Raw genomic sequence first — 57671 nt, forward strand, 5'->3', positions numbered from 1 at the left:
GCCCAAAATGAAAGAAGCCTATGCGATATTGTTGATGGAGAAATTTACTTATTACCTGAGGCAGCATCGATTATATACCCGCACACTTGGCATTATTTGAGTTTATAGAAATGAGGGGATCACTAAGATCCAGCACCATTTGCTGAAAATCCGAAGAGGGATGGAGAAATTTACTTATTACCTGAGGCAGCATCGATTATATACCCGCACACTTGGCATTATTTGAGTTTATAGAAATGAGGGGATCACTAAGATCCAGCACCATTTGCTGAAAATCCGAAGAGGGGCTGAGTGACTGATTAATGTCCCGCTTCAGCCGAGCTGATGGCAGGCAGCGCAATCTTAAACAAGCGTGAAAAATTTTCACTGGTGGTGTTCGCTAGCTGTTGCAATGTCACCCCTTTCAATACCGAGAGATATTCAGCAACATCGCGTACATACGCCGGCTGATTCTCTTTGCCTCGATGCGGCACCGGTGCAAGATAGGGTGCATCTGTCTCCACCAGCATGCGCTCTAGTGGGACATAACGTGCCACTTCACGCAGCGATTCTGCATTGCGGAATGTGACAATACCTGAAAATGAGATATAGAACCCGAGATCCAGTAATGCCTTAGCAGTATCGATATCTTCAGTAAAGCAGTGTAATACCCCACCACACTCATCAGCTTGCTCTTCACGCAACACTGCCAAGGTGTCGTGACGTGCTTCACGAGTGTGCACGATCAGCGGCTTGTTAAGTTGGCGGGCAATTCGAATATGTTGACGAAATGACTCCTGCTGGAGTGTCATATTCTGTTGCTGATAAAAGTAATCCAGCCCAGTTTCACCCAACGCAACAACCTGCTCTGAGGCAGCCAAACGCTGTAGTTCAGCGTAATCATATCCACCATCGAGATTGAGCGGATGTACACCACAAGAAAAAGCAACATCGGAGCGTTGTCCAATCAATGCAGTCATTGCCTGGTAGCCGGGCAATGTGGTCGCAACCGCCAGCACAAAACCGACATCGTGTTCTTTTGCTTTGCGTAATGCATCGTCCACGTTTTGATGTAAGCCGCCAAAGCTGAGGCTGTCAAGATGACAGTGTGAGTCTACTAACAACATGAATAATCAACTCTATTAGTTCAAGGTATAAGTGGCATGTGCACAGCGATGAAAACTGTCCCGCGCGCTAAGTCGGCACTGATTGCGCTAAATGTAACCGACATTGCCAGTAAAAAAGCGTATTAGAACGGGTTAACCAGCAACGATATGCTGTTCCCACTGCAATAACTGCTCAGTGAGCAACAACTCCTGATTGATACCGCTAATGTTCAACAGTTGTTGATAACACTGTATCCAGTCACTGCTTAAGGTTTGCAGTACCAAACCACTAAAACGCGTTGCCAACTGTTCAATCAGAACCGGCTGATCAACATTGACCAGGTAACCGGTCAAGCCTTGCTGCCATTTTTGTGCATCAAGCAGCAGTGAGCAGAGCCAGTGCAGTGCCGTTGCTGCTTGATCATGATTGAGCTGCGGCAACAATTTCAACAGATCAGCCTGCTGTAACGACTCGGCCAATACCCGACATAACGCCATACGCTGTTGCCAACGTTCTGGTTGTAGTAACTGTTCTGCAGCAATCGGTGCGCCATGACTCAAGCGTAATGCTGTCGAACGTTCTGCCGGATCACCCGCTGCTTGCCGTGCTAGCCATTGCAGACTGCTATGTTCATCTGGACACGCGAGATGCCAGAAAAAACAGCGGCTCCGCAATGTGGCTAATACCCGTTCTGGTGCATAGCAACCAAACAAGAAGTAGGTATTGTTGGAGGGTTCTTCCAATGTTTTTAACAATGCGTTGGCTGCTGCTTCGGTTAACCATTCTATTCGATCAATCGCAACCACTTTGGCTCCATCCTGGTTAGCATGGGCGTAAAGTGCATCTATCAGTTGACGTATCGACTCTACCCCTAGGCTAGTTTTGCCCTTTTCTGGAGCCAATAGATGATAATCAGGATGATGACCCGCCTGCATTAGGTGACAGCTATGGCACTCTCCACAACTTTTTGTTCCATTTGGCCGTTGGCAGAGCAGCCAGCGCCCTAGTGCATACCGTAGCGCGGTATCACCGTTACCAGGCACTGAATGCAGCAGCAGTGCATGGTGGCCTCGCCCCGCGCTGTACTGTCCAATCAACTGGCGATAGGCGCTATTCAGCCACGGATACCAGTTCATTTCACTCCTTGTTGCTGTAGCCAGTCGGTAACTACACGTGCAATCTGTGCGCTAACATGTGCCAACGGTTGTGAAGCATCAATGGTGATGATGCTGTCGTTGGCCGCAGCCAACTGCTGGTAGCGGGCTCGAGTACGTTCAAAAAAAACCAGCGTCTCCTGTTCAATACGATCAAGCTCGCCGCGCGCTTTTGCTCTCTGCAAACCCTGCTTAGGCGGTAGGTCGAGGTAGAGTGTCAGGTCTGGGCGAAAATCTGCCAGCACGACATCGCGTAGTGTGGTCATCAAATTTTGATCAATACCACGTCCTCCACCTTGGTAAGCCAGCGAGGAGAGATCATGGCGATCACCTATCACCCAAACACCGCGCGATAATGCAGGTTGGATCACCGTTTCAACCAGTTGAACCCGAGCAGCATATAACATCAGCACTTCCGCCTTGACGGTTGGGTGTTCGCCCTGCTCACCATGTTTAAACAGATCACGCAATTTCTCTGCCAGCGGTGTGCCACCCGGCTCACGTGTGAAGGTAACTTCGCTAATGCCGTGTTGTGCTAACAGACTGGCGACAGTTTTGATCGCCGTGGTTTTTCCGGCACCTTCTAATCCTTCGATGACAATAAATTTACCGTTCTTCATTCTGTTGCCTTTGTGCTCGACGATAAGCACGAACCGCTGTGTTGTGGCTATCAAGATTAGTGCTAAATACATGTCCTCCTTTGCCATCAGCAACAAAGTAGAGGTAATCGGTTTGTTCCGGATTGGCCGCCGCAAGCAGTGAAGCTCGACTCGGCATAGCGATCGGCGTTGGTGGCAACCCACTGATAATATAGGTGTTATAAGCAGAGGGCGTTCTGAGATCTTGGCGTGTTATGGTGCCGGTGTAGCTGTCACCCATCCCATAAATAACCGTTGGATCAGTCTGTAAGCGCATCCCTCGCTGTAGACGATTAACAAATACCGAGGCCACTTTGCCACGCTCTTCATTGAGTGCTGTCTCTTTCTCGATGATTGACGCCATGATCAGCAACTGCTGTGGTGTCTGATAGGGCAAACCAGCCATTCGCTGCTGCCACACTTCAGACAGTGCGCGCTCCATCTGTGCATAGGCCCGTTTCAATAGTGCCACATCGCTAGTTCCGGCAGTGTAGAGATAGGTATCCGGATAGAAACGCCCTTCGAGAGGGGTTTCTGCCGGCAGCCCCAGCCTGCTGGCCAATTCAGATTCGCTCAGCGCAGTTAACGTCGGTGTGATCATTTCGGACTGCTGTAAAATCAACATCCAGTCACGCAAACGCGATCCTTCGACAAAACGCACACTGAACTGTGCTTCTTTACCGCTGGCCAGCAACATCAATAACTGACGAACTGTCATATCAGGGGTTAGGCGGTAAGTACCGGCTTTAAATTCAGCCAATTGTGGCTGTAGACGCAATAACCAGGCAAATTCGCGTTTTCTCTCGATCACATTATTTTTTATCAGCAGATTTTCCAGCCCAACACGGCCGGTACCGGCAGGCAACGTGAACAGCATTTCCTGTTCTATCATCAATCGGGTATCAGCGAATTGTTCAATTCGTTGCTGAATGCCGTACAACAATGCAGCAGCTAACACAATTATTAGCAAAACGATCTTCGATGCAGTTATTTTCATCAAGTTGCCATTATTACAGGGTAAGTTCACCAATTTCTTCACTAGCAGCGTGAAACATCATAGCGACTGTGGTGCTCATGCCATAGTGGTTGATAGCGACACACTTTTGCTACCCCATTCGCTGTCCTGGCGTACGAAGGGTAAAACAGGGTCGACAATATCAACTCAGTACCGATTTGTTAACTAACATTGGCGCATAGCGAGCGCCGAATCACCATTAGCAGTGTGGCTTTAACTCATAGAACAATTGACGCGAATGATAATGCCATGTTTCTAAACGTGTTACTGGCAAAAGCGGCATTAATGCATTGCACAGTATAACCTCGTCAGCATCCGCTAATGTTTGCAGAGGCTCTCGGACAACATGTAGTGTGTAATCACGATCAGCCAACAATGCCATCACTTTACGCCGCATAAGCCCAGCCACTCCCGCTTGTTGTAAGCAGGGGGTAAACACCGCCTTTCCCTTGCGCCAAAATAGGTTAGCAGCGCAACACTCTACCAGTATTCCTGAAGTATCAAGCACCACCGCCTCATCAGCCGTGGTCTGTTCAAGATGGCTTCGTATCAGCACCTGCTCTAACCGGTTCAGATGTTTTATCCCAGCCAACAGTGGGTTCTGTGCCAATACTACCGGGCTGACTGCTAAGGTAATACCGCGTTCGCACCACTGCAGATAATGAGCAGGATATACGCCACGCGACACAATCCGCGTCGCTGCCTGGCAGCCCTGTGGACTATAGCCTCTTCCACCACTACCACGTGTGATGATCGCTTTAACTACACCCAACTGTACTGATTGTGCCGCATGCTGCATTTCCTGTTGCAATAACAACCAGTCTATTGCCGGGAATAGCAATCTTTCAGCAGCTTGGCGCATTCGCTCAAGGTGCCAAGGCAATAGATCAATCTCACCGGCAATCACGCGACAAGTGGTAAAAAAACCATCACCAAACTGTAAACCGCGATCACTAACAGATAAAGTTTTCGACGCTTGGCCATTGATCCAATACATTATTTTGTTGCCTCAGCAGTTCAGTACTATTCGCAGCATCGATTTCAGTCTGAGAACAAAAAAACCCGGTAGCAAAATTAACCGGGTTTTCTATCAGTGGCACTGCTGCCGGTTACACTCGACGGAAAATCAGTGATCCATTAGTGCCACCAAAACCAAACGAGTTACACAGGGCAAACGTCATCTCTTTGGTTTGACGTGCCTCATGCGGTACAAAGTCGAGATCTAATCCATCATCGACATTGTCCAGATTGATGGTTGGCGGGATCACTTGATCACGCAATGCTAACACAGTAAAGATCGACTCAACGGCACCGGCAGCCCCAAGCAGATGGCCCGTCATTGATTTGGTTGAACTGACCATAACCCGTTTAGCATCAGCACCAAATATCGACTTCACCGCTTGCGCTTCTGCTCTGTCACCCAGAGGGGTAGAGGTTCCATGCGCATTGATATAACCAATTTGCGATGTGGCAAGCCCAGCGTCGCGCAACGCATTACGCATTGCCGAGGCAGCACCTGCACCATCCTCAGGCGGTGAGGTCATATGGTGAGCATCACTGCTCATACCAAAGCCAACCACCTCAGCATAAATTTTTGCACCACGATTTTTTGCATGTTGATACTCTTCCAGCACCATCATGCCTGCGCCATCACCCAACACAAACCCATCACGATCTTTATCCCAAGGGCGGCTTGCTGCCTGGGGTGCTTCGTTACGTGTGGATAATGCGCGTGCGGCACCAAAACCGCCAATACCGAGTGGAGTACTGCCTTTTTCGGCACCACCTGCTAACATCACATCCGCGTCGTTATAAGCAATCATACGTGCGGCATGGCCAATGTTATGTACACCGGAAGTACAGGCTGTGGCGATAGCAATACTTGGACCTTTCATGCCATACATGATGGTCAAGTGACCTGCAATCATGTTGACAATGGTTGATGGGACAAAAAACGGACTAATTTTACGTGGCCCGCCAGCCACCAGTGCGCTGTGATTTTCCTCAATCAATCCCAGACCACCAATTCCAGAGCCGATCGCTGCACCAATTCGCTCTGCGTTACCTTCGTTGATTTCCAGCCCGGCATCCTGCATGGCTTGCATTCCTGCAACAACACCGTATTGGATGAAGGCATCCATTTTTCGCGCTTCTTTGCGTGAAATGAAATCTTCAACATTAAAATTCTTTACCAAGCCCGCAAACTGGGTTGCATAGGCAGTAGTATCGAAATGGTCGATCAGGCTGATGCCACTCTGACCGGCAAGAAGAGCATTCCATGTGGACTCTACCGTATTGCCGACAGGAGACAACATGCCCAGTCCAGTCACAACTACTCGACGCTTAGACACGATTGTCCTCCAAGGAGGGAAAAGACGACACTAGAGACAAAAAAACTTAGGCGGTCGAGTGACCGCCTAGATATGTTCGTTTACTGCTGGCTAGCGTTGATAAAATCAATAGCTGCTTGGACAGTAGTGATTTTCTCTGCTTCTTCGTCTGGAATTTCTGTGTCAAACTCTTCTTCCAGTGCCATTACCAATTCAACAGTGTCAAGAGAATCTGCGCCCAAGTCCTCAACGAAAGAAGCGTTATTTAAAACTTCTTCCGGTTTAACACCCAGTTGCTCAACAATGATCTTCTTAACGCGTTCTTCGATAGTGCTCATACTCTTAAATTTCCTATCAAAACTCGCTTGCGCGATGGTTTTCGTAGTGTATAAAAACTTGAAAAATATGCAACTAAATCCCGGTTGGTTAAACCACGATTTTACGCTATTTTGAGGGGTTTCCCGCAAATAACGCAAATAGTTTTCACATTTTTTAAATCATGCACATTCCGCCATTGACATGCAACGTTTCACCGGTAATGTAACCGGCTTCATCAGAAGCGAGGAATGCGACAGCACTGGCAATATCTTTCGCAGCACCGAGCCGATGAGCCGGTATCTGAACCAAGAAGGCCATACGCTGTTCTTCTGTTAACGCCTGTGTCATGTCTGTCTCAATACAACCTGGAGCCACAACATTAACGGTAATGCCACGAGAAGCGACCTCTCGCGCCAGAGACTTACTAAAACCAATCAACCCCGCTTTTGCGGCAGCATAGTTAGTCTGTCCAGCGTTACCCAAAGAACCGACTACCGAACCGATGGAGATGATACGTCCAAATCGGTTTTTCATCATCGATCTTATCACTGCTTGTGACAAACTGAACACGGAGGTCAGGTTAGTATCCAGGATATTTTGCCATTCCTCAACCTTCATCCTCATCAGTAGATTATCACGAGTGATGCCGGCATTATTCACTAAAATATCGATTTCGCCAAATTCTTCTCGAATCGTCGCCAACACACTGTCGATTGAGTTCTTGTCTACCACATTGAGCATGTAGCCCTTACCACTCTCACCGAGGTACTGGCTAATCGCTGCAGCACCGCTCTCTGTGGTCGCTGTACCCATCACTTTTGCCCCGCGCTCTGCAAATAACTCTGCAATAGCACGACCGATACCACGACTGGCACCGGTGATAAGAACAATTTTGCCTTCAAAGTTCATTGTTTTCCTCTTATTTAGTACTCAAGCGCTGCCGATAGACTAGCAACATCATTTACTGCTGCTGCCGCTAATGTATCAACAATTCGCTTGGTAAGACCGCTGAGAACTTTACCTGGCCCCACTTCCAGCAACAGGGAAACCCCTTCTGTCGCCATAAATTCGACACTTTCCGTCCAGCGAACTGGGCTGTATAGCTGACGCACTAAGGCATCACAGATTGCGTCTGGTGTGTTTTCAATACACACATCAACATTATTTACGACCGGAACTACCGGCTGGTTAAATGTAACTTGCTTCAGTGCCAAAGCCAACTGTTCTGCTGCCGGCTTCATCAATGCACAATGTGAAGGCACACTAACCGGTAATGGCAGCGCACGTTTAGCGCCGGCTGCTTTACAGGCTGCCGCTGCTCGCTCAACAGCTTCCTTGTTACCTGCAATCACTACCTGCCCCGGCGAGTTGAAATTCACCGGGGCAACAACCTGACCCTGCTCAGCTGCTGCACATGCTGCAGCAATCGACTGATTATCAAGGCCAATAATCGCATACATTGCCCCTGTTCCTTCCGGCACTGCCTGTTGCATCAATTTGCCACGCAACTCAACAAGTCGGATCGCCGCTGCAAAATCAAGCACTCCAGCACATACCAAGGCGGAATATTCACCTAGGCTGTGTCCTGCCATCATCGCAGGCATTTCGCCACCTTGCTGCCGCCATAAGCGGAAAATCGCCACGCTTGCAGCTAGCAACGCAGGCTGCGTCTGCCAGGTTTTATTTAACTCTTCACTCGATCCCTGTTGAACCAACTGCCATAAGTCATAGCCCAATACCGCTGACGCCTCACTGAAAGTCTGCTGCACGATAGGATACTGTGCCGCCAGTTCAGCCAACATGCCAACAGCCTGAGAGCCTTGACCTGGAAAAACAAACGCAAATTTCGTCATTTTTATCTTCCTGTAACATCAAAACCGAACTAGTGCCGAGCCCCAGGTAAAGCCGCCACCAAATGCCTCTAACAACACCAACTGACCACGCTGAATACGACCATCCCGTACCGCTTCATCAAAGGCTGAAGGAACAGAAGCCGCCGATGTATTGCCATGACGATCAAGCGTTACCACAACTTTATCCAGTTCCATTGCCAATTTCTTAGCCGTCGCACTAATAATCCTCAGATTAGCTTGGTGGGGTACCAACCAATCCAGCGCACTGCGATCAAGGTTGTTAGCCTTGAGTGTTTCATCAACAATGTTTGCTAATTCAGTAACAGCAACTTTAAATACCTCGTTACCCGACATTGTTAAGTAAGCAGGCTGTACCTGTTGACGATCACACTGAGGCAACGCCAGCAGTTCACCATAACGCCCGCTGGCATGGAGGTGAGTAGAAAGGATACCTGGTTGTTCACTCGCACCTAGCAGCATTGCACCGGCACCATCACCAAATAGGATCAAGGTGCTGCGATCTTCTGGATCCAGTGTGCGCGAAAGCACATCGGCACCGATCACCAGTGCATATTTGACCGAACCATTTTTGACGTACTGGTCGGCAATACTCAAAGCGTAGCTGAAGCCGGCACAAGCTGCCGCAACATCGAAAGCAGCGCAGTTATTCTCAATCCCAAGCAGTTGCTGCACTTGGCAGGCCGCACTGGGAAAAGCATGGCTGGAACTGGTTGTTGCCACCACAATCAGGCCGATCTCATCCTTAGCCACCGCCGCCATTGCCAATGCCTGCTGTGCCGCACGCGCAGCCATGGTCGATACTGTCTCATCGGCCGCTGCAATACGACGCTGACGAATGCCTGTACGCGATACAATCCACTCGTCTGAAGTGTCGACCATTTTTTCTAAATCAGCATTCGTGCGCACTTGTACGGGTAGATAACTTCCCGTGCCTAGGATTTTGCTATACATGTACGATCAATCACTCTTGGGTTAATACAGTTTCGAGGCGCGCTGCAATGTTGTCTGGTATTTGCCGCTGCACCGCCTGAACAGCCTGTTCGATCGCAATTGCGAATGCATTCTGGTTTGCCGCACCGTGGCTTTTGACCACCGTGCCACGCAGCCCTAACAGACATGCACCATTATACTGGTCGGGATTCAAATGCCCGAGTTGCCTGGCCAGTTTCTTCTGTAACCACCGGCTGACTATTTTCAACCACCACGCCTGCTGACCGCCTGCCGAAGATGTTTTCAGCAGCGATAAGAACTCTCTTACAACACCTTCCATGGTTTTCAACGTAACATTTCCGACAAAACCATCACAGACCATCACATCCGTTTTACCCGTCAGCAGATCATTACCTTCCAGATAACCAATATAGTTGATGGTTGGCATTACTTTAAGTATCGCCGCTGCACTGCGGATATTCTCCAACCCTTTGCTCTCTTCTTCGCCGATGTTGAGCAATGCAACCCTCGGTTGTGCAATCCCCAACACCGCTTCAGCCATCACCGCACCCATCAGTGCAAATTGCACCAGCATCGCACTGCTGCACTCAACGTTGGCGCCCAGATCCAGCACGACTGTTCTGCCGCGTTGGCGGTTAGGTAGCACGGTCATCAACGCTGGGCGTTCGATACCTGCCAGTGGCTTAATCAATAAATTCGCCAATCCCATCAATGCGCCAGTATTACCAGCACTGACGCAAGCTTCGGCCAGCCCCTGCTGCACCAATTCAAGCGCGATGCGCATTGATGTGCCTCGACTGGCTCGAATCGCTTGTGATGGACGAGCATCAGAGGCGATCACCCGGTCAGCAGGTACCACCTGTAGCCGTTGCAACAGCAACGGTTCGCCTTTGGCAAGAAAAGGGGATATAGCGTCAGGATCACCGACTAACAGAAGATGGAGTCGTGGATTAGAGGCCAGTGCCTGCAATGATGCGGGCACTGTGACGCAGGGACCGAAATCCCCGCCCATGGCATCTAACGCAAGGGTTAGACGAGTCAAAGTATCGCTAACTTAGCCGATAACCTTGCGGCCACGGTAAAAACCATCGGCAGTGATGTGATGACGACGGTGAGTTTCACCAGAAGTCGCATCGACAGACAGGGTGGTTGTGGTCAACGCATCATGTGAACGACGCATACCACGCTTAGAACGGGTTGGTTTGTTTTGCTGTACGGCCATCGACCTTACTCCTCATGACTTAATCTTTAAACTGGCTAACACGGCAAATGGATTAGGCTTCTCCGCCTCGGCAGGCAGTGTGCCAAATACCATATCCGCTTCGGACACTTCACAGTGTTCAGATTCATGTACCGGAACGACTGGTAGAGAGAGAATAATTTCATCCTCTATCATCGCCAGCAGATCGACCTGACCAAACTCGTCAACCTCAATCGGCTCATAACCTTCCGGTAATGCCTCAGCCTGCTCATCACTAGCAACTGGGCTAAAACAATATGTTGTGCGGATGTGCTGAGTGAACTTTTCCGAACAACGCTGACACATCAGTGCAACTGTGAGCTCAGCGTGCCCGGTAATCACCACCAAGCGCTGGTTATCGATGTTAAACGACAATTCGACGCTAACATCACTCTCCACACTGACCACAGATTCAGCAACACGGGTGACTTGGCCTGGCGCATAAACACCGGCATAATCTAAGCGTTTCTGAGCAGCTCGTGCTGCATCGATGGTCAGAGGTAACTTTACTTTTTGCATAAGGCGCGCATATTAACTTTCCCGTGTCTGAGAGTCAATCACGCCTTTGCTCAATACACACTTTGCCGCACGATGCCAACTCGGATAACCGACTCACACACTGAGTACAGCACACCAACCTTGGCGCTTTTAGCACTAAAATCAAAAAAATCACAATCCCGCTCATCAGCCCTCACGATTAAGCTACACGACGGATGACAGCCAGTTAACCCGGCAACGGCAACAAAAACGAGCACAATGAAACACTCTGCTTTACTATGTTGATTCTGTTTGCTTCACCATTTTCTGAGGTTACTTATGCTGCCATTGATACTCGCATCCAGCTCGCCCTATCGTCGGCAACTGCTGGAAAAACTGAGCTTACCCTTTAGCTATGCGACACCAAACGTTGATGAGACAGCACACGCCAATGAAAGCGCGCAGCAGTTAGTGTTACGCCTTGCCGTCGCAAAGGCGCAAGCATTGGCAGGCCGCTATAACAATCACTTGATTATCGGTTCTGATCAAGTCTGCGTAATACGGGGGAAGATTACCGGTAAACCTGGTAGTGAACAGCGGGCACGCCAGCAGTTGCGTGATGCCAGCGGACAACGTGTGAGCTTCTACACCGGGTTAGCGCTCTATAACAGTAGTACCGAGCGATTACAAAGTTGCTGTGAGCTGTTTCAAGTTCAGTTTCGCTCACTGAGCGATGAGGAAATTGCCAACTATGTTAGCAAAGAGCAACCTATTAATTGTGCAGGCAGTTTCAAAAGTGAAGGGTTAGGTATCGCACTGTTTGAACAACTGATCGGCACTGATCCCAACAGCTTGGTTGGTTTACCATTGATTGCATTACTTAACATGCTACGCCAAGAGGGGATTAATCCGCTTACTTCAGCATCATAACCCCTACCCGACAACCAGTACCACAAGGTGAGCATCAAGACACCATCCACAACCGATATGACCCCCGCTGACCATTAGCATTAGCGCTACCGCTTTTGCGCCTGCTGGCGTAATACCTGTAAACAGTGGCGTAACTGCTGATCCATCGGTGCCTGGATCGATAGCGTCTCACCGTTGGCAGGATGCTGAAAACGCAGCATGTTGGCATGTAAGAAGAGACGCTGAAGCCCAGTAGCGGCTAATTGTCGATCGAACTGCGTATCGCCATAACGGTCGTCAAATGCAATTGGATGACCAGCATGCAGAGCATGTACCCGGATCTGGTGGGTGCGTCCCGTGATTGGACTGGCCTTAACTAACGTCGCACCAGCAAAACGCTCCTCTATCTTGAAACGAGTCTCTGAAGGCTTGCCGGCACTGTCTACACGCACGATGCGCTCACCGCTTTGCAGAATATTCTTCAGCAACGGTGCAGAGATCACCTTACAGTGCGATTGCCATTCACCTCGCACCAGTGCCAAGTAATCTTTTTGCATCGTTTTCTGCCGTAACTGTTCGTGCAACGACAGCAGCACAGAGCGCTTTTTCGCCACCATCAAGATGCCTGAAGTATCGCGGTCAAGGCGGTGAACCAGTTCAAGAAAGCGTGCTTGTGGCCGTAGCGCACGCAAGCCTTCAATAACGCCAAAACTCAAGCCACTACCGCCATGCACCGCAGTACCTGAAGGTTTGTTAATCAGCAGCAGATGGTCATCTTCATACAGGATGCAGTCAACCAGCGCTGCCACTTTATCCAATTTGGCAGAGACCGGTACTTCGTTACGTTCGGCAACACGCACCGGTGGGATACGCACGACATCGCCAACAACCAGCTTATACTCCGCTTTGACGCGCCCTTTGTTTACCCGTACTTCTCCCTTGCGCACAATACGGTAAATCAGACTTTTCGGTACCCCTTTAAGTCGTGCGAGTAAAAAATTGTCAATGCGTTGCCCCGCTTCATCATCGGTGATGTTGGCAAACTGAACGGTGAGATTATCTGTTTTCATGCTGCAGAATTCTAAATAGTGCGGCATAATAGCGCCACCTCTTTTTATGTGCTTAACTATCGGTGACCGTTACAGAAGAGTGGTAGCAGGTTACCTGCGGAAGTGGTAGCAGAAAAGTGTGAGCTTGTTTGAATACCGAAAACTTCTTTAACAATCAAATCAAATGGCACCTTGCCATTCCCCTGCAAGCAATGGGATAATAAGGAAATTTTCCGTCAAGTTCTGCGTTAGAACAGCTATACTACGGAATTATAAGATTTGTCTGAACGCACAAAAGCGCAGCAATGGCATAAGACGTCATGTGCAATCAAACAATTAGCGGGCTGCGGGTCGCAGCTTGGCCGAAGTAAGTAGGGTTCGATCTGTCAATGCATAGCAGAGTCTATCCCTTTAATAGAAAAGTGCTGTTTTCGCAAAGAAATACAGGCTTACCGAGATTTGCGCCCCAATGCAAGCGACAGCCGAGAGGCTGACGGTTTTGTGAGAAAACACGGGGTTTTCGGTTTTTAACTCGGCCATGAGGTTATTTCGTCCGCAGCTTTGTCAGTCATGTAAGAATAACGAGTAAGTGCAAGATGAAAAGAATGTTGATTAACGCAACTCAGCAGGAAGAGTTGCGGGTTGCCCTAGTAGATGGGCAACGGTTGTACGATCTGGATATAGAAAGCCCAGGTCATGAACAGAAAAAAGCGAATATTTACAAAGGAAAGATCACTCGTATCGAGCCAAGCCTGGAAGCAGCGTTTGTTGATTACGGTGCCGAAAGGCATGGTTTTCTCCCGTTAAAAGAGATCGCTCGCGAATATTTCCCTCCCCATTACGCCGCTCATGGTCGTCCGAATATCAAAGACGTACTGCGTGAGGGGCAAGAAGTCATTGTCCAAGTTGATAAAGAAGAGCGTGGCAACAAAGGCGCCGCTTTAACCACTTTTATCAGCTTGGCCGGTAGTTATTTAGTCTTAATGCCAAATAACCCGCGTGCTGGCGGTATCTCTCGTCGCATTGAAGGCGACGACCGCACCGAGTTAAAAGAGGCACTTTCTGCCTTGCAACTTCCTGACGGTATGGGCCTGATTGTCCGTACTGCAGGGGTGGGTAAGTCTGCCGATGCACTGCAATGGGATCTCTCTTTCCGTCTCAAGCACTGGGAGGCCATCAAGAAAGCTGCGGAAGGTCGCGCTGCTCCATTCCTGATCCACCAGGAAAGCAATGTGATTGTGCGTGCATTTCGCGACTACCTACGCCCGGATATTGGTGAGATCCTGATTGATAACCCGAAAGTACTTGAGTTGGCCAAGGAGCATATTACTGCTTTAGGTCGTCCGGATTTTAGCAGTAAAATCAAGCTCTATAATGGCGAAATCCCGCTATTTAGCCATTATCAAATCGAATCACAGATCGAATCTGCATTTCAGCGCGAAGTGCGGTTGCCCTCTGGTGGTTCGATCGTTATCGACACTACCGAAGCACTCACCGCTATCGATATCAACTCTGCTCGTGCAACCCGTGGCGGTGACATTGAAGAGACTGCGTTCAATACCAACCTCGAAGCCGCAGATGAGATCGCTCGTCAATTGCGTCTGCGTGACTTAGGCGGCTTGATTGTTATCGATTTTATCGATATGACTCCGGTTCGTCACCAGCGCGATGTGGAAAACCGCTTACGTGAAGCGGTGCGTCAGGATCGGGCGCGTATTCAGATTGGGCGTATTTCCCGTTTTGGTTTGCTGGAGATGTCACGTCAACGCCTCAGCCCATCACTGGGCGAATCTAGCCACCATGTTTGCCCGCGTTGTAGCGGTACAGGGACTATCCGTGATAATGAGTCTTTGGCACTCTCGATTCTGCGTCTGATCGAAGAAGAAGCGCTCAAGGAGAACACGCAAGAAGTACACGCGATTGTGCCAGTACAAGTGGCCTCTTATCTACTGAATGAAAAGCGTGATGCGGTCAGTGCAATCGAGAAACGCCAAGGTGGTGTGAAAGCGATCATTGTTCCGAATGACCAAATGCAAACACCTCACTACTCGGTGCTGCGCGTGCGCAAGGGTGAAGAGAGACCCACACTCAGTTATCTACTACCTAAGCTGTATGAAGAAGAGGTCACCTCACCACAGGAAGAGGTTTCTGTCGAACGCAAACGCCCAGAGCAACCTGCACTGGCAACATTCGCTATCGCGCCCTCTTCGCTCTCCTCAAGTGAAGAGTCAGTTCTCACCAAAACCAGCTCAATCAGCCAACCAGCGGAGCCTGTTGTACTCGCCAGCAAACCTGGCTTGTTCAGTCGTCTGTTCTCAGGGCTTAAAGCACTGTTCAGCGCAACTGATAGCTCCAGTGGCAAAGCTAACTCAACCACTGCCACCCAAACGGCAGTAGAAAGCAACCGTAAGACTGAAAGTGGCCACTATCGCCAGCGCAATGGTCGTAAAAACGAGCGTGGCGATCGTAGAGAGCGCAGTGATCGTCATGAAGGGCGAGAAGGGCGTGACAGCCGTGATGGTCAGCGCCGTAATGGTCGCCGGAGCAATTCACAAGAGTTGATGTCAGAAAACTCGCTGAGCAGCACAGCCATCAACACTGCAACCGAAGATGCGGCAAAAAGCTCTCGCGATGAACAGCAACCCCGTCGAGAACCGCGTAATGAGCGTTCACGTCGTCGCACTGATGAGAAACGCTCAGGACAAGCCAAAGGCAAACCCGCAGAGATTGTAGAAACAAACCTCAACCAAGCGGAAGATAGCCAAGAAGAGGCGCATCAACAACCGGCACAGCGTCGTCAACGTCGTGCTCTGATGCAGAGTGTCCGTGTATTGCCGATCGATGATGAAGATCTACATCAGGCTGCTGAGGAGCTACTGGCACCAAAAGGACCATCGAATCCTGTCGCTATCTCACAGAAAGATCAAGAAGACAATATTTTATCTCAAGCTGACCATGTACCAACTCAAAACAGTGATTGGCTACAACGTGAGCAAAGTAATGTGACAAAACAGCCATCGCTGTCGCAACCAACATTACTTGCTATGCCCACAACCGCTTCTGATGCGGACAAAACTGTTTCGCCAGAGGCACGTGTCACAGCAGAGAACGGTCTTCCTCGCCGTTCTCGCCGTTCGCCACGCCATCTACGCGTGAGTGGTCAGCGTCGTCGCCGTTATCGTGATGAGCGTTATCCAAGCCACTCTCCAATGCCATTGGCAGGCGCGTTCGCCTCACCAGAAATGGCTTCAGGCAAAGTTTGGGTGCGTTATCCTGTGTCACAAGGTTTGCAACTAAACCAAAGCTCATCATTTGAGACTAACCCATTCACCAAACCGGCAGGCGTGATGCCAGGCTCGGAAATCGATGGTGAAATTGAGCTGTTAGCTGCTACTGCTATCAATACAAACGCAGCCGTTAGCGAACCGGTTCACGCTCTGGTGACGGATAACACCACAACAGCAAACGACACGTTAACATCACTCGATGTTAACCAATCATTTGCTCAGCCGGTGTTGTCGACAACTGAGCAGACGGCAGCGCTGGAGACGGAAGCTATGCAGCAACATGATGTCATAGCGCAGAACGATCCTGTAGAGCCGCTCAATGTCGCACCCCAGATCCAGATAGCAGTTGAGCAGCCAGTAGAGCACTGGCAACCGGATGCACAAGCAGAAGAACCAGTTGCAGCACCGGTTGAGACAGGGGTCACCACCGCAGTGGAAGAACCCATCACGGGTGCTGATGGTCCATGCGCAGAGACCGAGTTACTCTCTACAACATTACCGTCGCTCGAGGTGATGCCCGCAGTATTGGTTAATGTTGAAACAACACGTGCTGAAACAACTGAGGTTACAATACCGCTAACTGATCCCAACAGTGGATTAGCTAACGCGCATCCGCAACCATTAGCACGCTACAAACATATTGCCAGCGCACCGATGACTAAAGCTCCAGCACCGGTTTACCATGCAGCATCGGTGGTTGTCAGCAATTGGCAGCGCCCTGCGTTCAACTTTAATGGCAAAGGTTCTGCTGGTGCTCACACTGCTGTCGAGCATGCCAGTGCAGCAGCGGCTAAACCTCAGCAAGCAAACGAGTAAGCATAGATATACCGGTTACCCGCCCAGCGCAGTTTCTGGGCGGAGTTCGTTACTGCCGCTCCTTTCTTTTTGACTATCGGAGTACAGCTCCAATGATCACTCAGCCTCAAACATTGAAAATTCGCCGTCCAGACGATTGGCACTTACATCTGCGTGATGACACCATGCTGCAGGCCGTGCTGCCCTACAGCAGCCAGGTTTTTGGTCGCGCAATTGTGATGCCAAATCTGGCAGATCCCATTACCAGCATCGCCAAAGCGCGTCGCTATCGTGAACGAATTCTTGCTGCCATTCCCGCCAATCATCATTTTACTCCGCTAATGACCTGTTACCTGACTGATTCACTCACCGCTTCTGAACTGGTGACTGGATTTGAACAAGGTGTTTTTAGTGCTGCCAAGCTCTACCCTGCTCATGCGACCACCAACTCAAGCCATGGAGTCAGTGACATCTCTGCAATCTACCCGCTATTTGAGCAGATGCAGAATATCGGTATGCCGCTGTTGATCCACGGTGAAGTCACCGATCCAACGGTTGATATTTTTGATCGCGAGGCACGATTTATCGAACAGGTGATGATGCCAATCCGGCGACAGTTTCCTGAACTAAAAATCGTTTTCGAACATATCACTACCAAAGAAGCCGCACAGTATGTACTGGAAGGGGATCGCTTTTTGGCGGCAACTGTTACTCCACAGCATTTGATGTTTAATCGCAACCACATGCTAGTCGGTGGCATCCGGCCCCATCTGTTCTGTTTACCCATCCTAAAACGTAACATACACCAAGAGGCACTACGTGCTGCAGTAGCCAGCGGTTGTGACCGTTTCTTCCTGGGTACCGATTCAGCACCACATACCAGATTGCGTAAAGAGTCTAGCTGCGGCTGCGCTGGTGTTTTCAATGCACCGAATGCTATTGCGGTTTATGCGACGATCTTTGAACAACTGGGGGCACTAGATCAATTGGAGGCCTTCAGTTCGCTTAACGGTCCGCGTTTCTACGGCGTACCGCTCAATGAAGATTTCATTGTGCTTACACGCAGTGCCGTCACTCAGCCGAGTGAAATTCTCGTCGCGGATGAGAGTATAGTGCCGTTCTTAGCGGGTGAGCAGATTAACTGGTCTGTAGTTAACCAATCCCCTCTCTTGGGTTAACGCTCCTACTTGCCTTCAAGCAAAAATCACTGTATAAAAAAACAGTATTAACTTGGAGGCAACTATGCGTGTCGAAATCACTTTAGATAAAACCAAACCCCTACCGTCTGGCGCTATCGAAGCATTAACAGACGAGCTGACTAAGCGAATCAACCATCACCTGCCTGATACCCGCGTACAGGTACGCTATGCTGGCAGCAATGCACTCTCTGTGATTGGTGGTGCTAAAACAGATAAAATCCTGGTTGAGGAGATCTTGCAGCAAACCTGGGAGAGCGCCGACGACTGGTTTAGCCCCGAGTGATAATCGGCCAGCAATACTCTTCAATTGCGATGCGACAGATTGGTTTCTATCCCCTTCACTAAGGCACGACAGTTACAATCTAAACAGACAGAGTAGCTACAATCATGTGAAAACTTAGCCATCAACCACGAAGATACGTTACAAAAACAAATTTACTGTTGCTTTTATGCTGGTTGATGTTTCATGATGACTGTTCAAGACTGAATTAGGGTTGGGAAAAATCATGCTTTGGAAAAATACTGCCGACCGTTTTGGTCATGTGTCGGTTCTGCTCCATTGGTTAGTTGCTATCGTCGTGTACGGAATGTTTGCTCTCGGTCTGTGGATGGTGACATTAGGCTACTATGATACTTGGTACCATCGCGCACCAGAGCTGCATAAAAGCATTGGTATGCTGCTATTTATTATCATGATTGTGCGCGTTATCTGGCGCTTTATTTCACCGCCACCTAAACCGCTGGCAAGCTATAGCGTAGCGACACGCATTGTGTCACATCTAGTGCAAATCGCGCTCTATGTCGTTCTATTTACTATTTTGCTAAGTGGCTATTTCATCTCCACCGCAAGTGGTGATGCTATCTCGGTGTTTGGCTGGTTTGACATTCCGGCAACTGTAAGTGGCCCAGCCACTCTGGTTGATACTGCTGGTGATATCCATCTATACCTCGCTTGGTCTGTAGTTTTGCTTTCTGTTTTGCATGCACTCGCTGCGTTAAAGCATCATTTTATCGATCGTGATAGCACGTTAAAACGTATGCTCGGTGGCAGTAACAATTAATTTTTCGTGAGCGTCATTGCCTTCAATTGTTGTCAATGAATAAACTCATCTTATTATCTGTGTGGAGATTTTTATGTTGTTGAAAAAAAACCTAACTGCGCTGGCTGCAAGTATGTTGCTACTCAGCTCTGTTTCTGTGCTTGCCGCGAACTATAAGATCGACAAGCAAGGACAACATGCCTTTGTTGAATTCCGCATTAAACACCTAGGCTATAGCTGGGTTTATGGTTCATTTAAGGATTTTGATGGTTCTTTTTCATTCGATGAAACAGATCTAACGAAAAATAAAGTGAACGTTACCATTAATACCGCGAGTGTTGATACCAACCACACTGAACGCGATAAGCATCTACGTAGCTCAGCATTTCTTAACGTTGACAAACACAAGCAAGCGACTTTCAAGTCAACAGAAGTGAAAAAAGCAGGTGATGGTTACGCAATTATTGGTGATCTCACCCTGAATGGTGTCACTAAGCCGGTAACCTTAGATGCAAAATTGATTGGGCAAGGTAATGATCCGTGGGGTAATTATCGTGCTGGTTTTGAAGCACACGGCAATATTACACTGAAAGATTTTGCCATTAAAACTGATTTAGGTCCTGCGTCTCAACAGGTAGAGCTGATTATTTCTGTTGAAGGCGTACGCGAAAAATAGTGACGCTGACCTCGGTTCACAATAACTTTTTACAGCACGAAAAGAGCGCTCTGAAAAGAGTGAACTGAAATAGTAGGTTTTTAACTAGCAGATTGAAAAGCATATTTATTGCTATTAATTTTCCAGTTTGCCAGTCGACAAACCACTTCCTCTTTAAGTCTCCCTTTTCAGGGAGACTTAGTTTTTCCCATCTTGTATATCATTATACCGTCAGCAGGCGATGCAGGTTGAAATCATCAGTGAATCAGCCTAATTCAAGTAGAGTTATCAATCATCATACTAAGTTATCAGTATAACCTCTTGAGGTGAATGCTATCGCTGTCACTTAAAAGGTCGAACATGCTACATCCACAACGCTCAGTGTATTGAGGGTATTTTAATATCAATTTCCACTTTTAAATCAATAAATTATGCGAAATTAAATTCACGACCAGTTAAAAATATAGCCTCATAAAAACCGATTTAGAATAACTGCCAATGTGTACTGCAAGTAAACCAATTGTAAGCTGATAGTCGCCAGCGTATAAAACGTATACTTTCGAGATATTATCTACAAATCAGTTGTTCACCGCATTTGGTATATTGATAGTAACCCATTGTTTGATCTCCCCTCTATTACGCGGCGCAGATAAAACATTCTCGCTACGTCTTTACCCTGTTATTAGCACCACCCACTTTCATGGATTGTTCTCTTGCAGCGCCTGGCGTAACATCAATTTTGCTCCCCAAACTGTGAGTTCAATAATTTCCTCTTTCGTCAAGCCAAAACCATCTTTCAGCACTGTTAACGCCTCAGTACCATAAAGTACCGATAACAACATCACTAAGCGCTGAATGACCTCTTTGGGTAACTGATTATTCAGTGGCGAAAGTGCATCGGAGAGCACATTTTTGCGATAATTTGTCTGCACTAACCCCTTGCTCTGCATTTCACTATCACTGACCATGTAATCCTGCCAACGTTGCTGGGCAATACGCATCGCATCTCGCATTAATGCTTCATGCAGATCGAGCTGTTCAAATCCCCATGTCAGCAACGTTTCAAGATTGTCCTCAGCTGAATTACCGACAGGAGGGCTATCAAAGTTACTAATCAAGTGCTTAACCATATACTCAACAAACTCACCGTATGTAGAAAAATAACTTTTCAACGTTACTTTGGCGTACTCAGCTTCTCGAGTAACTTCCTCCGGAGAAGGAAATTTCTTCTCTTGATAGAGCCTCAGGGCTGCATGAGTCAAACGTTCCAGGGTTCTACGGCGAACAGGAGAGAGATTGTTTTCATCAAACAAAATCATCGTATTACCTCATTTATACAATAAAAATATCCAAAAGGATAAAAAATATCTTGCGAGACATAAAATATTGGCTTAATTTTATGCCTCACCGCTCTAGCAACTCTTTACGTCTTACATGGAGTGAGTCGTTGTATGGCCAAACTTGTGTACGTCATAAGGAATGCAGATAGCAAACTAGAAGTATTACTCTGGCGGAAACTGTTTCTACATGCCGCTAGGGTAGGTTTTCATGTTGCTGACACCTTGACTGACACATTCACTTTAAACAATAAAAACAATCTATTAAGTTACTTTTTGGCACAATTGATTCGCGGCCATATGGCAAAGCCTGCCGCTGTTGACAGCCAGGCATCCGGAAATTCTGCAACCGTAGTCTCCGTTGCATTAACCCATCTTTTAGTGAGTGCAGAAGATGACATTTCGGGCCTTATTAGTTTTTATGATGTTGAGGGAACAAGGCTGATAAGGGCAGCCATGCTGTCGATGCCGATTGGTGTGCGCAAGGTGGAGTCCAAAACAGTCGTAAACGCTGTGGAAAATTATACTGATGGTGTTGATAGGCTTCCCATGTTGTCTGTCATCACTCTGTTTCACACGCTGAACCTTCTGTCGTGTACCATCTTGGCGTATGTTATTAATAGGGTAGCAGGTTATCTAAACCCCGCTATGACGCTTCCTCAACCAATAATCCCATGTTAGAGGGAGGAATATTTCGCTTCACAACGTCTGGCGTTACTGGATTAACGTTGTTAATCAGAGAGCGGTTTAATTTGGCTGTCTTGTTGGTTCGACGTTCCAACAGCACCATGACCGACATGCTGTTACAGCAAGGCCGCAATTGTCGGGCAAGATATCACTCATAGCACCATCATCATGCAGCTCTTTGGTAGCTTGGTGCAGTGGTTGAGGCAATATCCTGCTAGCACTATACAAACGCGCATTCGATCAGCAAGAAGTTTTGGTATGTTGAATAGAAGCAGACTGAACAAAAAAGATTATCCGAAGACAAGTCACAAGAACAAGCATGCATCTGAATTAAAAAATAAAAACCGGATTACTGTGCACGACACCAGAGGAAAGTTACCAACTCGGCGTTTTGATTTGTCTAACAACTCATCTCAACAATGAATTGGTACATTTCACCACTCTAGAGGGCGGATCCTTAGTATTAGTCGCAACTGAGCGGCTGAACTGTAACTTCTCAGCAAGCCAAGCCATTGTGAGGAAGTTATGGCTAACAGCCAGTTAGTAATGTAACTGCTACGGATCGGAACGCCTCTCGATACCAACGCTCACGAGTCTTCTTGTCTCGTGGTAGGGCATTTCCGGCAGGTGATCTCACCATACCGGCTTTCTTGTTCAACACCAGGGAACCTTTCTAAGCGACGCTGCCGTTCTCCCCAGTTCGAATAAATGGGGATGTGTTCAATACAGCGATACCAGATGTAGTAATTGCTGTTTTTCTATCGGCATGGCTGGTTAGCGTGAGCGACTATCGCTACAATAGCGCGTTCCAATCACAATCAGAATATTGCTTTAAACACAGTCTGTTCTGGTTTAGTTAATCCATCACACAACAGTAGCGATGCTGTTACCTGGCTGATTCCACTCCTGCCAGCGTAGAAACTACTGAGGTCACCATGAATGACAACACAATGACTCGCCAAGAGCTTCGTACAACTTGGGGGCTTGGGCTGGTCTTTTCGCTACGCATGCTGGGCATGTTTATGGTCTTGCCAGTACTCACCACTTACGGTATGGCACTGCAAGGCGCCAATGAAACGCTGATTGGTATTGCTATTGGTATTTATGGTTTGATGCAGGCACTTTTTCAGATCCCGTTAGGACTGATCTCTGATCGTATTGGTCGTAAGCCACTCATTATCTCAGGACTGTTCATCTTCGCGCTAGGCAGTATCATTGCCGCTCTCAGCCAATCTATCTGGGGCATTATCCTGGGACGAGCCCTGCAAGGAGCGGGAGCAATTGCAGCGGTACTGATGGCTCTGCTTGCAGATTTAACTCGCGAACAACACCGTACCAAAGCAATGGCATTCATCGGTGTCAGCTTTGGTATCACCTTTGCCATTGCGATGGTTTTAGGACCAATTATCACCAATGCATTTGGATTAAAAACACTTTTCTGGATGATCGCTGTTTTTGCCTGTGGCGGTATACTGCTCATCTTGCTAGTGGTACCGACACCGAAAAATCCAATATTGAACCGTGAGACCAGCATGGTGCGTGGTAGCTTTGGTAAAGTGCTCAGTAATACACGCCTGTTGCGGCTCAATTTTAGCATTATGTGCCTGCATATTTTGCTGATGGCCAACTTTGTCGCGCTACCGTGGCTACTGGAGCACGCTGGTTTGGCCACCAGCCAGCATTGGAAAATCTATCTGGTTACCATGCTGATTGCCTTTGCCTGCGTTGTTCCGGCAATTATCTATGCAGAGAAACAGCGCAAAATGAAGCAAGTCATGATGTTCTGTGTTGCTATGCTGCTGTGTGCTGAACTGTTGCTCGCTCTTTCAGGTGTTCAGCTACCGTTGATTATCGCCGGAGTACTGCTGTTTTTTGTTGCCTTTAATATCCTAGAAGCGATACTCCCTTCGTTGATCAGCAAAGAGTCTCCTGCTGGCTACAAAGGAACTGCGCTCGGCGTCTATTCGACCTGCCAATTTGCTGGGGTTGCCATCGGTGCAAGTGTTGGCGGCTGGCTATATGGCTCACAAGGAACGATGACTATGTTCCTGATTGGTGCATTGGTGGTCAGCAGTTGGTTTATCATCGTCAGCACCATGCAGCATCCGCCGTATGTTAGCAGTTTACGCATCGATCTTTCTGCTCGCACCCGCCATGAGACACACTTAACAGAGCGTATCATGGCACTGGCTGGTGTTACCGAAGTGGTTATCGTCGCTAGCGAAGCTGCAGCTTATATCAAAGTGGATACCCAGCAGACTAGCCGTCACCAGCTAGAGCAGATTCTACAGTAGAATGCAGCCTGACTGGTGACTGTAGCCGGCTCTCGCTTGCGTGCAAAAACAACGCGCTGTGCATGTACTGCGGGAAAGACTCTGGTTATATTGCGCAATCTGGCGTGATTGCGTGTTCTGTTTTTGATCTGTCACACAACAGCAGTGCACCGTTAACCCGTCAAACGCTACTATATATTCACCATGTGACTAACAATGTTTTAGGGACACTGAACATGGCAAATACACGACCGATTGCTGCGTCACACAATGGCGCCCACTATTTTTTTACTGGTTGGCGCCTGATTTTTCGTGCTGGTATTAAGCGCTATGTCATTTTGCCATTGTTGGCGAATATCCTACTGATGGGTTCAACCTTTTGGTGGCTGTTCTCACGTCTGGGAGAGTGGATACCCGCACTGATGAGTCACATACCCAGTTGGCTACAATGGCTAAACTATCTGCTCTGGCCTGTTGCTGTGGTCTCAATCCTGCTAGTTTTTGGCTATTTTTTCAGTACGGTTACCAACCTTATCGCCGCACCATTTTGCGGTTTACTGTCAGAACAGTTAGAAGTCAGCCTAACAGGAAAAAAGTTGCCCGATATGGGTCTTGTTGGTATGACCAAAGATCTACCACGTATCTTCGCCCGTGAATGTCGCAAAATACTCTATTACCTGCCACGAGCGATCGCTTTGTTGCTGCTTTACTTAGTACCGGGTATTGGTCAAACCATCGCTCCTGTGTTGTGGTTCCTATTTACTGCCTGGATGTTAGCGATCCAGTACTGCGATTATCCATTTGATAATCGAAAAGTGAGTTTTTCCGATATGCGTCAAGCACTCAGACAGCACAAGATCGACAATCTTCAATTTGGCGCTTTAGTCAGCCTATGTACCTTGATCCCTATACTTAATCTGGTGATTTTGCCGGTTGCAGTTTGTGGTGCAACAGCAATGTGGGTTGATCGTTATCGCCATCAGTTTGTCACCGATTAACGCCCTAGTCAGAAGCGCTATTGACACCGGCAGTGTGCCGAAAGCGCAGCCCTGCTAGGCTAAGCCAGTATATTTATATCAAAATAACATATAGATATAGTAATTCTTTACTTCCCTAGGGATGGGGTTAGCGTATGTTGTTACCGGGGTTTAATATCGGGCATCGAGGTAGATAATCGGCGATTTGTTAACCGTGACTTTTGCGCACGCTATAGCAGCACATCGCAGCAATCGTGTGTAGTTTACGCTTCAAATTGAAGTGAACATTCGATGTCATATTCAACATGTCAATGGAATTAAAGGATGGGCTATGAGCAAGATATACCAAGATAACTCATTAACTATTGGTAATACCCCGCTAGTTCGCCTGAACCGGATCGGTAACGGGCGTTTACTTGCTAAAGTTGAATCTCGCAACCCCAGTTTCAGTGTGAAATGTCGTATCGGTGCCAATATGATTTGGGATGCTGAAAAGCGCGGCATTCTCTCGGCCGGAAAAGAACTGGTAGAACCCACGAGTGGTAATACCGGAATAGCACTGGCTTATGTTGCTGCCGCTCGCGGCTATAAACTGACATTAACCATGCCCGAAACCATGAGTGTCGAGCGCCGCAAACTGCTTGCAGCACTGGGAGCAAAATTAGTGCTTACCGAAGGCAGTGCTGGCATGAAAGGGGCAATTAGCAAAGCAGAAGAGATCGTCGCGTCTGATCCTGAACGCTACATTTTGTTGCAGCAATTCAGTAATCCCGCTAACCCAGAAATTCATGAAAAGACTACCGGCCCAGAAATCTGGCATGACACAGATGGCACAGTCGATGTTTTTGTGGCCGGTGTGGGCACTGGCGGTACCTTGACCGGGGTCAGCCGTTATATCAAGCAAACCCAAGGTAAGGCAATTGTAACTGTTGCCGTCGAACCAGCCGACTCTCCAGTGATTACTCAAGCGATCGCGGGGATGGAACTCAAACCCGGAGCACACAAAATCCAAGGCATTGGTGCCGGTTTTATCCCGGATAATCTTGATCTCGCCTTGGTTGATCGCGTTGAGCAGGTGACTAATGAAGAGGCGATCAGCATGGCTCGTCGCCTGATGGAGGAAGAAGGGATCTTAGCCGGTATCTCATCAGGTGCCGCTGTTATGGCTGCCGTTAAATTATTGGCAGAACCTGCATTTGCTGATAAAACCATCGTTGTCATTTTACCCTCTTCAGGTGAGCGTTATCTCAGTACAGCGCTGTTTGCTGATCTGTTCACCAGTCCAGAGTTACACTGAGCTGCGCCAACGTAGGGTATAGCCTGGCAAAAAGTGCCCATTTCGGCACTTTTTGTGTTCTGCATCAAACTATTTGTTCTGTTCAGCTTGCTTTTCTGTACTGGCTTTAGTATTTAACCGGAAAAGTGCGTTAGCACGCAAAATGAATCATTAATCAACTTCTCTCGTGTTATTTGAACTAAATCGCTTTATGCATTTGTCGCACGAACAGAAAACACGGCATAATAGCTACCAAGCTGATTGAGGCAGTGCCTGGGTCTGTTGCACTGTATACTTGGCGTCGTGGATGATAGCAGAGTGTTCACTGAGGGAGATGCTTGCAGAAGGTTTATCTGGACAAGTGGCAAACCTGTCAAAAGTGGGTTTGAGTGTGGCACTCGGCATCGATCCGGGTACCTAACCCGCGCTTGCAATATTAGGTTACAAGGATATATGTTGCACCAACGCTCACTCTGTCCCATAGTCAGGCGCTAAACAGACAAGCTAAACCATCGCCAATAGGCTAAACTTTAGCTCTATACCTTTAATTCAATAAGTTGGGAAAATATCAATGTTCCAGCAAGAAGTTACTATCACTGCACCAAATGGTCTACATACCCGCCCAGCAGCCCAGTTCGTTAAAGAAGCAAAGTCTTTCGCTTCTGAAATTACTGTGACTTCTAACGGCAAAAGCGCCAGTGCTAAGAGCCTGTTTAAATTGCAGACTCTCGGCCTCACTCAAGGCACCGTAGTCACTATTGAAGCCGTCGGTGAAGATGAACAGCAAGCCGTTGAGCACTTGGTAAAGCTGATGGCTGAGCTGGAATAATCCGCTCATCTTCTAGTTAACATCGGTCACAAGAGTAAGGTAGGGTTATGATTTCAGGCATTTCGGTATCACCAGGTATCGCTTTTGGTAAGGCTCTCTTACTAAAAGAAGATGAGATTGTTATTAATCGGAAAAAGATCTCCGCTAACCTCGTGGAACAGGAGATCTCACGTTTTCTGGCTGGACGCGCCAAAGCCTCTGAACAGTTAGAAGTGATCAAGGCCAAAGCCTGTGAAACCTTTGGTGAAGAGAAAGAAGCGATCTTCGAAGGCCACATCATGCTGCTTGAGGATGAAGAGCTTGAGCAAGAAATCATAGCCCTGATCAAAGATGATCTGGCAACCGCAGATGCAGCTGCCTATAACGTCATCGAAGGGCAGGCAAAAGCACTGGAAGAACTCGACGATGAGTACCTGAAAGAACGCGCTGCTGATGTCCGCGACATCGGTAAACGTCTGCTACGTAATATTCTCGGACTGGCAATAGTCGATCTCAGCGCGATTCAGGATGAGGTGATCCTGGTTGCAACTGATCTTACGCCATCCGAAACAGCACAATTAAACCTGAACAAAGTGCTCGGTTTTATTACCGATCTAGGTGGTCGGACATCTCACACCTCAATCATGGCACGATCTTTAGAGTTACCGGCAATCGTCGGTACTAGCAATGTCACTACTGAGGTCAAAAACGACGATTACCTGATCCTAGATGCGGTTAACAACAAAATCTACGTTAACCCAACCACCGACGTTGTCGAGCAGTTAAAATCTATACAAAATCAATATATTAAAGAAAAGACTGAGCTTGCCAAGCTGAAAGATCTGCCTGCAATTACCCTGGATGGGCACCAAGTAGAAGTCTGTGCCAATATCGGTACTGTGCGTGATGTCGCTGGTGCTGAGCGTAATGGTGCCGAAGGTGTCGGTTTGTACCGTACCGAATTCCTATTTATGGATCGTGACTCTCTACCCACCGAAGATGAACAATTTGCCGCCTATAAAGAAGTCGCTCAAGCCATGGGCGCACAAGCGGTGATCGTACGTACTATGGATATTGGTGGTGACAAAGATCTCCCTTACATGAATCTGCCGAAAGAGGAAAACCCATTCCTTGGCTGGCGTGCAATTCGCATCGCCATGGATCGCAGAGAGATTCTACATGCGCAACTACGAGCCATTCTTCGCGCCTCTGCATTCGGCAAACTGCGCATCATGTTCCCGATGATCATATCGGTAGAAGAAGTTCTTGATCTAAAAGCTGAACTAGAAACACTGAAGACACAATTGCGTGCTGAAGGAAAAGCTTTTGATGAATCGATTGAAGTGGGTGTCATGGTAGAAACGCCTGCTGCGGCAGTGATTGCGCACCATTTGGCAAAAGAGGTCGATTTCCTGAGTATTGGCACTAACGATCTTACCCAATATACTCTTGCTGTTGACCGTGGTAATGAACTCATTTCCCACCTTTATAATCCAATGTCACCTGCAGTACTCAATCTGATCAAACAGGTGATTGATGCGTCTCACGCTCATGGAAAATGGACTGGGATGTGCGGTGAATTAGCCGGTGATGAACGTGCCACATTGCTACTGTTAGGCATGGGGCTTGATGAGTTTAGTATGAGTGCTATCTCCATTCCTCGCATCAAGAAGATTATCCGTAATACGAACTTCAAAGATGTACAGGCACTGGCAGCACAGGCCTTGGCACAACCAACGGCTAAAGACTTAATGAATTGTGTCGAGAAATTCATTAAAGAAAAAACTCTTTGCTAAGCTAAACTGTCACAGTAACGGGAAAGCCGCCCAATTTAACGCATAGGAGAAGATTATGGGTCTGTTCGATAAACTGAAATCTCTGGTTTCTGATGACAAGAAAGATACGGGCACAATTGAAATCGTTGCTCCTCTTTCAGGTGAAATCGTTAATATCGAAGACGTACCAGATGTGGTGTTTGCCGAAAAGATTGTTGGCGATGGCATAGCTATCAAACCAGCAGGTAACAAAATGGTTGCTCCAGTTGACGGCACCATCGGCAAAATTTTTGAGACCAACCATGCGTTTTCTATTGAATCCGATACAGGTATCGAGTTGTTTGTCCACTTTGGTATCGACACGGTTGAATTAAAAGGTGAAGGCTTTAAGCGGATTGCCGAAGAAGGACAGCGGGTGAAAAAAGGAGATGTGGTTATTGAATTCAATTTAGCGTTACTGGAAGAAAAAGCCAAGTCTACTCTGACTCCAGTAGTTATCTCAAACATGGATGATATCAAAGAGTTGGTAAAACTGTCTGGCAGCGTGAATGTTGGTGAGACACCGATTATCCGCATAAAAAAATAGCCATTTATCATAACAGTAATACAAACCACAGGCTTGGAGAGTACTCCAAGCCTGGTTTCTTTTGTGTTTTGGTCACCCAGTAAGCCGCACAACTGGGGAAATAGAGCAGCCACTCTAATAGGGTGTTTTCAGCAACAGAGACAAAACAGCAAGACAAGGTCAGCATTTGCCAGCTAAATCATGCTGGGCATGTGTGGAATATTTTCTGATCATGCATGACGTTATCTACAGAGAATTATTATAACATTTAGGCAAACGCCATTAGAGTTGGTCAAATAGCAAACAATGACATAACCGCTTAGCCGACGGCATGTACTTTAAGTCAGCGCAATGCCGTATTGGCAGCCAATAAGTTTCATAACATTCTATAAAGTAAGTGAATTTAGCCGCCAGCTTAACTAGGCGGACAACAAAGTTAAACACAGATTAATGGCTCCAACCGTATTGTTATCGCAATACGTCAGGATGAAGGTTGTTTGGGCAAATAGGCTTTTAGAGGTGTTGAAATGATTAAACAAATCCCGATGACCTCACGTGGCGCAGAACAGCTGCGTGAAGAACTGGAATATTTGAAAAGTGTACGCCGCCCCAAGATTATTGCAGATATCGCGCAAGCTCGCGAACACGGTGACTTGAAAGAGAATGCTGAATATCATGCAGCTCGTGAACAGCAAGGGTTTTGTGAAGGCCGTATCCAAGAGATCGAAGCCAAATTATCCAATGCACAGATAATTGATATTACAAAAATGTCAAATAATGGTCGGGTCATTTTTGGCGCCACTGTTTCACTACTGAATCTGGATACCGAAGATGAAGTCAGTTACCGCATTGTCGGCGATGATGAAGCTGACTTTAAGCAGAATCTCATCTCAGTAAACTCACCGATAGCGCGTGGTTTAATTGGCAAAGAAGCTGATGATGTCGTTGTTATCAAAACTCCAGGTGGGGATGTGGAGTATGAAATCCTGAAAGTAGAGTACATCTGACACTGAAAAAATCGGAGCACAGAGTGACTGGTAAACTGGATGTCATCAGCAAGTATTGATGCTAGATTGTCGTTCCCTCTCCTGGCCGGAGAAGACGCAGTAGAGGGAACGCCACAAGCGATATCAAAGCCGCCAAGCTATCCGGTGAGAAATCATAGTAACTCGCTGATTAAAAACCGTGATACCCTCCCCTGCCACCAAACAGATCACCTGTATGAGGATGATCAGTAACATGCCAATGGAAACAGGCTCAAGCGCAGGGCTGGCGTCGATGATCGGTAGATAACACCCTTTACCGTTTGCTAGAAATTTGCATACAAGCAGTTATCTTAGCGTGGCAAAGTGATTTTCCGCTCTTGTGTCGGACGATAAAGAACAAGCACGTTGCCGATCACCTGTACGTTACAGGCCGTTGTTTCGCGTACAATTGCATCGACGATCAAGCTTTTAGTCTCACGGTCACCGCTCGCGATTTTCACCTTGATCAACTCATGGTGATCTAACGCCTGCTCGATCTCGGCCAGCACCCCCTCAGTAAGGCCATTATTGCCTAGCATCACTACTGGGTTTAATGGATGAGCAAGTGCCTTTAAGTGCTGTTTCTGTTTAGTGGTTAGATTCATTGCTTTTTGCTTAGGTTGGGATTGAAAACAGTACATTCTACCCCCATGTTGGCTATATCACCAAATGACTCTGCAACAAATGAGCATCGGGCATAGGCAAAACGCGGCAAGAAGTTGATCGCCATAACCCCACCACTGCTGAAGTGGCATTAGTGATCTCTGCCATTAGGCTGTAAACTCACAGGGTAGAGAATTTTTTAAAGAAATTGGGCGTTCAATGACAAGTAAAAAACGTTCAGCCAGCTCAAGCCGGTGGCTACAAGAACACTTCAGTGACAAGTATGTACAACAGGCCAAGAAAAAGGGGCTTCGCTCCCGCGCTTGGTTTAAACTGGATGAAATACAACAAACTGACAAGCTGTTTAAACCCGGCATGACTGTTGTTGATTTAGGTGCTGCCCCAGGAGGCTGGTCACAATATGTCGTCACCCAAATTGGTCATAATGGGCGTATAATAGCATGTGACATTCTGCCAATGGATCCTATCGTCGGTGTCGATTTCCTTCAGGGTGATTTTCGTGATGAACTGGTTCTCAAGGCGCTACTGGAACGGGTGGGGGAAGGCAAAGTTCAGGTAGTGATGTCTGACATGGCTCCGAATATGAGCGGCACCCCGGCAGTGGATATCCCAAGAGCGATGTATCTGGTGGAGTTAGCATTAGCGATGTGCCGTGATGTGCTCGCACCAGGTGGCAGTTTCTTGGTTAAGGTATTTCAGGGGGATGGTTTTGATGAGTACCTACGCGAAATTCGCTCTCTGTTTACCAAAGTTAAGATTCGTAAGCCAGATGCTTCGCGTGCTCGTTCACGTGAAGTCTATATTGTAGCGACAGGGCGTAAACTGTAGTACCCTAGCGCTGTTTGTTAACGCAGTTGTAATATGAGGTTAATCCCTTGAGTGACATGGCGAAAAACCTGATCCTCTGGTTGGTCATTGCAGTAGTTTTGATCTCTGTATTCCAGAGCTTTGGGCCAGGCGAATCTAATGGCCGTAAGGTAGATTACACTACCTTCATGTCTGAACTGACCCAAGATCAGATTCGTGAAGCACGCATTAATGGGCGTGAAATCAACGTTACACGTAAAGACAGTAACAAATACACCACCTTTATCCCAGTTAATGATCCCAAGCTATTGGATACCATGCTGGCACGAAATGTGACTGTTATTGGCGAACCACCGGAAGAGACCAGTTTACTCACGTCAATCTTCATCTCCTGGTTCCCAATGCTGTTGCTGATCGGCATCTGGATCTTCTTCATGAGGCAAATGCAAGGCGGTGGCGGCAAAGGCGCGATGTCGTTTGGCAAAAGTAAAGCTCGTATGCTGACCGAAGATCAAATTAAAACCACTTTCGCTGATGTTGCCGGCTGTGATGAGGCCAAAGAAGAAGTCAGTGAACTGGTTGACTATTTGCGTGAACCCAGCCGTTTCCAAAAACTTGGCGGCAAGATCCCTAAAGGCGTGCTGATGGTAGGCCCTCCGGGTACAGGTAAAACCTTGCTGGCAAAAGCGATTGCCGGTGAAGCCAAAGTCCCGTTTTTCACCATTTCTGGTTCTGACTTTGTTGAGATGTTTGTCGGCGTTGGCGCATCACGCGTGCGTGATATGTTCGAACAAGCTAAGAAAGCAGCACCCTGCATCATTTTTATCGATGAGATTGATGCTGTCGGTCGCCAGCGTGGCGCCGGTTTAGGCGGGGGACATGATGAACGTGAACAGACTCTGAACCAGATGCTGGTTGAAATGGATGGTTTTGAGGGGCATGAAGGCATAATTGTCATCGCTGCAACCAACCGCCCTGATGTGCTTGACCCTGCACTACTGCGTCCTGGTCGTTTTGACCGTCAGGTTGTTGTTGGTCTGCCAGATGTCCGTGGTCGTGAACAGATCCTGAAAGTACACATGCGCCGCGTGCCACTGTCACCTGATGTCGATGCTTCTGTGATTGCACGTGGAACACCTGGTTTCTCTGGTGCCGATCTGGCCAACTTGGTCAATGAAGCAGCACTGTTTGCTGCACGTGGTGACAAGCGTGTTGTCTCAATGGTGGAATTTGAGAAAGCCAAAGACAAGATCAACATGGGGCCGGAACGTCGTTCTCTGGTGATGACGGATACCGAAAGAGAGTCAACAGCTTACCACGAAGCCGGTCATGCTATTGTTGCTCGCTTAGTTCCGGGGCAAGACTCGGTGCATAAAGTCACCATCATTCCACGTGGCCGTGCATTGGGTGTTACCTTGCTACTGCCTGAAGGTGATCAAATCAGCACCAACCGGCAAAAACTGGAAAGCCAAATATCGACGCTGTATGCAGGTCGTTTAGCTGAAGAGATCATCTACGGTTCAGAGAAAGTCTCTACCGGTGCTTCAAATGATATTAAGGTTGCTACCTCGATCGCGCGCAACATGGTTACCCAATGGGGCTTCTCTGAAAAATTGGGGCCGCTGCTATATGCTGAAGAAGATGGTGAGGTGTTCCTAGGCCGCTCTGTCGCTAAAGCGAAACATATGTCGGACGAAACAGCACGTATCATCGACCAAGAAGTAAAAGCGCTTATCGAGCGTAACTACTCGCGGGCACGAACTTTACTGACCGAGAATCTCGACATTCTGCATGCAATGAAAGATGCGTTGATGAAGTACGAAACCATCGATGCACCACAAATTGACGATCTGATGCAACGTAAAACTGTGCGTGCCCCTGCAGGCTGGGAAGAGCGCGAACAGCGTAGCAGCAACAGTGGCAGTAACAACGATAGTTCGAATGTCGGTGGTGGTGATACTGTCGCTCCGCAGCAAAGCTAAGCCGCATAAGCTGCTATGTGCAGCAGAACCAACAACGGCCAAGTACTCGCAATTTTGAACTTGGCCGTTCACACTGCCAGTGCTCACTCAACCAGCAGCACGTTACCCCAAAGGCCAAACCGAATACTGGCTCTTGGGGAAACGCTACCCCTGTCAATTAGAGAGAGATAACAGTTCCTGTCTTACCTTCAATCCCCTCCTTGGCTTTATTAAGCAATGTAATCAGCGCTTTGCGTCCAGACTTAGACTCAGCAAATGCCATTGCTGCTTCCACTTTCGGTAGCATTGAACCTTTGGCAAACTGATTTTGCGCGATCAAATGCTTCACATCTTGAATGTTAAGTTTATCCAACCACTGCTGTTGCGGTGTACCAAAGTTGATCGCCACTTTCTCCACAGCAGTCAGAATAATCAACCAGTCCGCGTCTATCTGTTCAGCCAGTTTGGCGCTCGCCCAATCTTTGTCTATTACTGCACTGGCTCCCTTCAAATGATTGCCTTCGCGGGTAACGGGGATCCCACCACCACCCACAGTGATCACGACCTGCCCAGCTTCCAATAACGCGCTGACTGTCTCTTTTTCAACAATATCAACCGGTTTTGGTGATGCCACTACACGCCGATAACCGCGACCCGCATCCTCCATCATATTGAAACCTTTCTGCCGCAGGACATCCGCTTCAGCGGCAGTAAAAAATGAACCTATCGGCTTGGTTGGGTTAGCAAATGCAGGATCTTCACCATCAACAATAACCTGTGTGATCAGCGTCGCTACTGGCTTATGAATACCGCGATCAAGTAACGCCTCTCTCAGTGCATTTTGTAAGTCATAGCCAATGTAGCCTTGGCTCAATGCCACACACACTGACATCGGTAACATTGGCGTATGTGCTTCACTTTTTGCTGCAATTTCGAATGCCTGATTTATCATTCCCACCTGTGGCCCGTTGCCATGGGTAACCACCACCTGATGTCCCTGAGCAATCAGATCCACGACAATCTTAGCCGTGGTCTGCACCGCTACCATCTGCTCTGCAAGCCCTTCCCCCAATGCATTACCACCTAACGCCAGAACAATTTTTTTAGCCATGCTACAACTCCTGTTTAATCGCTACTAATAGATCACCCAACCTGCAAAAATAACGTGCAAGACCGTGGGTGTTGATTGTGTTGCCTCACCTTTACCTGAGGTAAAGGTTCGCTGACTGTTTACTTAAACCTGCTATTAACAGATTGACGCTGGGATCATCCCCATTCGATTCCAGGTTCAACCTTGTCGGTGAGGGGCGGCACTACTTTGTTGGGTCGATCTGAATAATGATCCATATGCAGCAACGCCTGGTTAAAAGGCTGGCGTGGAACAAAGCGACCCTGCCCTGCTTGGCCAACAAATTTTCCATCCTTCGCCACTAGGTTGCCACGTGACAATGTCATCGCCAGCGCCCCCTGACAGACAAAACCCTCATAAGGGGAATAATCTGAATTATCATGCAGATGTTCATGCCGAATAGTGGTAGTACGATATGGATCGATCAGCACCAGATCGGCGTCTGCACCTAACTGTAAACTCCCTTTTTGTGGCCATAGACCAAACAGCCGTGCCGGTTTGGTGCTGGTCAAATCAACAAAACGCGATGGCGTGATACGTCCACTCATCACCCCTTCGGAGAACAGCAGTAATAAACGGTTCTCAACGCCAGGTAATCCATTCGGGCAACGAGAGAAGTCATCTTTGGCCATTGCCACACGCTGTTGGTAGGGGAAGGTACAGTGATCACTGGCGGTAGTATCAATACTGTTATCTGCGATCCCCAACCACAACTTATCCCGTTCACTTCGGGTACGTAGTGGTGGGCTGAGAATATATTTCAGCGCATCTTCACGATGGTAGCAGCGCTCATCCAGTAACAGATACTGTAAACATGTCTCCACCCACACTGGTTGACCCGCTTGTTTGGCTAGACGGATATAATCCAGACCAAGGCCATTGGTGAGATGGACAATGTAAAGCGGTGCATTACCTGCCAGTTGTGCCAGATTGATCATCCGACTAATCGCTTCTGCCTCACAAGCAATTGGACGACTCACCGCATGGTAAATTGCACTTTTTTTTCCGGCGGCCAGTAACTCGGCACGCCGCATGGCTATCGCCGCATCATTCTCAGGATGAACCGTCGCTAACGCCCCTACTTGACGCAGTTGCTGTAGCGCGCGCAACACCTGATTGTCATCTAATTTATAGCCATAGGTCAGGTAAAGCTTAAAACTGCTGATCCCCTGCTGGTGAACCATATCGTCCATCTCAGCCAGAACCGCATCATCAACATGCTGTATAACACCATGAAAACTATAATCAATTACTGCCTTGTCACTGGCATAACCGTGGTAAACATCAAGTTGATGGTGTAACGAGCATCCACGTGGACCAAAGCCCATATGATCAACAACACAAGTTGTACCACCACAAGCAGCAGCACGAGTACCACTAAAGAAATCATCACAACTACGAGCAATACCAGTATCGATATCAAAGTGAGTGTGCACATCAATACCCCCCGGCATGACATAAAGCCCTTTTGCATCAATGACTTCTGTATCGACCGCTACCGGTAATGAAGCACCAATATCGGCAATTTTTCCCTTGTCGATCAACAAATCCTGCTGATATTCCCCCTGTGCATCAACCAGCGTTCCGCCTTTGATCAGCTGTTTCATGTTTCTGTTCTCCTGAAAAAACCGCCAGTGGGTGAGAAAAGAGTGCTAGCGGCATACCGAGGGGGTGACACTGTATTACTTAAACCGACGCAGAGCAGGCCTACGACCCTAGAAGCTAGTTAGAACCTATCCCAATGGGTTCCCTCTCACCAAGGGTGAGCAGATTGACAGCACTCAAAACCCTCGCGCGCACGCTCGGGTTTTTCTGTACCAGCGATGTCTAAACCGTAACGTCAACCATCCCTATCGGGATAGGCTCTTAGCATCAGCCTCTAGGTATTTGCCGAGCTATTGCCTACCAAAATCTCGAAGTCGTTTGGCCATACAGCATCACTTGCCCAATTGCTCCAGATAAATCAGTGGAATAGCTGCATACATTGCCGCACACTTCACCAGATGTTCTTTCCAAGTTTTCTCATTTGGTGCGTGAGCCTCAGGCTCTTTACCCGGGCCAAAACCGATCACTGGGATACCATGACGCCCCATAATGGAAACCCCATTGGTTGAGAAAGTCCACTTATCAACCGTCGGTTTCTTATGGAATAGCCCTTCATATGCCTGAGTCAATGTGTTGACAGTGATGTGATCAGGTTCCACTTTCCAGGTTGGAAAGTAGCACTCGGTGGGATAGGAAAGCCCGGTATATGCTGGACGATCATAGTTATACATCGACACTTCAGCCTTCGCTGCCTGTACTGCTGGTAATGCCCGGATCTCATCTAACGCTCCCTGCCAGGTCTCACCCCAAGTCAGACGACGGTCAATAGAGACGGCACAGCTATCTGCCACAGCACAACGGCTCGGGGAGGTGAAGAAAATTTCGGATACTGTCAGTGTGCCTTTGCCCAAGAATTCATCATAGCCCAACCGGGTAGATAGCTCTTGCAACTCACCCAAAATCGGCCCCATTTTGAAAATAGCGTTATCACCACGCTCTGGTGCAGAACCGTGACAACTTACCCCCTGCACATCAATACGGATTTCCATACGACCGCGCTGGCCACGATAAATCTGGCAATCGGTAGGCTCGGTACTGACGACAAACTCAGGGCGGATATTCGATTGTTCAATAATGTACTGCCAGCAGAGGCCATCACAATCTTCTTCCTGCACGGTGCCAGTCACCAGCAAGGTATACTGGTCTTCCAACCCTAAATCTTTGATAATTTTACCCGCATAGACCATTGATGCCATGCCGCCTTCTTGGTCAGATGCACCGCGCCCACCGATCACTTCGTCATCTTCCATCCCTTTATAAGGATCGAATTTCCAGTTCTTGATATTACCAACACCAACGGTATCTATGTGCGCATCCATACCGATCAAATGAGGGCCATGACCGATATACCCCAACACGTTGCCCATTGGATCGATTTCGACTTTATCGAAACCGACCTTCAGCATCTCTTCCTTGATGCGCAAAACAACTTCTTTTTCATTACAACTTTCACTCGGGATGGCGATCATATCGCGCAAAAATGCCGTCATCTCAGGTTTATATTGATAGGCTTTTTCTAATATCATTTCAAAAGGCACACGCTTAGCCATTTCCTCTACTCCTGTGAAAATATGTTAAATTCGATACCTGTATGGCAGACAACCAACAGATAGAGGTGTAACCGTTACAGCTTGGCTCGCGGCGCTGTCGCTGGATGGCATTCCGGCCGATGAGATGAAAGCACTTACGCGCTTATTGCCCCGCGATGCCAAGTTGATTAGCGATATATCATTCGTTGGATGGATACCGCCCTTCCCACACCACTTCACGGTAATGGGCCACATCGGTATCACCTTCAGTGCTGAACAACAGCACCACAGAATCGTTATTTAGACCCAGTTGTTCTCTTAACCTGTCGCGCTGTGGGTGATAGTGAATCGCCGCCAAAATACCCAACCCCACCGCACCAGACTCACCAGAAACAATGCGTGGATCATTGCCAAGCGGGTTACCCAATACACGCATTCCCAAGGCAGAAACTTTATCCTGACAGGAGATAAACTGATGGGTGCAATCGCGCAACAGCGGCCAACCCAGCGGATTGGGTTCACCACAGGCTAAGCCAGCCATGATGGTAGACATGCTGCCGCCAACATTGACAATTTCACCTTTCACACCTGAACGATAGAGGCAGTCGGCCAAATCAGGCTCTACCAACACTGAGTGCAAGTTTTTGGCGCCATAAACATCGACCAGGTAACCCAGCACACCCGCTGCCATCGCACCCACACCACACTGCAAGAACACATGACTCGGCGATGGCAACTTAGCCTGCTGGATCTGTTCAACCGCTTCATCCGCCATCGTTGAGTAGCCCTGCATAATCCAAGTTGGTATCTTGGTGTACCCCTCCCAAGCGGTGTCCTGAACGATCACCCACCCCTTCTCTTTGGCGTTATTCATGGTCAGACGCACGGTGTCGTCATAATTCATATCCGTGACAATGCACTCCGCACCCAAGGCACGAATATGGTCAACCCGCATTTGTGCCGAACCTTTCGGCATATAAACAACCGCATTCTGTCCCAATTGCTGAGCAGCCCAAGCGACACCTCGACCGTGATTGCCATCAGTGGTGGTAGCAAAAGTCATCGGCTGCTTAATCGCACTTTTCAAAGTAGCAAACGAACAAGCGGCAAGATCAAGCTGATACTTCTCACACAACAGACGTGCAATGGCGTAAGCACCGCCCAACATTTTGAATGCATTAAGACCGAAGCGTTTCGATTCATCCTTAACCAGAATTTTCTTCACACCAAACAACTGCGCCAATGCAGCCAAGTCACACAATGGCGTCGGCTGATAGCCAGTTAATTGACTATGGAACGCACGTGCTTTCTTCGCTTCTGCACGTGAAAAAGTTGCAGAACTCTCGCCGGTAAATAACTTATTTTCGGCAATGTCCATCTTTAATGAAAATTGAGACATAACGAACTCCGAAGGAATAGGGGCAACATGCTGTTGATGCGTGCCCCGTTATCAACGGTCAACAGCCCAGCAAAGGCTATCAACGGCTCGGTGACAAAGTTACTTGACCCGCTTGGTTCCTTCTTTCAGCAGTTGCTCAAGAATGGCACCTGGATTCGCATACTTACGCGCCATAATCATCGCGGCAATGATGTAGGGCTTCCAACTGGCTTCTTTGTAGGTAGCGATACGATATTTCTCAAACACGCCTTCTGTTACCTCACCTTCTTTACAGGAGACACCGGAGATATCCGCTGGCAAGCAGTGCATATAAAGCGCTTCACCCCCTTTGGTCAGCTTCATCATCTCTTCGGTACAGTGCCAATCTTTATGGTGAGCATTCTGAGCCAGACATTGTTGCTCCAGTTCTTTCAACCCACTGTGATCATTGTTACGCAGTAATTCGGTGCGCTTGCCCATCACCTGATAAGGAGCCCAAGATTTTGGATAGACAATATCGGCATCACGGAATGCTTCAGCCATTGAAGCAACCTGTGAGAAGCTACCGCCAGACTGCTGGGCATTCTTACGTGCCACTTCAACCACTTCAGGGATCAGGTCATAACCCTCTGGGTGAGCCAGAGTGACATTCATCCCAAACCGAGTCATCAGACCGATGATGCCCTGAGGTACTGACAGCGGTTTGCCGTAACTGGGTGAATATGCCCATGTCATAGCAATTTTCTTGCCTTTCAGGTTTTCCAGGCTACCAAAGTGCTCTTGCAACCAAGCTAAGTCAGCCATCGATTGTGTTGGGTGGTCAATATCACACTGTAGGTTAATCAGCGCCGGACGATGAGGGAGTACGCCTTGCGCCACACCATCATCGAGTGCCTCACCCACTTCACGCATATAGGCATTGCCGGCACCAAGATACATATCGTCGCGGATACCGATCGCATCAGCACAGAATGAGATCATATTCGCGGTTTCACGCACAGTTTCACCATGTGCAATCTGAGACTTGCCCTCATCGAGATCCTGTTGTGCTAATCCCAGCAGGTTGAGCGCAGAAGCATAAGAAAAACGGGTACGGGTAGAGTTATCACGGAAGATAGAAATACCCAATCCGCTACTAAAGGTCTTGGTGGCAATATTCTCTGCACGCAGCGTTTTCAGAGCCTGAGCGATAGTCAGGACTTGTTGTAGTTCTGATGTTGTCTGCTCCCAAGTCAGCAAAAAGTCCTTGTTATGCAGATTAGATTGTAGCGCGTTGATGCTTTTGATCAGTTCATTAACCGTTTTCATTTTTTCCTCTACTCTCAATAAGTAACATTCCTTTCTGACAAACATCATCAAAGACATTTATCAGACGATTGAGCATATAGATTCAAAAACTGCGCCAATATGGAACAGGCTAACTTGGATCAAGTGAGAAATATAAAATTATGTGAGAGGCCCCACAAATTTGATGATTTAAAAATAATGGTAACGATACACCAAACCGCGTTGTGACAACCAATTGCCACTAAAATGCACACAAAAAAAAAGCACTGAAGATATACAACCACAGTCATGAGATAAACTGCTGACTAACAATATCCATAGTGATACGGCTAGTTAGCTTATTATCATAATGATATCAGCAATCCCTTTAAAACAGTGCCTTCAGTACAAGCGGCTTTTAGACACAACCAACTTGGTTAATCATAAATTATTATCGATTCGCTATTGATTTGTTTAGCCAATATATCTACTTTAACCCCCGATGCATCTTAGAGTTGTAAACAAAATGTAACTCAGACAGCTGCCGTTCTGCTTTCTAGATAAATTTTGAGTATATCAAACAGTCTGAATGCAATACGCTGTGGTGAAGCTCAGCCTCCTATCACTTGCAGCAATGCTAAGAAAATTTTTATTATACGTGCTATATTCAGACATTCTCTTTATCATTTTGATACGTTCTACAGTAACTCTACGGAAGGTTGTAAGTATGAGTGTTGTCAAACCACAATCATTATTGATGCAGATCCAACCTACTGTTTTTAAATTCACAAAAATGCTGGCCAGTGTGCTGCAACTTGAGGTCGAAATTGTTGACGCCGAGTTAATCAGTGTCGCCGGCACCGGCCCTTATCACCACGCTGTGGGGCAATCACTGAACGGCAACAGCCATCTTCTACGTTATGTGATCAACAGCAAAAAAGAGAAAGTGGTGATCAACCCACAACAAGATCCGCTGTGTAAACAGTGTCATAGCAGAACCAGTTGTGCCGAACTGGCGTTCATTGGGGTCCCGATCATCATCAACGACGATTGTATCGGTGCAATCAGCCTGGTCGCAGTGACGGCCGCTCAACAGATCAAGATCCGCGATAATATACAGATACTTTCCGACTACATTCGCCATATTTCAACTATTTTTGTCTCGAAAATAGTTGATTCATCTAGCAATGAGGAAAATTTCAATCATGTCATGCTGACATTAATTGAAAATATGGACCAAGGCGTATTGGTGCTCAACAAGAATAACATGATCACGCTCAGCAATAGCTCCGCCCAGAAACAGCTCGACATCAGCGCCGAAGCAATCACTAATGAGCATCTCACCATTACCCCACTGACTCAGTTACAGCACCATAACTGCGGACATGTGCAGTACATCCTGTCGATCAATCAACGCCAAATGCTGATCACCGGCCAATTACACAATCTGCAAGAACATCGGCTGTTCCTGATGGCTTTTCATCAATCTCATATGGCGCTCGATAGCAACCTGATCGCCAGTCAGCCAACGCTCGATAAGTTAGTCGGCACTTCACGCCCGATGCAGCAGTTAAAACAACTGATCACACGCATAGCTCCGGGCAACTCCAGTGTGTTGATTGCTGGCGAGAGTGGCACCGGTAAAGAGGTAGTTGCACGGGCGATCCATCGTCTTAGCCAACGGGCAGACAAACCCTTCATCGCCATCAACTGTGCAGCGATTCCCGAACAACTACTGGAAAGTGAACTGTTCGGCTACGTCAAAGGCGCATTTACCGGTGCTTCTTCTCACGGCAAGATGGGACTGATCCAGTCAGCCAACACTGGCACGCTGTTTTTAGATGAAATTGGTGATATGCCAATGATGTTGCAAGTGAAGCTATTAAGAGCCATCGAATCACGTGAAATTCTGCCAATTGGTGCCAGCAAACCTATTCCAGTTGATATTCGTATTATTTCAGCAACTAATCAAAATTTTGAACAATACATCTCTCAAGGAAAATTCCGCGAAGATCTCTATTACCGTTTGAATGTCATTCCGATCAATCTTGCCCCATTACGTGATCGCCAAGGTGACGTTGAACTGTTAATCCACTTTTTCCTTAATTTACATACTCGCCGCATGGGGTGTGTCTACCCGGGTATCACCGCAGATGTCATGGAACTACTAAAAAAATATCGCTGGCCCGGCAATGTGCGTGAACTGAGTAATTTAATCGAATATCTGATTAATATCGTGCCAAATGGAGAAGTGATCGACCGAAACCTACTACCACCCAATCTGATTGCCAGCATACCAGTACAGCATCAACCGGCTCCCACCGGTGAAGCGACACACGAAGCGATCAACAGTGCTAATTTGGAGATCATGGAGAAACAATTGATCGAAGAGGCGATACAGCGCCATCCCAATAAGAAGTTGGCAGCAGAGGAATTGGGGATCGGTGTTGCCACACTCTATCGCAAAATCAAAAAGTACGAACTGAGTGAGATTACCTCACAATAGCGTGGACAGAACTCCTTTTTAAAGTTAATCGATTGAGGGCAGTAGATCACAAGATGGCATAAGGGACAGGCATGGCACAAAGGACAGCGACAAAAAGCGTCAGCGGTGTTTGATTGGCAAACGGGGCTGTTTTCTGAATGGTTAGCATCTTTCGGGGGCACTCTGCCGCTGTACTTCGTTGTTTCTGCCTATCGACCCATCAACGCGGCAACGGGAAAATGGTTGTCGCCTGTGCAGCTTTCACCTGCGACTGCTGACATAATTGCCGCTGCTGTAACTGCTGATATTCGTCAGGAGTATCAATATCACAATGAATATTCTGATCACCAACCTCCAAAAAACGATAATCGCCTTGTTCAATGACCTGCTTCATCGACAGACCGAGATCTGCCGCTCTGATACGTTCAATCATCGCCGCAGGTAATAATATCGGGTGGCCCTTGCCATGACTACAGCGCGGGATCAACGTGAAAGGCCCTTTCTCCTGCCACAAAGCCGCATAAATCCAATGTGTTATACAAGGCATGTCACCCAGAGCCAGAAAGAAATAACTGCTACGCACCTGCTCTGTGCCCAACCGAATTGAAGAGAACATCCCTTGTTGATAATTGACATTGTGTACCACATCAACTTGCGGATGTTGCTGATAACGCGCTTGTAACTCCTCGCCACGAAATCCACTGACAACAATCACTCGCTGGCAAAAACCTAAAGCATTGGCGATTGCGCTATCAAGAATGGTGCTATCACCATAAGGCAACATCATTTTCCAGCGCCCCATGCGGGTAGACATTCCTGCTGCCAACATCACACAATCAATATTCGCCACTGCTGACCTCCTGACAGAACTTTGCCCCCTGCCAAACGCAAGGGGCAAAATGACTCACTTATCGCGTTTTCAACACTGCCTTGATCGATTTAATGATCGGTTGATATCCGGTACAGCGGCAGAGGTTACCCTCTAACGCTTCATTGATATCCTCATCGCTAGGTTGTGGATTTTGATCCAGTAACGCTTTGGCGCTCATCAGAACACCGGGAGTACAGAAGCCGCACTGCACCCCGCCATGTTCGACGAATGAGTGCTGCAATCTTTTCCCAACGGGGTCACGATGCAGCCCTTCTACCGTTGTCACTTCTGCACCGTGGCACTGCGCCGCTAACAGCAGACAAGAGCAGACTGATTTACCATTCATAATCACGGTACACGCACCACACTCACCGACTGAGCACCCCTCTTTGGTGCCGGTCAGCTCTAGGTTTTCCCGCAGAAAATCCAGCAGACGTAAATTGCCATCAACATCCGCATTCACTGTAATACCATTCACTTTCAATGTGATATTTGACATTTACTTCTTCTCCCCTGCAAGAGCATCATTCATCATCTGGCGGAACATATTGAGGAACACCGGCATCTTATAAGCCGCAGACCAGCGGCTACCGATCGCCTCTTCCATCATGGCAGACAGTACGTTGCCTGCCTGTTCGATCGTTTCAGCATTTAGCTGCTTACCTAATAACGCGTTCTCCACAGCAACCAAACGGCTGGGTTTACTAAACAGTGCGCCATCAACCAAACGACAGTGTTCAACCACACCACCAGCAGCCAATGCGATCTGACAAGTCAGACTCTGACGGGTAATATTCAACGCATTACGGCGACCAAGTTGGCTATAACGCTGCTGCATTTTACGATCAGAGGGTTGTGGCACGATCACTTTGACCAACAATTCTCCTGCAGCCAACTGGGTTTTATAGCCCGCGACGATGAAGTCACTCAGTGGCATTCTGCGTTCACCACGGGTGCTGCGCAACACCACATCAGCATCATAAATGATCAGCGGCGGAACAGAGTCAGCACAAGGTGCTGCGTTATTAATGTTACCGCCAACAGTGGCACGGTTGCGTAGTTGCAACGAACCGACTGTTCTGGCCGCCGTCACTAACAGCGGATAGCGCTGCTGTACACGCTTATCCGCAACGAGATCGGTAAAGCAGACGCCACCACCGATATGCAATTCGCTGCCATGTTCTTCAATTTTTTGTAGCTCAGGCAAACTGGCGATATTGACCAGATGCATTGGGCTGGTCTTTAAGCGAGCCTGAACCAGAATATCGGTACCACCTGCAATCGCCATTGAGTCAGGTTTAGCCAGCGCAACTAACGCCTGTTCCAGTGTTGTTGGAACTTCAATACTGAGTGTATTCAGGCGCAGCACCTGCTTCTTATGATGCTCAGTGAGCATGGCCTCACTCTGACGCACTGGTTTTTTCAGGTTATAGCCAAGATAGACCTGCTCTAAGGTGAGCGGGATCTTATTATTGCCCTGATTCATTGCAAAGTTCAGCGCGTTATTAGCCGCAGCGGCAGCCAATTCTAATACCGGCTCACCGATCACTTTTGCACCATAAGGGCCATGAATATCATTATTCTCTACTGGGATCACATCGATATGCGGCATATCTTTGATGGTTGGGATCAGATAAGTATCAAAGTTCTCCGACTTCACACGTCCGTGCTCAATGTTGAAGTCCTCTAGCAGTGCATAGCCAAGCCCCTGCATCACACCGCCATACACTTGACCTTCAAAACCCACTTTGTTGATCACCTTACCGACGTCATGCACCGCAGTCACATTATTGACCTGTATCTTGCCTGTATTGGTATCGATTTGCAGATCAACGATCTGGCAACCATAAACCCAAGTGAAGTATGGGCTACCACATCCTTTTTCTTCATCCCAGTGGATCGGCGGTGCAACGTGCCAACCATAATCAGATAAGTTTCCACCCGCATTGTGCGTCAATGGCACCGCATCTTTTACACTGATTGAGAATTGTGGCTGACTGCGGTTAGTGATCATGCCATCTTTCCACAGCGTATTTTCAAGATCATCGGTGTGCAAACGGTCAGCAACTGCTTTCACCATCCGTGCTCTGATCTTGTTTGCTGCATTCAGCACTGCCTGCCCCCCCATCAGGGTGCCACGCGAAGAAACGGTGGAACCGCCGTCAGCGATCAGCGAGGTAGGGGGTTCATTAAATGTCACCCAATCGAGTGGTACACCGAATGCCTCTGCAGCAATCAGCGCCATACTGGTCTGCAATCCCTGGCCATTTTCAGAGACGGAAGTAGAGAGGTTGATACTGCCATCGCCATTAACCTGTACCAGTGCAGATGACGCATCCATTCCCTCAGCACCAAGTGAGCAACCACGGTGGCTAACCGCCAGACCGATACCGTAGCGGATAGGCCCACCCTGAGCATTGAGTTTCTGATAGTGGGCACACTTGGCCTCAAACTCCGCTTTTGCGGTTGCCTTCTGCAACACTTCTTCAGCAGAAACAACGTGATCACTAAAGGTTTGTCCAGCCATACTGACATCACCTTGGCGCAAAATATTACGCCGACGCAGTTCGACCGGGGAGATGTTGAAATAGCGTGCGACTTCATCCATCAGCGATTCATTGGCAAAAATGACCTGTGGCGCACCAAAGCCACGGAACGCCGAGGTGTAACTGTTGTTAGTTGCGACAGCGGCAATATCGACACGGACATTGGCGATATTGTAAGGTCCCGCTGCCTGTACCACACTACGCCAACCCACGAACGGCGAGGAGGCAGTGTAGCCGCCACTGTCCATCAAGATATCAATTTTGATCGCCTGGATCTTGGCGTTGTCATCCAAGCCAATCTTATATTTCATGTAATATGGATGGCGCTTGCAGCTCTCACGGATTGACTGTTCACGGTTGTAGGTGAATTTGATCGGCTGCCCTGTCATCAATGCTAACAATCCCGCACGACACGCCAAGTGGTCAATAACATCATCCTTACCACCAAAAGAACCACCCAGTACCGCACGTTTCACATTGACACGAGATTGAGGCAAATTAAGGAAGGTCGAAACAAAACCACGGACACGGTGAGCATTCTGTACCGAACCGGTGACAGTCAGCCCTGGCTCTGTCGGATCAGGATAGACAATCACACACTCTGGCTCAATATAGGCATGTTCCTGATAACCTACCTCATATTCGCGCTCAATCACATGTGTCGATTTGGCAAAACCGGCATCAATATCCCCTTTTGCGGTGTGGTGCTTAACCGCAATATTGCTATCAGTATCGCTATGCACCAAACGGGCGCCTGGTTTAATCGCTTCACGAACATCAGTAATCGGCAGGTAGGGCTGATACTCAATATCAATACACTCTGCAGCTTGGCAGGCAGCTTCATAGCTGGTCGCTGCGATCACCGCGACCACATCACCATGGAAAAACACTTCATCGTTCACTATCGGCAAATAATCTGGCACCACAATGCCGATGTTCGGTGTACCCGGAATATCTTTGTAGGTAGCGATCTTCACCACACCCGGAACTTTCTCTGCCCGACTCAGATCCATACGCAGGATCTTGCCCGCAGGAATATCCGCATATCGGCAGACCCCATACAGCATATTTTTCAATTTTATATCATCGCCATACAACGCGGAACCGATCACTTTGGCATGACCATCCACACGTGCCACCGGCGTACCCACAATATTTGTTTCCATATATTCATTCTCCGTTAACGGAATAGCATTGAAGTAGAGATTACCGCTAGCAAAGCAGGGAATATGCCAGAGCGCTTTTTTAAGCTGATTGATGTGAAACTTTGTGATCTCTGACTAAGAATTATCGGTCAACTCAAGCGATAGCGGTAATATCCAATAACCACTTGATGTCAAAAAATTCTCAGTCTGATAATTTTTTTTCAGATTGATAAATAGAGTAAACAAAAAACCAACCTGGTGAGAGAAAAAAGAAAAGTCAGTTTGGCTGATAGCACCGATAAAATGTGATGCAATCCACACCGATAACATTCAATTTCTCAAAAGCCGAGTGCTTGCATATAAATTGCATTAATTCGGGCAGCGGACATTGTTCCGTAGCTTATCTGTCGGAAAATAGGGAATAATATATGAATCAGTTTGTTATCACTGATGCCAATTCCTGTATCGGTTGCCGCGCCTGCGAGGTAGCTTGTGTGATGGCGCATCATCAAGGGGAGTATCCGCAACAGCGTGAGCAGTTCACCCCTCGCATTACGGTATTGAAATCCGCTGAATTAACCAGTGCTGTGCTCTGTCGTCATTGTGAAGATGCGCCCTGTGTTCAGGTCTGCCCGACCGATGCGTTACAACGAGGCAATAACAGTATTCAACTCACCACGGCAAAATGTATCGGCTGTAAGAACTGCGTCACTGCCTGCCCATTTGGTGCTATCTCAATGGTGGCAGATGAACGTGGCGCCGTGGCACACAAATGCGACCTCTGTGCGGGTAACACTGATGGGCAAGCCTGTGTCAATGCCTGCCCTGCTGATGCCTTGCATTTAATCACTGAGCAGACAATACGTGCCAGCCGCAACCAGCGGCTACAACAACTTGCCGAAGGGCGCCCACCGGCTAATCCCAACGATGTCCGCCGCCAGTTGTTAGCACCGGCCACTCAACAACAGCGTGGCGAGGCGATAAAAATACCGCTGGAACGGCGGAAAACCTCATTCAACGAAATTTACCGCCGCTTCACTCCGCTTCAGGTTGACCAACAGGGGCAGCGTTGCGTTAACTGTAGCGAACATGCCTTCTGTGAATGGACTTGCCCACTGCACAACAACATTCCAGAACTGCTTAAACTCGCCCGTGAAGGGCGCATTATGGAAGCGGTCGAGCTTTCCCACCGTACCAGTAGCCTGCCAGAAGTTTGTGGTCGTGTCTGTCCGCAAGATCGGCTCTGCGAAGGCGCGTGTACACTGGAAGGCCGACAAGGTGCCGTGACAGTTGGCAATATTGAACGCTATATCACCGATACCGCGTTAGAAATGGGCTGGCGACCCGACTTGTCTGAAGTGGTTGCTAGCGGTCTGCGCGTGGCGATTGTCGGTGCTGGCCCTGCTGGGCTAGGTTGTGCCGATGTACTGACACGCCACGGAATACAAGCCGTTGTCTTTGATCGTCATCCAGAAATTGGGGGATTACTCACTTTCGGCATCCCCTCTTTTAAACTTGATAAACAGGTGCTTGTCCGCCGCCGCGAGATCTTCAGTGAGATGGGGATCGAATTTCAATTGAACACCGAAGTGGGTCAACAGGTCTCTCTAGACGAGTTATTAGAACAGTTTGATGCGGTGTTCCTCGGTGTTGGCACCTATCAGTCAATGAAAGCCGGGCTAGAAAACGAAGATGCGCCAGGCGTCTATGATGCGCTGCCGTTCCTGATCGCCAACACTAAAAAGGTAATGGGATTACCGGAACTGCCGGAAGAGCCTTATATCGATCTGGCCGGTAAACGAGTGGTGGTGTTGGGCGGTGGCGACACGGCAATGGATTGCCTACGCACCTCGATACGACAAGGGGCGAGTAAAGTCACCTGTGCTTATCGGCGTGACGAGAAGAACATGCCAGGCTCGAAAAAAGAGGTGAAAAACTCGCGTGAAGAGGGGGTTGAGTTTATGTTTAATGTCCAACCGCTCTCTATTGAACTCAATGCACAAGGTGCAGTCGCAGGGATCCGCCTGGTTCGTACTGAAATGGGAGAGCCGGATGCCAGTGGGCGGCGGCGGCCGAAGATTGTACCTGGCTCGGAATTTTTGCTCGAAGCCGACGCCATTATTATGGCATTCGGTTTCCGAGCACACACCATGCCTTGGCTAAGGCAGCAGGTACAACTCGATGAGTGGGGGCTGATCGTGGCACCCAATCAGGGCGAATACCCATACCAAACCTCCCATCCGCGTGTTTTTGCCGGTGGCGATGCTGTACGCGGAGCAGACTTGGTCGTCACCGCAATGGCTGATGGTCGTCAGGCCGCATTGAGCATCATCAATGCGCTTACCGGTGGGCAGAACCATGCAGCGCTCCACCACACTCGCCTTCCCCACCAGGAGATCCGTTCATGATGAATAAATTAATCGTTGCCGATGCAGAAAAATGCATTGGTTGCAGAACCTGTGAACTTGCCTGTGCGCTAGCGCATGGGCAGAGCACAAAACTACAGCCACAGAATTTTATGCCACGGCTACAGATCGTGAAAACGCGTCATGTCAGTGTGCCGATTATCTGCCACCAGTGTGAGAATGCCCCTTGTGCCAAAGTCTGTCCCCACGATGCGATTGTGCGTGCTGATGGCTATTGGGAGGTGATCCAATCGCGCTGTATTGGTTGCAAAAGTTGTGTTGTCGCCTGTCCATTTGGCGCAATCAACGTCGTGCTATCCGCACAGGAAACAAAAGAACCGTGTGGTGAGGCCCACAAGTGCGACCTCTGCCATGATCACGCTTCTGGGCCTGCTTGCATCAATGTCTGCCCAACAGATGCGTTGACATTAGTGAACGACAGTGACTTACAACAGATGGTCAGTGCGAAGCAGTTACGCACCGCGACCAGCGATGCACGTATCTCTAGCCAGGTTACGGCGAGTTTCAGATAAGCCGCCTGAAAGCTCCACAGCGTTTTCTCTCCGAAGGCGCGGGTGGATGTTATGTCATCCAGTTGCAGCGTGATCGCAATAACAACTTAAGCGCGGGAGCACTTGCTGCCGATCCGTCGCGTCTGATCCCCATTAACTCTTTATTGGAGAATGTAATAATGGAAAAAGTGTTAACGGTTTGCCCTTACTGTGGGTCTGGTTGCAAGCTAAATTTGCTGGTGGATAATGGGCAAGTGGTTGGCGCAGAAGGAGCTAATGGCGTCACCAACCAAGGTGCCTTGTGCCTAAAGGGGTTTTATGGCTGGGACTTTCTGAACGATACCCAACTACTCACCCCACGGTTAACACAGCCGATGATCCGTCGTCAGCGTGGTGGTGAGTTCGAGAAGGTGACTTGGGATGAGGCCATTGCCTATGTCAGCAATCGGCTGGCCAAGATAAAAGCAGAGCATGGCGCTCGCTCGATTATGGTGACCGGCTCCTCTCGTGGCCCTGGCAATGAATCAAACTATCTGATGCAGAAATTTGTTCGTGCGGTATTGGGCAGCAACAATATCGACTGCTGCGCACGCGTCTGTCATGGTCCCTCAGTCGCCGGATTGCAGGCAACCCTAGGCAATGGTGCGATGAGTAACTCAATCGGTGAAATTGAGCATAGCGACTGCTTACTGATCTTTGGCTATAACGCCGCAGACTCCCACCCCATCGTGGCGCGCCGTATTCTAAAAGCCAAACAGAATGGCAGCAAAATCATTGTCTGTGATCCGCGTTATATCGAGACTGCACGCCTGGCCGATATCTGGTTACCACTGCGTAATGGCAGCAATATGGCTTTGGTCAATGGGCTGGCCCACGTGCTGATCGAAGAGGGGTTATATAACCGTGAGTATGTGGCGCAATACACCGAAGGCTTTGACGCATATCGCCAAATTATCTCACGCTACACGCCCGAATATGTTGCAAAAATTACCGGATTAACGCCACAGCAGATCCGTGATGCGGCAATGATGTATGCCAATGCCAACAGCGCCACCCTGCTGTGGGGAATGGGCGTGACTCAATGGGGGCAAGGTGTTGATGTGGTTAAAGGATTAGCGGCTTTAGCGCTGTTGACCGGTAACCTCGGCAAGCCGAATGTCGGTGTCGGGCCGGTGCGCGGGCAAAATAATGTCCAAGGTGCTTGTGATATGGGCACATTGCCAAACTCGTTCCCCGGTTATCAGTATGTCACTGATGAGCAGGCGCGCCAAAAATTCGCTGATGCCTGGGGTGTGGCATCACTCAGTGGTGAAATCGGTTATTCAATTACCGATGTGCCACATAAAGCGTTGTCTGGTGAACTGAAAGCGTACTACATCATGGGTGAAGATCCACTACAGACTGAACCCGATTTATCGCTAATGCGTGAGGCTTTCCAGGCACTTGATCTGATTGTGGTACAAGATATCTTTATGACCAAAACCGCTGCTATGGCTGATGTCATCCTGCCAGCCACCTCCTGGGGCGAACATGAGGGGGTCTACACCAGTGCCGATCGCGGTTTCCAGTACTTCGGTAAAGCGGTGGAGCCAAAAGGCGATGTGAAAACTGACTGGCAGATTATTAGCCTGCTCTCTAATGCGTTGGGTTACCCGATGCACTACGACAATACCGAGCAGATTTGGGATGAAATGCGCGCGTTATGTCCGAAGTTTGCCGGTGTCAGTTATCAAAAAATTGCTGGTTTGGGTTATGTACAGTGGCCTTGTCCGAGCGAAGATCACCCAGGAACGCCATACCTCTATCAAGGCAACCAGTTCTCTCGCCCGGGCGGCAAAGCGCTCTTCTCAACCAGCGAGTGGCTACCACCACAGGAACTGACCAATGAACAATACCCGCTGGTGCTCTGTACCGTACGCGAAGTTGGACACTACAGTTGTCGTTCGATGACCGGTAACTGTAGTGCGCTACAAACGCTGGCAGATGAACCAGGCTATGTGCAGATCAATCCACAGGATGCTCAAGCAGCAGGGATCCAAGATCAGCAATTGGTTTGGGTCAGTTCACGTCGCGGTAAAGTGATCAGCCGTGCCGCCTTGAGTGAACGCATCAACCGTGGTGCCGTTTACATGACCTACCAGTGGTGGATTGGTGTCTGCAATGAACTGACCATTGATCATCTTGACCCCACATCAAAAACACCCGAATACAAGCATTGTGCGGTCAATGTTCAAGCGATCACTGATCAGGCCGAAGCAGAAAGTTATGTGCAGGTGGAATACCAGAAGCTGAAAGATCACCTTAAGAAAACAGCCTTGGTGATGTGACTCTGCTTTACTTCCCCCGCCCTGGTTAAGCGGCGGGGGGTGTTCTGTTTGCCCCACCCGCAACTGACTATCTCAACCACCATCCACTGAATTAACAGCACATCTACTTATTCCGCATCGTGGCTAACCCAACAGGTCACAGCACAGCCGCCAGATCAGGCGTATTGCTGTTGGCTTTGTTATGCATCAGTACACCACTGGCGTTATTCTTGACCTGCAGAATTTCCGCCAGAACACTGATTGCGATCTCAGCTGGAGTCTCGGCACCAATCGAAAAACCGATTGGCGAACGCAAGCGGGTTAACTGTTCATCACTGACACCTTGCTGCTGCAAGGCGCGCACAAATTTCTGCGCTTTACGTCTGCTTGCCAGCAAGCCTAAATACCCGACCGGATAGTTTATGATTTCATCCAGTGCCTCACGATCCTGGCTATTGGTGGCGATCACAACATAGCTGTTGTGATCCAGTGGCAGTTGCCTGATAGCATCAGTGTAACTGTTGGCTTGGTTCAATACCGTTCCAGCAGGGAAAAGGTGTGGCTCAAGATTTGGCGCGTAGGTATCAACCACATAAATAACAAACCCCAGTGGAGCTGCCGCATAAGCCATCGCCTGATTAACATGCCCACCACCGAGCAAAATCAGCCGAGGCCGAATACCATAAACGCTGATGAAAACCGACATCGCACCGCCACAATCAGAACCAACAGCATCAGGCCCTTCGTGAGTCATCCGTCCATAAAACATACGTGATTGTTGCTGCTGCAACGCTTCCAATGCCTGTTCAATCACCCGGCGCTCCATCATGCCACCACCAATCGTGCCCGTGGTGCTACCATCAGCCGCAATTAACATCTGCCCGGAATGACGCGCCGTAGAACCTCGGCACTCGGTAATCTGTGCAATTGCGAAGGGTTGGTTCTGTGCTTCTAGCCTTGCAGCCACCGAAAATAGACTCATCACGCTCTCCATCCTATTGTTGTTCCACGGTCTAAACTACCTACAGATAACTCAACCGACTGAGATCGATACTGAAACTGTGATGCTGCCAATTGCCGCCCAACCGCCCGGGAGCGCATGGCAACTAAAATAGCCCACCGAGACACGCCAAATCACACCCAGTGAAGTGGCTAAGTGAACCGTACAATGATATTGCTCCGCCATCACATATTCAGATCATCGCAGTGCTATAATTACATGGTAAATAATGCAATTTTCATACCCTTACCAATCATTACACGCTTAAAACCGCCACATAATCGCCAAATCAATGCCAGAAATAAGGGAGCATGATCAATATTTTTTAGCCAGCTCACACCTATTTACACATCTATGCGAACCATGCCACTTAAGCCAACAACTTCTCTGTTGCCGTTATCAATTCACTTTATCATTGTGATAGCTCATCTCTTAATTTGAGAGAAAACGGCAGTTTGTCATTCAGCAAAAACAATAACCGCCACGATCAGAAAACAGATTTATATAACAGTTAGGTTGGATTAATTTAAAATAAATATCATTTGGTTAGCTCGGCGAGTTAAAACCATCCTCTATTCATCATCAACATTATTAAGCGAAATTATCAAGCGCCATAATAATCCAGCGTAGAAATTAAAAAACGCTCACACTTACACCTGAAGATAGTCATAGAACATTACAGTAATGATGCGTATTCTCATTTATTTACCCACTATTCCAACTTGTTCTGTTTAATAACCAGAAGTACCTCACGAAATTACAACACCAAATTACAGCGATGAGAGATTGGCCTAAAACTTGCTGTTTAAAAATCAGTAAAACCCGTATCAACAGGCCCGTAACGCAAAAACATTGCCGATAAAACCGATCAGTATCTTATCTACAGTTGGCTATGTGTCTATTTTAACTATCTAACGCGAGGAGATTAATATGGGAGACATCATGCGTCCCATTCCATTCGGCGAACTCCTGAATCGAATGTTCAGTGAGTATAAGGAGAGCCAGTCCATTTTTGGCATTCCAGAAAAGCAGTTTTATCGCAAAACCAACAACAAAAAAATCAAAGTATTCAATGAAGAGTGTGAAACCCCTGTTGGTCCTGCCGCTGGCCCGCACACTCAGCTCGCACAGAACATCATCACGGCCTGGTTAACCGGTGGCCGTTTTATCGAATTGAAAACTGTGCAGATCATGGATCGGTTGGAGATAGAAAAACCCTGTATTGACGCTGAAGATGAAGCTTTCAATACCGAGTGGTCGACCGAATTTACCCTTAAAAAAGCCTATGACGAATATCTGAAAGCCTGGTTCTGCCTCTATCTTCTGGAAGAGATATTTGATCCCCGCACACCTGGCGAAGCAAAATCTTTTATTTTCAATATGAGTGTTGGCTATGATCTGAAAGGCATTCTTGAACCGCCAATGCAGACGTTCATCGATGATATGATGGACTCCTCTTGTCACCCTGACTTTGCTCACTATAGCGAGACACTGCGTGAATTTGTCCAAAATCGTGAACTGTTACAGTCACTGAAGCTGGAGTCACGCGCACAACGCTTATTGTCATTACCGGATAATGTTCCCGCTCAGATGGTGCATGGCCTAACCCTTTCCACCATGCATGGCTGCCCACCGAATGAAATTGAGAACATCTGCCGCTACATGCTGGAAGAGAAAGGTCTGCATACCTTTGTAAAACTCAATCCAACCCTGCTCGGTTTCCAGCGTGCGCGTGAGATTCTGGATCACTGTGGCTTTGACTACGTTGATCTGAAAGAAGAGTCTTTCGATCATGACCTTAAACTGGAACAGGCGAAAGCGATGCTGCGCCGTCTGCTGGATGTCGCTGAGAAACGTCAGCTCAAGTTTGGCGTCAAGCTCACCAACACATTAGGCACCGGTAATCATAAAGGACGTCTGCCGGGTAATGAGATGTATATGTCTGGGCGCGCCCTGTTCCCACTCTCGATTAACGTAGCGTTGGTGTTGTCACAAGAGTTCAGCGGCAAACTACCAATCTCCTACTCTGGTGGTGCCAGCCTGTTCAATATTCGTCAAATCTTTGAGACCGGTATCCGCCCAATCACTATGGCAACAGATATGCTCAAGCCTGGTGGTTATATGCGCCAAACTCGCTGTATTGAAGAGTTAGACAACTCAGACAGTTGGCAGATGGGCAATATCGATGTAGCGAAACTGGAACAGTTGGCACAACAAGCGTTGACCATGAGCTACACCCAGAAAGAGTGGAAATCTGAAGATGAGATCGACGCTGGCGGCCCACTGCCGATGATCGACTGCTATGTTGCGCCCTGTATTAGTGCCTGTGCAATTAAGCAGGACATTCCAGAATATATCCGGTTACTGGGGCAACAACGCTATGCTGATGCACTGGAAGTGATCTATCAGCGTAACGCACTGCCGGCAATCACTGGCCATATCTGTGATCACCAATGCCAATACAACTGTACCCGTCTGGACTATGAGAAAGCGCTGGATATCCGTGAGTTGAAAAAAGTCGCACTGGAAAAAGGTTGGGACGAATACAAGCAGCGTTGGCACAAACCTGCTGGCAGTGGCGATAAGCATCCGGTGGCCGTGATCGGTGCCGGTCCCGCTGGACTTTCTGCGGGGTATTTCTTGGCACGCGCCGGCCACCCAGTGACCATATTTGAGCGTGAGCCAAATGCAGGTGGTGTGGTGAAAAACATCATTCCTCAGTTTCGTATCCCGGCTGAGACCATCCAGCACGATATCGATTTTGTCGCTGCACATGGCGTGAAGTTTGAGTACGGCTGTAGCCCAACACTCACAGTAGACCAACTGCAACAGCAAGGCTTCCACTATGTTTGTGTCGGCATCGGTGCGGACAAGAACAGTGGGCTGCGTTTAGAGGGTGATAACCGCAATATCTACAAATCGTTTGATTTCCTGCGCCGTTTCAATCAAGGCCAAACCTTGGAAATGGGCAAAAATGTCGCGGTCATCGGTGCGGGTAACACCGCGATGGACTGCGCGCGCGCTGCGCTGCGTGTTCCTGGAGTGCGTACCGTTACGGTAATTTATCGCCGTAGCATCAAAGAGATGCCAGCCTACCGTGAAGAGTATTTGGAAGCAGTCGAGGATAATGTTCAGTTCCGTTTCCTCACCAACCCTGAGCGTTTCGATGCTAACGGTACGCTGACCGCTCGTGTCATGACATTAGGTGAGCCTGATGCCAAAGGACGCCGCCAGCCCGTCGCCACAAACGAAGTGGTTACCCTGCCGATTGACAGCCTGATCACAGCAATTGGCGAACAACCTGATGGTAGCGTCCTGGCCGCAATGGGTGTTCCTGTCGGTGAAGATGGCTGGCCACAAGT

At 48.2% G+C, this 57671-nt stretch carries 45 protein-coding genes and 1 pseudogene (1 of these 46 running past the window's edge); 21 read left to right on the forward strand and 25 right to left on the reverse strand.

Features of this window, described 5'->3' with window-relative positions; translation table 11 throughout:
* Positions 1-299: 299 nt before the first annotated feature.
* The 13 genes and pseudogenes from EOJ37_RS00005 to yceD form a co-directional block, all read right to left on the reverse strand.
* Complete coding sequence (locus tag EOJ37_RS00005) at positions 300-1106, reverse strand: metal-dependent hydrolase (RefSeq protein WP_127956380.1); 807 nt, start codon at positions 1104-1106, stop codon at positions 300-302.
* 132 nt (positions 1107-1238) lie between these two features.
* Positions 1239-2222: a DNA polymerase III subunit delta' gene (holB, locus tag EOJ37_RS00010; RefSeq protein ID WP_127956382.1), complete on the reverse strand. Its 984-nt coding sequence runs from the start codon at positions 2220-2222 to the stop codon at positions 1239-1241.
* Complete coding sequence (gene tmk / locus EOJ37_RS00015; protein WP_127956384.1) at positions 2219-2860, reverse strand: dTMP kinase; 642 nt, start codon at positions 2858-2860, stop codon at positions 2219-2221. The genes holB and tmk overlap by 4 nt, the downstream gene beginning before the upstream one ends.
* Positions 2847-3875 (reverse strand): endolytic transglycosylase MltG, encoded by a 1029-nt coding sequence (mltG, locus tag EOJ37_RS00020; RefSeq protein WP_127956386.1) that lies wholly within the window; start codon positions 3873-3875, stop codon positions 2847-2849. The genes tmk and mltG overlap by 14 nt, the downstream gene beginning before the upstream one ends.
* Before the next feature lie 217 nt (positions 3876-4092).
* Positions 4093-4890, reverse strand: a complete 798-nt coding sequence (pabC, locus tag EOJ37_RS00025; RefSeq protein ID WP_127956388.1) for an aminodeoxychorismate lyase — start codon at positions 4888-4890, stop codon at positions 4093-4095.
* A 112-nt stretch (positions 4891-5002) separates the two neighbouring features.
* On the reverse strand, positions 5003-6244 hold the full coding sequence (gene fabF, locus EOJ37_RS00030; protein WP_127956390.1) for a beta-ketoacyl-ACP synthase II: 1242 nt from the start codon (positions 6242-6244) through the stop codon (positions 5003-5005).
* Between the two features lie 80 nt (positions 6245-6324).
* Positions 6325-6561 (reverse strand): acyl carrier protein, encoded by a 237-nt coding sequence (acpP, locus tag EOJ37_RS00035; protein WP_127956392.1) that lies wholly within the window; start codon positions 6559-6561, stop codon positions 6325-6327.
* A 154-nt stretch (positions 6562-6715) separates the two neighbouring features.
* Positions 6716-7450: a 3-oxoacyl-ACP reductase FabG gene (fabG, locus tag EOJ37_RS00040; RefSeq protein WP_127956394.1), complete on the reverse strand. Its 735-nt coding sequence runs from the start codon at positions 7448-7450 to the stop codon at positions 6716-6718.
* Between the two features lie 14 nt (positions 7451-7464).
* On the reverse strand, positions 7465-8394 hold the full coding sequence (gene fabD / locus EOJ37_RS00045; protein ID WP_127956396.1) for an ACP S-malonyltransferase: 930 nt from the start codon (positions 8392-8394) through the stop codon (positions 7465-7467).
* An 18-nt stretch (positions 8395-8412) separates the two neighbouring features.
* Entirely contained in the window at positions 8413-9366 is a 954-nt protein-coding gene (locus EOJ37_RS00050) for a beta-ketoacyl-ACP synthase III (RefSeq protein WP_127956398.1), read from the reverse strand.
* A 6-nt stretch (positions 9367-9372) separates the two neighbouring features.
* Positions 9373-10408, reverse strand: a pseudogene (plsX, locus tag EOJ37_RS00055) (phosphate acyltransferase PlsX).
* Positions 10409-10420: 12 nt separating this feature from the next.
* Complete coding sequence (gene rpmF, locus EOJ37_RS00060) at positions 10421-10588, reverse strand: 50S ribosomal protein L32 (RefSeq protein WP_004943042.1); 168 nt, start codon at positions 10586-10588, stop codon at positions 10421-10423.
* 12 nt (positions 10589-10600) lie between these two features.
* Entirely contained in the window at positions 10601-11125 is a 525-nt protein-coding gene (yceD, locus tag EOJ37_RS00065; protein ID WP_127956402.1) for a 23S rRNA accumulation protein YceD, read from the reverse strand.
* A gap of 297 nt (positions 11126-11422) precedes the next feature.
* On the opposite strand from yceD, the gene EOJ37_RS00070 reads away from it, so the two are divergent.
* On the forward strand, positions 11423-12013 hold the full coding sequence (locus tag EOJ37_RS00070; RefSeq protein WP_127956404.1) for a Maf family protein: 591 nt from the start codon (positions 11423-11425) through the stop codon (positions 12011-12013).
* Between the two features lie 86 nt (positions 12014-12099).
* Here EOJ37_RS00070 and rluC read toward each other — a convergent pair whose 3' ends face one another.
* A complete protein-coding gene (gene rluC / locus EOJ37_RS00075; protein ID WP_127956406.1) occupies positions 12100-13062 on the reverse strand; it encodes a 23S rRNA pseudouridine(955/2504/2580) synthase RluC in 963 nt (320 codons plus the stop codon).
* 575 nt (positions 13063-13637) lie between these two features.
* On the opposite strand from rluC, the gene rne reads away from it, so the two are divergent.
* From rne to EOJ37_RS00105, 5 genes are all read left to right on the forward strand, one after another.
* Complete coding sequence (rne, locus tag EOJ37_RS00085) at positions 13638-17144, forward strand: ribonuclease E (RefSeq protein WP_127956408.1); 3507 nt, start codon at positions 13638-13640, stop codon at positions 17142-17144.
* A 92-nt stretch (positions 17145-17236) separates the two neighbouring features.
* Positions 17237-18301, forward strand: coding sequence for a dihydroorotase (gene pyrC / locus EOJ37_RS00090; RefSeq protein WP_127956410.1), 1065 nt, complete (start codon positions 17237-17239; stop codon positions 18299-18301).
* Positions 18302-18365: 64 nt separating this feature from the next.
* Positions 18366-18605 (forward strand): DNA damage-inducible protein I, encoded by a 240-nt coding sequence (gene dinI, locus EOJ37_RS00095; protein ID WP_127956413.1) that lies wholly within the window; start codon positions 18366-18368, stop codon positions 18603-18605.
* 223 nt (positions 18606-18828) lie between these two features.
* Positions 18829-19383: a cytochrome b gene (locus EOJ37_RS00100; RefSeq protein WP_127956415.1), complete on the forward strand. Its 555-nt coding sequence runs from the start codon at positions 18829-18831 to the stop codon at positions 19381-19383.
* A 76-nt stretch (positions 19384-19459) separates the two neighbouring features.
* Positions 19460-20038, forward strand: a complete 579-nt coding sequence (locus EOJ37_RS00105) for a YceI family protein (protein WP_206193998.1) — start codon at positions 19460-19462, stop codon at positions 20036-20038.
* Positions 20039-20715: 677 nt separating this feature from the next.
* Here EOJ37_RS00105 and EOJ37_RS00110 read toward each other — a convergent pair.
* Positions 20716-21336 (reverse strand): TetR/AcrR family transcriptional regulator, encoded by a 621-nt coding sequence (locus EOJ37_RS00110; protein WP_127956420.1) that lies wholly within the window; start codon positions 21334-21336, stop codon positions 20716-20718.
* Positions 21337-21468: 132 nt separating this feature from the next.
* On the opposite strand from EOJ37_RS00110, the gene EOJ37_RS00115 reads away from it, so the two are divergent.
* The 8 genes from EOJ37_RS00115 to greA all read left to right on the forward strand — a co-directional run bounded on the left by EOJ37_RS00115 (position 21469) and on the right by greA (position 30722).
* On the forward strand, positions 21469-22035 hold the full coding sequence (locus EOJ37_RS00115; RefSeq protein ID WP_127956422.1) for a Tm-1-like ATP-binding domain-containing protein: 567 nt from the start codon (positions 21469-21471) through the stop codon (positions 22033-22035).
* A gap of 941 nt (positions 22036-22976) precedes the next feature.
* Positions 22977-24335 carry an MFS transporter gene (locus EOJ37_RS00120; RefSeq protein ID WP_127956424.1) on the forward strand — a complete coding sequence of 453 codons (1359 nt, stop codon included), beginning with the start codon at positions 22977-22979 and terminating at the stop codon, positions 24333-24335.
* 215 nt (positions 24336-24550) lie between these two features.
* Complete coding sequence (gene cysZ, locus EOJ37_RS00125; RefSeq protein WP_127956425.1) at positions 24551-25312, forward strand: sulfate transporter CysZ; 762 nt, start codon at positions 24551-24553, stop codon at positions 25310-25312.
* 310 nt (positions 25313-25622) lie between these two features.
* On the forward strand, positions 25623-26588 hold the full coding sequence (gene cysK, locus EOJ37_RS00130; protein WP_127956427.1) for a cysteine synthase A: 966 nt from the start codon (positions 25623-25625) through the stop codon (positions 26586-26588).
* 550 nt (positions 26589-27138) lie between these two features.
* On the forward strand, positions 27139-27396 hold the full coding sequence (ptsH, locus tag EOJ37_RS00135) for a phosphocarrier protein Hpr (protein ID WP_127956429.1): 258 nt from the start codon (positions 27139-27141) through the stop codon (positions 27394-27396).
* Positions 27397-27443: 47 nt separating this feature from the next.
* Positions 27444-29171, forward strand: coding sequence for a phosphoenolpyruvate-protein phosphotransferase PtsI (gene ptsI, locus EOJ37_RS00140; protein WP_127956431.1), 1728 nt, complete (start codon positions 27444-27446; stop codon positions 29169-29171).
* Positions 29172-29226: 55 nt separating this feature from the next.
* Complete coding sequence (gene crr / locus EOJ37_RS00145; protein ID WP_127956433.1) at positions 29227-29736, forward strand: PTS glucose transporter subunit IIA; 510 nt, start codon at positions 29227-29229, stop codon at positions 29734-29736.
* Positions 29737-30245: 509 nt separating this feature from the next.
* Positions 30246-30722 carry a transcription elongation factor GreA gene (gene greA, locus EOJ37_RS00150; protein WP_127956554.1) on the forward strand — a complete coding sequence of 159 codons (477 nt, stop codon included), beginning with the start codon at positions 30246-30248 and terminating at the stop codon, positions 30720-30722.
* Between the two features lie 329 nt (positions 30723-31051).
* Here the strand turns inward: greA and yhbY are convergent, their stop codons facing one another.
* Positions 31052-31345, reverse strand: a complete 294-nt coding sequence (yhbY, locus tag EOJ37_RS00155; RefSeq protein WP_127956435.1) for a ribosome assembly RNA-binding protein YhbY — start codon at positions 31343-31345, stop codon at positions 31052-31054.
* Between the two features lie 217 nt (positions 31346-31562).
* On the opposite strand from yhbY, the gene rlmE reads away from it, so the two are divergent.
* A complete protein-coding gene (gene rlmE / locus EOJ37_RS00160; protein WP_127956438.1) occupies positions 31563-32192 on the forward strand; it encodes a 23S rRNA (uridine(2552)-2'-O)-methyltransferase RlmE in 630 nt (209 codons plus the stop codon).
* A gap of 47 nt (positions 32193-32239) precedes the next feature.
* Positions 32240-34153 (forward strand): ATP-dependent zinc metalloprotease FtsH, encoded by a 1914-nt coding sequence (ftsH, locus tag EOJ37_RS00165; protein WP_127956440.1) that lies wholly within the window; start codon positions 32240-32242, stop codon positions 34151-34153.
* A 157-nt stretch (positions 34154-34310) separates the two neighbouring features.
* Here the strand turns inward: ftsH and arcC are convergent, their stop codons facing one another.
* The 5 genes from arcC to ygeW all read right to left on the reverse strand — a co-directional run bounded on the left by arcC (position 34311) and on the right by ygeW (position 41081).
* Positions 34311-35243, reverse strand: a complete 933-nt coding sequence (arcC, locus tag EOJ37_RS00170; protein ID WP_127956442.1) for a carbamate kinase — start codon at positions 35241-35243, stop codon at positions 34311-34313.
* Positions 35244-35398: 155 nt separating this feature from the next.
* Entirely contained in the window at positions 35399-36868 is a 1470-nt protein-coding gene (gene hydA, locus EOJ37_RS00175; RefSeq protein WP_127956444.1) for a dihydropyrimidinase, read from the reverse strand.
* A 330-nt stretch (positions 36869-37198) separates the two neighbouring features.
* Entirely contained in the window at positions 37199-38416 is a 1218-nt protein-coding gene (locus tag EOJ37_RS00180) for a YgeY family selenium metabolism-linked hydrolase (protein WP_127956446.1), read from the reverse strand.
* A gap of 178 nt (positions 38417-38594) precedes the next feature.
* Positions 38595-39794, reverse strand: coding sequence for a diaminopropionate ammonia-lyase (gene dpaL / locus EOJ37_RS00185; RefSeq protein ID WP_127956448.1), 1200 nt, complete (start codon positions 39792-39794; stop codon positions 38595-38597).
* Between the two features lie 99 nt (positions 39795-39893).
* Positions 39894-41081 (reverse strand): knotted carbamoyltransferase YgeW, encoded by a 1188-nt coding sequence (gene ygeW, locus EOJ37_RS00190; RefSeq protein ID WP_127956450.1) that lies wholly within the window; start codon positions 41079-41081, stop codon positions 39894-39896.
* Positions 41082-41766: 685 nt separating this feature from the next.
* Here ygeW and EOJ37_RS00195 point away from each other — a divergent pair.
* Complete coding sequence (locus tag EOJ37_RS00195) at positions 41767-43545, forward strand: sigma-54 interaction domain-containing protein (protein ID WP_206193997.1); 1779 nt, start codon at positions 41767-41769, stop codon at positions 43543-43545.
* A gap of 199 nt (positions 43546-43744) precedes the next feature.
* Here the strand turns inward: EOJ37_RS00195 and EOJ37_RS00200 are convergent, their stop codons facing one another.
* Genes EOJ37_RS00200 through EOJ37_RS00210 form a run of 3 tightly spaced genes read right to left on the reverse strand, consistent with a single transcriptional unit; the run spans position 43745 to position 48107 of the window.
* Complete coding sequence (locus tag EOJ37_RS00200) at positions 43745-44374, reverse strand: NTP transferase domain-containing protein (RefSeq protein ID WP_240651637.1); 630 nt, start codon at positions 44372-44374, stop codon at positions 43745-43747.
* A 58-nt stretch (positions 44375-44432) separates the two neighbouring features.
* Positions 44433-44894, reverse strand: a complete 462-nt coding sequence (locus tag EOJ37_RS00205) for a (2Fe-2S)-binding protein (protein ID WP_127956452.1) — start codon at positions 44892-44894, stop codon at positions 44433-44435.
* Positions 44895-48107 (reverse strand): molybdopterin cofactor-binding domain-containing protein, encoded by a 3213-nt coding sequence (locus EOJ37_RS00210; RefSeq protein ID WP_127956454.1) that lies wholly within the window; start codon positions 48105-48107, stop codon positions 44895-44897. It abuts the gene before it with no gap.
* A 407-nt stretch (positions 48108-48514) separates the two neighbouring features.
* Between EOJ37_RS00210 and aegA the strand changes: the two genes are divergently transcribed.
* The 3 genes from aegA to fdhF all read left to right on the forward strand — a co-directional run bounded on the left by aegA (position 48515) and on the right by fdhF (position 53330).
* A complete protein-coding gene (aegA, locus tag EOJ37_RS00215) occupies positions 48515-50494 on the forward strand; it encodes a formate-dependent uric acid utilization protein AegA (protein WP_127956456.1) in 1980 nt (659 codons plus the stop codon).
* Complete coding sequence (locus EOJ37_RS00220) at positions 50494-51024, forward strand: 4Fe-4S dicluster domain-containing protein (RefSeq protein ID WP_127956561.1); 531 nt, start codon at positions 50494-50496, stop codon at positions 51022-51024. Before aegA ends, EOJ37_RS00220 begins: the two co-directional genes overlap by 1 nt.
* Positions 51025-51182: 158 nt before the next feature.
* The gene (fdhF, locus tag EOJ37_RS00225) at positions 51183-53330 is read left to right on the forward strand and encodes a formate dehydrogenase subunit alpha (RefSeq protein WP_127956458.1); all 2148 of its coding nucleotides are present in this window, start codon (positions 51183-51185) and stop codon (positions 53328-53330) included.
* 136 nt (positions 53331-53466) lie between these two features.
* Here fdhF and EOJ37_RS00230 read toward each other — a convergent pair whose 3' ends face one another.
* Positions 53467-54291, reverse strand: a complete 825-nt coding sequence (locus EOJ37_RS00230; RefSeq protein ID WP_127956460.1) for an XdhC family protein — start codon at positions 54289-54291, stop codon at positions 53467-53469.
* Positions 54292-55239: 948 nt separating this feature from the next.
* On the opposite strand from EOJ37_RS00230, the gene ygfK reads away from it, so the two are divergent.
* Positions 55240-57671, forward strand: the 5' portion of a protein-coding gene (ygfK, locus tag EOJ37_RS00235) for a putative selenate reductase subunit YgfK (RefSeq protein WP_127956462.1). Its footprint extends 676 nt past the window's final position; only the first 2432 of its 3108 coding nucleotides appear in the window; its start codon is at positions 55240-55242; its stop codon lies off the right edge, out of view.

The organism is Serratia microhaemolytica, assembly GCF_004011885.1.
GTDB lineage: Bacteria > Pseudomonadota > Gammaproteobacteria > Enterobacterales > Enterobacteriaceae > Serratia_G > Serratia_G microhaemolytica.

Excerpts from the sequence above, each read along its gene's own strand:
- EOJ37_RS00005 (WP_127956380.1), bottom strand. The coding sequence starts at position 1,106 with ATGTTGTTAGTAGACTCACACTGTCATCTTGACAGCCTCAGCTTTGGC.
- holB (WP_127956382.1), bottom strand. The coding sequence starts at position 2,222 with ATGAACTGGTATCCGTGGCTGAATAGCGCCTATCGCCAGTTGATTGGA.
- tmk (WP_127956384.1), bottom strand. The coding sequence starts at position 2,860 with ATGAAGAACGGTAAATTTATTGTCATCGAAGGATTAGAAGGTGCCGGA.
- mltG (WP_127956386.1), bottom strand. The coding sequence starts at position 3,875 with ATGAAAATAACTGCATCGAAGATCGTTTTGCTAATAATTGTGTTAGCT.
- pabC (WP_127956388.1), bottom strand. The coding sequence starts at position 4,890 with ATGTATTGGATCAATGGCCAAGCGTCGAAAACTTTATCTGTTAGTGAT.
- acpP (WP_127956392.1), bottom strand. The coding sequence starts at position 6,561 with ATGAGCACTATCGAAGAACGCGTTAAGAAGATCATTGTTGAGCAACTG.
- fabG (WP_127956394.1), bottom strand. The coding sequence starts at position 7,450 with ATGAACTTTGAAGGCAAAATTGTTCTTATCACCGGTGCCAGTCGTGGT.
- fabD (WP_127956396.1), bottom strand. The coding sequence starts at position 8,394 with ATGACGAAATTTGCGTTTGTTTTTCCAGGTCAAGGCTCTCAGGCTGTT.
- EOJ37_RS00050 (WP_127956398.1), bottom strand. The coding sequence starts at position 9,366 with ATGTATAGCAAAATCCTAGGCACGGGAAGTTATCTACCCGTACAAGTG.
- rpmF (WP_004943042.1), bottom strand. The coding sequence starts at position 10,588 with ATGGCCGTACAGCAAAACAAACCAACCCGTTCTAAGCGTGGTATGCGT.
- yceD (WP_127956402.1), bottom strand. The coding sequence starts at position 11,125 with ATGCAAAAAGTAAAGTTACCTCTGACCATCGATGCAGCACGAGCTGCT.
- EOJ37_RS00070 (WP_127956404.1), top strand. The coding sequence starts at position 11,423 with ATGCTGCCATTGATACTCGCATCCAGCTCGCCCTATCGTCGGCAACTG.
- rluC (WP_127956406.1), bottom strand. The coding sequence starts at position 13,062 with ATGAAAACAGATAATCTCACCGTTCAGTTTGCCAACATCACCGATGAT.
- rne (WP_127956408.1), top strand. The coding sequence starts at position 13,638 with ATGAAAAGAATGTTGATTAACGCAACTCAGCAGGAAGAGTTGCGGGTT.
- pyrC (WP_127956410.1), top strand. The coding sequence starts at position 17,237 with ATGATCACTCAGCCTCAAACATTGAAAATTCGCCGTCCAGACGATTGG.
- dinI (WP_127956413.1), top strand. The coding sequence starts at position 18,366 with ATGCGTGTCGAAATCACTTTAGATAAAACCAAACCCCTACCGTCTGGC.
- EOJ37_RS00100 (WP_127956415.1), top strand. The coding sequence starts at position 18,829 with ATGCTTTGGAAAAATACTGCCGACCGTTTTGGTCATGTGTCGGTTCTG.
- EOJ37_RS00110 (WP_127956420.1), bottom strand. The coding sequence starts at position 21,336 with ATGATTTTGTTTGATGAAAACAATCTCTCTCCTGTTCGCCGTAGAACC.
- EOJ37_RS00115 (WP_127956422.1), top strand. The coding sequence starts at position 21,469 with ATGGCCAAACTTGTGTACGTCATAAGGAATGCAGATAGCAAACTAGAA.
- EOJ37_RS00120 (WP_127956424.1), top strand. The coding sequence starts at position 22,977 with ATGAATGACAACACAATGACTCGCCAAGAGCTTCGTACAACTTGGGGG.
- cysZ (WP_127956425.1), top strand. The coding sequence starts at position 24,551 with ATGGCAAATACACGACCGATTGCTGCGTCACACAATGGCGCCCACTAT.
- cysK (WP_127956427.1), top strand. The coding sequence starts at position 25,623 with ATGAGCAAGATATACCAAGATAACTCATTAACTATTGGTAATACCCCG.
- ptsH (WP_127956429.1), top strand. The coding sequence starts at position 27,139 with ATGTTCCAGCAAGAAGTTACTATCACTGCACCAAATGGTCTACATACC.
- ptsI (WP_127956431.1), top strand. The coding sequence starts at position 27,444 with ATGATTTCAGGCATTTCGGTATCACCAGGTATCGCTTTTGGTAAGGCT.
- crr (WP_127956433.1), top strand. The coding sequence starts at position 29,227 with ATGGGTCTGTTCGATAAACTGAAATCTCTGGTTTCTGATGACAAGAAA.
- yhbY (WP_127956435.1), bottom strand. The coding sequence starts at position 31,345 with ATGAATCTAACCACTAAACAGAAACAGCACTTAAAGGCACTTGCTCAT.
- rlmE (WP_127956438.1), top strand. The coding sequence starts at position 31,563 with ATGACAAGTAAAAAACGTTCAGCCAGCTCAAGCCGGTGGCTACAAGAA.
- arcC (WP_127956442.1), bottom strand. The coding sequence starts at position 35,243 with ATGGCTAAAAAAATTGTTCTGGCGTTAGGTGGTAATGCATTGGGGGAA.
- hydA (WP_127956444.1), bottom strand. The coding sequence starts at position 36,868 with ATGAAACAGCTGATCAAAGGCGGAACGCTGGTTGATGCACAGGGGGAA.
- EOJ37_RS00180 (WP_127956446.1), bottom strand. The coding sequence starts at position 38,416 with ATGGCTAAGCGTGTGCCTTTTGAAATGATATTAGAAAAAGCCTATCAA.
- dpaL (WP_127956448.1), bottom strand. The coding sequence starts at position 39,794 with ATGTCTCAATTTTCATTAAAGATGGACATTGCCGAAAATAAGTTATTT.
- ygeW (WP_127956450.1), bottom strand. The coding sequence starts at position 41,081 with ATGAAAACGGTTAATGAACTGATCAAAAGCATCAACGCGCTACAATCT.
- EOJ37_RS00195 (WP_206193997.1), top strand. The coding sequence starts at position 41,767 with ATGAGTGTTGTCAAACCACAATCATTATTGATGCAGATCCAACCTACT.
- EOJ37_RS00205 (WP_127956452.1), bottom strand. The coding sequence starts at position 44,894 with ATGTCAAATATCACATTGAAAGTGAATGGTATTACAGTGAATGCGGAT.
- EOJ37_RS00210 (WP_127956454.1), bottom strand. The coding sequence starts at position 48,107 with ATGGAAACAAATATTGTGGGTACGCCGGTGGCACGTGTGGATGGTCAT.
- aegA (WP_127956456.1), top strand. The coding sequence starts at position 48,515 with ATGAATCAGTTTGTTATCACTGATGCCAATTCCTGTATCGGTTGCCGC.
- EOJ37_RS00220 (WP_127956561.1), top strand. The coding sequence starts at position 50,494 with ATGAATAAATTAATCGTTGCCGATGCAGAAAAATGCATTGGTTGCAGA.
- fdhF (WP_127956458.1), top strand. The coding sequence starts at position 51,183 with ATGGAAAAAGTGTTAACGGTTTGCCCTTACTGTGGGTCTGGTTGCAAG.
- EOJ37_RS00230 (WP_127956460.1), bottom strand. The coding sequence starts at position 54,291 with ATGAGTCTATTTTCGGTGGCTGCAAGGCTAGAAGCACAGAACCAACCC.